This is a genomic window from Stenotrophomonas sp. 28608_Sma, assembly GCF_056486185.1.
The window spans coordinates 2,286,393-2,344,063 of record NZ_CM151308.1 but is presented as its reverse complement, the minus strand read 5'-3'; the positions used below and the strand labels follow the sequence as shown (position 1 = coordinate 2,344,063).

Genomic DNA, 57,671 nt, shown 5'->3' with positions numbered 1-57,671 from the left:
CAGGGGTTTGCCGACGTGCAGCTCGTCGCCGAGGCCAGCAATGCCGAGCAGGCACTGCAGCTGGCCCTGCAGCACGCCCCGGACGTGATTCTGATGGACCTGTCACTGCCCGGCCGCACCGGCCTGGAAGCCCTCAGCGACATCCGCCTGCGCGCCCCCGGCACGCGGGTGGTGATGATGACCATGCACGACGACGCCGCCCACGTGCGCGATGCACTCGATCGCGGTGCGGTCGGGTTCCTGGTCAAGGATGCCGCACCGCAGGAGCTTGAACTGGCGCTGCGTGCCGCGCACGCCGGCCAGGTGTTCCTGAGCCCGCAGATCTCCGCCAAGATGCTGGCACCGATGCTCGGTCGCGAGAAACCCACCGGCATCGCCGCACTGTCGCCGCGCCAGCGCGAGATCCTGCGCCGCATCGGCAAGGGTGAGAGCAACAAGGAAATCGCCGCCGACCTCGGCATCAGCGTCAAGACGGTGGAAACCCACCGCGCACGCATGATGGAGTCGCTGGGCTGTCGCCGCGCCAACGATCTGCTGCTGCTGGCCGCGCGCCACCAGCACGAGCTGGAGTGATCCTCTGCGAAGGAGGCCAGATCCGCACTGACGACGAATTCCCGTCACCCCGACACGCCCTGACAGGAATCCGTACACGGCGCAGCCCGATCAATCCGGGACCCACACCGGAAATCAGCAACTTAGCGGCGATCATCGTCAACATTCCGCGACAATGTAGGGAATACCCCTACACCCTGTCAGGACATTCACGAAGCCCCTCAGGAACCCCCTGATTCCGCCCCCGCCGGATCAAAAGCAAGATGCGTTCCACAAGGCGCCGGGGAGCGGTGCCGGGGAACCACGATGAAGGCTGCACTCTCGGCCCAGCTGGGCCAACAACTTCACCTCACCCCGCAGTTGCTGCAGTCGATCCGGCTGCTGCAGCTTGATGGACTGCACCTGGAACAGGAAATCCAGCGCCTGCTGGACTCCAACCCGCTGCTGGAGATCGAAGAGGCTGAAGCACCCACCGCCGAAGCCACCGAGGCCGGCGCCACCACGCTGGAAACCGCTGCGTTCGACGAACTGCCGGAGTCTTCCATGTGGGACGTGGCCGGCGCCAGCTGGCAGGACGGCGACGACGACCGCATGGCGCGCATCGCCGCCGGCGAATCGAGCGACCCGCAGCTGCGCGTGCTGCAGCGCCTGTCGCTGGACATGGATGACCGCGAGCTGGCCGTGGCCGCCTTCTGGCTGGACCATTGCGATGAGGCAGGCTACCTGCAGGCACCGCTGGACCAGCTGCAGCTGCTGGCCAGCGCCCAGTTCGACATCGCCGCCGACGGCGTGGAAGCCATCCGTCAGCAGCTGCTGCATGGCGAGCCGGCCGGCATGGCCGCTCAGGACCTGCGCGAAGGCCTGCAGGCACAGCTGCGCAGTCTGCACGGCGTAGTCCCCGGCCGCCACCTGGCGGCACGCATTCTCGATGGCGCGCTCGACGCGCTGGCCGCGCACGACTACCCCGCCCTCGCCCGCCTGCACGACGCCGAGATCGACGACGTGCGCGAAGCCGTGCGCCTGATCCTCTCGCTGCAGCCGCGCCCGGGTGACAGCCTGCTGCCCGAACGCAATGCCGTGGTGGTGCCGGACGTGGTCGCCTGGCACGCCGACGACCAGTGGAAGGTGGCGCTGAATCCGGCGACCAGCCGCCGCGTCTCGATCAACAGCCAGTACGAACAGGCCCTGGCCGAGACCAGCGAGGCCGCACCGGCGCTGCGCGAAATGCTGCAGGAAGCGCGCTGGTTCAGCCGCGGCCTGTCGATGCGCTACGACACCCTGCTGCGCACCGCGCGGGTGATCGTCGAGCGCCAGGCCGCGTTCCTGGTGCGTGGCGAGGAGGCCATGGCGCCGCTGACCCTGAAGGAAGTTGCCGAGGAAATCGGCATGCACGAGTCCACCGTCTCGCGCATCACCACCGGCAAGTTCCTGCAGACCCCGCGCGGCACCTTCGAACTGAAGCACTTCTTCGCCGTGCGCCTGGAAGGCGCCAGCGTCTCCGGCCAGGCCGTGAAGGCCATGGTCCGCCGCCTGATCGACGCCGAACCGGCCGGCCGGCCGCTGGCCGACGAGGCCATCGCCGGCCTGCTGTCGCGCCAGGGGGTGAACATTGCCCGCCGAACCGTCGCAAAATACCGAGAACAACTGGACATCGCCCCGGCCCGTGAACGGCGCCGGCTGGGCGCCAGGCAACCGCAGCTGGCCCGGGTGGGCTGAAAAGGATGTTGGACATGAACAAGCTCACGGTCCTGCTGGTCGATGACCACGAGGGCTTCATCAACGCGGCGATGCGCCATTTCCGCAAGATCGACTGGCTGCAGATCGTCGGCAGCGCCGGCAACGGCCTGGAAGCGATCGAGCGCTCGGAAACGCTGCGCCCGCAGGTGGTGCTGATGGACCTGGCCATGCCGGAAATGGGCGGCCTGCAGGCCACCCGCCTGATCAAGTCGCAGGACGATGCACCGTACATCGTGATCGCCAGCCACTTCGACGACGCCGAGCACCGCGAACACGCGCTGCGCGCTGGCGCCGACAATTTTGTCAGCAAGCTGTCCTACATCCAGGAAGTCATGCCGATCCTGGAAGGCCTCAGGGAGGATCGATCGTGAGCGAATCGCGCATCCTGGTGCTGGACAACGACGCCGTGCGCGCAGAGCGCACCGTTGCCCTGCTGGAATTCATGGATTTCAACCCGCGCTGGGTTTCCGACGCGGCCGACTTCGACCTGGGCCGTCAGCGCCAGAACGACTGGATGGCCGTGATCGTCGGCAGCCTGGACGACACCGCTGCCAGCACCGCGCTGTACAACTGGCTGGGCGGCAGCAGCCTGCCGCCGCCGGTACTGCTGGCCGACGGTGATGCCGCAGCCTTTGCCCATCAGCACGGCCTGCACGAAGCCAACATCTGGCCGCTGGAAACGCCGCTGCGCCATGCGCAGATGGAAGCCCTGCTGCGCCGCGCCAGCCTCAAGCGCCTGGATGCCGAGCACCAGGCCGGCGCCGCGCAGGACCAGGGCCCGACCGGCAACGGCCCGGCGGTTACCGAGCTTCGCACCATGATCGAACAGGTGGCCGCATTCGACACCACCGTGCTGGTGCTGGGCGAATCCGGTACCGGCAAGGAAGTGGTGTCGCGCGCGATCCACCAGCGCTCGCCGCGCCGTGATGGCCCGTTCGTGGCGATCAACTGCGGCGCCATTCCGGCCGACCTGCTGGAAAGCGAACTGTTCGGCCACGAGAAGGGTGCCTTCACTGGCGCACTGACCGCGCGCAAGGGTCGTTTCGAAATGGCCGAAGGCGGTACCCTGCTGCTGGACGAAATCGGCGACATGAGCCTGCCGATGCAGGTGAAGCTGCTGCGTGTGCTGCAGGAGCGCAGCTTCGAGCGCGTCGGTGGCAACCAGACCATCCGCTGCAACGTACGCGTTGTGGCCGCGACCCACCGCGACCTGGAAACCCGTATTGCCGAAGGCAAGTTCCGCGAGGATCTGTTCTATCGCCTCAACGTGTTCCCGATCGACGTGCCCGCCCTGCGCGAGCGTCGCGAAGACCTGCCGGCGCTGGTGGAAACCATCGCCGCACAGCTGGCCCGCACCGGCCGTGGCGAAGTGCGCTTCACCCCGGAAGCCCTGCAGGCACTGGCCGGCTACGAGTGGCCCGGCAACGTGCGCGAACTGACCAACCTGGTCGAGCGCCTGGCGGTGCTGCATCCGGGCGGATCGGTGCGCGTGCAGGACCTGCCGGCCCGCTACCGTGGCGACGCTGCACTGGCAGCGGTGGCCGCACCGGCACCGGTACAGCCGACGGCCAGCGAAGAACGCCTGGACCTGCGCAGCTTCTCGTTCCACACCCCGGGCGGCGGCAGCCAACCGGCACTGGAGCACGGCATTGCCGTCAATCGCGCCGCAGCACCGGCGGCGCTGCCCGATGAAGGCATGGACCTGCGCAACCACATGGCCAACATCGAACTGGGCCTGATCAACGAAGCACTGGAACGCACCCAGGGCGTCGTCGCCCACGCCGCCCAGCTGCTCGGCCTGCGCCGCACCACCCTGGTGGAAAAGCTGCGTAAGTACGGCATCGAACGCGAGCAGGCCGAACTGGCCGGCTGAACCTCGCGACCAGCATGAAGGGGGCACGAACGCCTGGGCTTGCCCGGGCGTTGGTGTTTCCAGTACCTGGGGGCAGATCCCTTTCCTTCGGAAAGAGATCTGACCCCATTGCATTTGCACGTTTTCCTAAAGACATCACCGCCGCAGTGCGGAGCATGGCAAGGACATCCCAACGAGGCCCCACCATGCATCGCCTCACCCTGCTCGCCGCCTTGCTCTGCCCGGCCCTGGCCAGCGCCGCCGACTGCACCCTGCCCACCACACCGGACCAGTGCCAGTTCACCAACCTCAGCGACCCGCTGTACGCACCGGACAACCCCAATGCCGGACGCATGGTGCAGGTCAGCTTTACCGGCAGCCAGTACGTGCTGGACATCCTCGGCACCGACCTCCGCATCGGCGGCAGCTACCGCTACCAGCGCCTGGCCCCGCATATCGCGGAAATCCAGATGACCGAAGCCCACCCGGCCGGCCCTACCCACTACACCCTGCTGCTGACCTGCCAGACCGACCACCAGGGCCGTTTCACCTACACCCAGCACGACGGCCCCATCGCACCCCGCCAGCGCCAGAATTCCGGCCGCTGGACCCTGCAGCCATAGGCCAGAAAACCGACGCCGGTTAAATGGCGCCTTCAATGGGGTAAGAGCCCGTGCCGACCAACGGTCGGCACCCACCATCAGCAGCAGGTTCCAACAGATCGCGGAATTCTGTCGAAGGCGGGGTGGGTCCGGTTGCGGGGGCGTGAGCGCCATGGATGGCGCGACCGAGCTTACATGGATGTACTTGCAGCGTCCCCCGCAACCGGACCCACCCCGCCCCCCACGGATCGCCAGCCGTTGACGTTGACGTTGACGTTGACGTTGATTCGGCGGGTGCAGGGCGCAGCCTTGCCAGCACACCCAACCTCCTCACTTCACTGAATCGAAAACCGGTTTCGGCACGGCACTTGCACCTGCTCCAGCAGACAACCCCATCCCCTGTTTCTGGAACCGTTGCAGATGTCCCACTCCGTCACGTCGATCCTTTCGCAGATCCGCTCCTATCAGACCCAGATGGGACAGCCGGCGCTCAACCCGCTGGGCGAAACGCCGCGCAGCAACGCCCTGCCGGGCACGGTGCTGGATGCACCGCAGGCCCAGCCGGCCAGCTTCACCGAAACCCTGCGTGGTGCGATTGCCGGCGTCAACGACGCGCAACAGAAATCCGGCGCCCTGGCAAAAGCCTTCGAAATGGGCGACCCCAGCGCCGACCTCGCCAAGGTCATGGTCGCCTCGCAGCAGTCCCAGATCGCCTTCCGCGCCACCGTGGAAGTCCGCAACCGTCTCGTCCAGGCCTACCAGGACGTGATGAACATGCCGCTGTAAGGATAGAACCGCATGGCCCTGTCGCTCTCCAAGGAATCCCTGAACGCCGAAAAGGCGGGCCAGTGGTTCGATCGGCTGCAAAGCCTGCAGATCACCCGTCGGCTCGGACTGATGGCGATGATCGCCGTGGCCGTGGCGGCCGGGCTGTTCGTGTTCTTCTGGTCGCAGAAGCCCGGCATGGTCCCGCTGTACACCGGCCTGGACCAGAAGGCCACCGCTGAAGCGACCGACCTGCTGCGCGCCGCGCAGATCCCGTTCGCGCTCGACCCGGCCACCGGTGGCATCACCGTGCCGGAAAAGAACCTGCACGACGCCCGCCTGAAGCTGGCCGGCTCCGGCCTGACCGACAGCGGCAAGCTCGGCTTCGAGTTGATGGAACGCGACCCGGGCTTCGGCGTCAGCCAGTTCGTGGAAAGCGCGCGCTACCAGCATGCGTTGGAAACCGAGCTGTCGCGCACCATCAACACGCTGCGCCCGGTGCGCGATTCGCGCGTGCACCTGGCCATTCCCAAGCCCAGCGCCTTCACCCGGCAGCGTGACGTGGCCAGCGCCTCGGTCACCCTGGAACTGCGTGGCGGCCAGCAGCTGGAACGCAGCCAGGTGGACGCCATCGTGCACATGGTCGCGGCCAGCATTCCGGACCTCGCTCCGGAACGGGTGACGGTGGTCGACCAGAGCGGGCGCATGCTCAGCATCACCGACCCGAACAGCGAAGCGGCGGTCAATGCGGCCCAGTTCGAGCAGGTCCGCCGCCAGGAAACCTCGTTCAACCAGCGCATCCGCGAGCTGCTGGAGCCGATGACCGGTCCTGGCCGCGTCAATCCGGAAGTGAGCGTGGACATGGACTTCTCGGTGACCGAGGAAGCCCGTGAGCTCTACAACGGTGAACCGCAGAAGCTGCGCAGCGAGCAGATGAGCGAGAACACCACCAGCACCCCGGGGCCGCAGGGCGTGCCGGGCGCGACCAGCAACAGCCCGCCGGGCCAGCAGGCTGCACCGGCCACCGCGCAGACCCCGACCGAAAGCAGCAAGAACGCCACCCGCAACTACGAGCTGGACCGCACCCTGCAGCACACCCGCCAGCCGGCAGGCCGCATCAAGCGCGTCTCGGTGGCGGTGCTGGTGGACAACGTGCCGCGCGCCGGCGCCAACGGCAAGATGAGCCCGCAGCCGCTGTCGGCCGCCGAACTGACCCGCGTCGAAGCGCTGGTCAAGCAGGCCGTCGGCTTCAACGCTGAGCGTGGCGACACCGTGTCGGTGATGAACGCCCCGTTCGTGCGTGACACCACGCCGGTCGAAGGCCCGGCATGGTGGGAGCTGCCGTGGGTGCACGACGCCGGCCGCATGCTGCTGGGTGCCGTGGTGGTGCTGGCATTGCTGTTCGGCGTGCTGCGCCCTGCACTGCGCGCGATCACCGGCCAGAACAGGAAGAACGACGAACAGGCACTGGAGCCGCATACCGCGGACGTGCAGCTGGTCGATGACGATGGCATGCCGCTGCCGGCACTGGGCGCCGACCGGGCCAGCCTGGGCGGGCCGGATGCATTGGCCCTGCCGGTGGATTCATATGAGGAACGACTGCGGATGGCGCGTGAAGCCGTGAAGACCGACTCCAAGCGCGTGGCCCAGGTGGTCAAGGGCTGGGTGGCCAATGACTGAGGCCGCACTGACTGGCGTGCAGCGCGCCGCCGTACTGCTGCTTTCGCTGGGTGAGCTGGATGCGGCCGAAGTGCTGCGTCACATGGAACCCAAGGAAGTGCAGAAAATCGGCATCGCCATGGCCACCATGACCGACATCACCCGCGAACAGGTGGAACGGGTGATGGACCAGTTCGGCCAGGAGCTGGGCTCGAAGACCTCGCTGGGCGTGGGCTCGGACGATTACATCCGCAACATGCTGGTGCAGGCACTGGGCAGCGAGAAGGCCGGCAACCTGATCGACCGCATCCTGCTCGGCCGCAACACCACCGGCCTGGATGCGCTGAAGTGGATGGACCCGCGCGCGGTGGCCGACCTGGTGCGCAACGAGCACCCGCAGATCATCGCCATCGTGATGGCGCACCTGGAAACCGACCAGGCCGCCGACGCGCTGAAGCTGCTGCCCGACCGTACCCGCGTGGACGTGCTGCTGCGCATCGCCACCCTCGACGGCATTCCGCCGAACGCACTCAATGAACTCAACGAGATCATGGAGCGCCAGTTCGCCGGCAACCAGAACCTGAAGTCGTCCAACATCGGCGGCGTGCAGTGCGCGGCCAACATCCTGAACTTCATGGACAGCGGCCAAGACCAGGCGATTCTGGGCGAGATCGCCCGCATCGATGCGCCGTTGAGCAACCGCATCCAGGACCTGATGTTCGTGTTCGACGACCTGGTCGACCTCGACGACCGCGAAATGCAGCTGGTGCTGCGTGAAGTGAGCGGCGAGCGCCTGGGCCTGGCCCTGCGCGGTGCCGACATCAAGGTGCGCGACAAGATCACCCGCAACATGTCGCAGCGCGCGGCCGAAATCCTGCTGGAAGACATGGAAGCCCGCGGCCCGGTACGTCTGTCCGACGTGGAAGGCGCACAGCGCGAGATCCTGGCCATCGTCAAGCGCATGGCCGATGAAGGCACGGTCACCATCGGTGGCAGCGCGGAGGCCATGCTGTGAGCAACGTCGTGCGCTGGCTTGCCCCGGACCTGCTGGCCCAGCCCGAACCGGTGCTGGATCAGGCGGATGCGTTCGAACTCACCGAGCCGGACCCGGAACACGAGCCGGAGCCGCCGCTGCAGCTGCCGACCCTGGAGGAAATCCAGGCCATCCAGGACAGCGCAGAGAAGGAAGGCTTCCAACACGGCCATACCGAAGGCTACGGCCAGGGCCAGGCGGAGGTGCGTCGCCTCGCCGCGCAGATCGAAGGCATCCTCGACAACTTCAGCCGACCGCTGGTGCGGCTGGAGAACGAAGTGGTCGGCGCACTGGGCGAGCTGGCGGTACGCATCGCCGGTGCGCTGGTCGGCCGCGCCTATGAAGCCGACCCGGCACTGCTGGCACAGCTGGTCGGTGAGGCCATCGACGCGGTGGGTGGCAGCACCCGGGAAGTGGAAGTGCGACTGCACCCGGACGACATCGCCGCCCTCGCCCCGCTGTTGAACCTGCCGCCACAACAGCGCCTGGTGCCAGACACCAGCCTCAGCCGCGGCGATCTTCGCGTGCACGCCGAAGCCGTGCGCATCGACGGCACCATGGAAGCCCGCCTGCGCGGCGCGCTGGACGCGGTGATCCGCCAGACCGGAGCCAATGCATGAACCCCGATCAGCAGCCGTCTCCGCCACCGGCCGACTGGGCCATGGCCCGCAACCTGCGCCTGGCCCGTCGCCTCGATGGCCTGCGTGTGGATACCGCCCATGGCCGCGGCCTGATCCGCGAGGGCGTGCTGCGCCGCGCGGTCGGGCTCACCCTGGAAGCCGTCGGCTGCGAGGCGCCGCTGGGCGCCAGCTGCAAGGTGGAAGTGGTCGATGGTGGCTGGGTCGATGCCGAAGTGGTCGGCTTCGCCGGCGAGCGCACCTACCTGATGCCCAGCGCCGAACTGCACGGCCTTCTGCCTAATGCCCGGGTGGTGCCGTCCGCGCGCCGTGGCGGCGTGGAAGTGGGCGAAGGCCTGCTCGGCCGCGTCATCGACAGCGATGGCGTGCCGCTGGATGGCAAGGGCCCGATCCGCGCCGAAGGGCATGTCGGCATGGCCGGCGTGTCGATCAATCCGTTGGCGCGTGAACCGATCACCCAGCCGCTGGACGTGGGCGTGCGCGCGATCAACGCGCTGCTGCCGATCGGCCGCGGCCAGCGCGTCGGCCTGTTCGCCGGTTCCGGCGTCGGCAAGTCGACGCTGCTGGGCATGATGACCCGCTATACCGCCGCCGACGTGATCGTGGTCGGCCTGATCGGTGAACGTGGCCGCGAAGTACGCGACTTCGTCGAGACCACGCTGGGCGAAGAAGGCCTGCGCCGCGCCGTGGTGGTGGCCAGTCCCGCCGACCGGCCGCCGCTGGCGCGCCTGCATGGTGCCTATCGCGCTACCGCCATCGCCGAATGGTTCCGCGACCAGGGCCTGAACGTGCTGTTGCTGATGGACTCGCTGACCCGCTTCGCCCAGGCCCAGCGCGAGATCGGCCTGTCGGTGGGCGAACCGCCGACCACCCGCGGCTATCCGCCGTCGGTGTTCGCCAAGCTGCCGGCGCTGGTCGAGCGTGCCGGCAATGGCGCCAAGGGCCGTGGCTCGATCACCGCGTTCTACACGGTGCTGACCGAAGGCGACGATCCGCAGGATCCAATCGCCGATGCAGCGCGCGCGATCCTCGACGGCCACATCCTGCTGTCGCGGCGCGTGGCCGACAGTGGCCTGTACCCGGCCATCGACGTTGAATCGTCGGTCAGCCGCGTGGTCACGGAAATCGCCGACGAACCGTGGCGCCTGCGCATCCGCAAGCTGAAGCGGCTGGTCTCGGCCTATTCGGCCAACCGCGACCTGATCGCCATCGGTGCCTACCAGCGCGGCAACGACGCGGCCACCGACGAAGCCCTGGAACGCTGGCCGGAAATCATGGAGTTCCTCGGCCAGGACGTCGCCAAGGCCGCAGATCTCCCGCACAGCCAGGCGGCACTGCAGCGCCTGGTGGAACAAGAGAGTTAAGCCATGAACCAGTCCAAGCGCATCGATCCCCTGCTCAAGCGGGCCCAGGAACACGAGGACGCAGTCGCCCGCGATCTGGCCGAACGCCAGCGCGTGCTCGATACCCATCTATCGCGACTGGACGAACTGCGCCGCTATGCCGAGGAATATGCGAACGCGCAGATGGCAGCGACCAGCCCGGCGCAGCTGCTGAACCGGCGCGCCTTCCTCGACCGTCTCGACAGTGCGGTGGAGCAGCAGCAGGCCACGGTCAACGGCAACCGCGAAAAAGTGGAAGCCGAGCGCGCCCGCCTGATCCTGGCCAGCCGTGACAAAGCCGTGCTGGAACAGCTGGCCGCCAGCTACCGCGCACAGGAAAAGGTGGTGACGGACCGCCGCGACCAGCGCGAGATGGACGACATTGGCGCGCGTCGCGCCCGCCTGGTACAGGCCGAAGATCAGGACGGCGCCGAGCAGGGAGGCCGCTCGTGATGCCCGCGCCATTGGCCAGCAGCGCCAACGCGCAGCCACAGCATTCCGGCAGCAGCGCCCCCCGCGCACCACGCGGTGATGGCAACAAGGGGTTCAGCCAACTGCTGCAGGGTGGCTCGCCGGCTGCCGATGCACCCTCGAAACCCTCGAACTCGCCCATGCCGTCCACGCAGGGACCGGCATCGGACAGCACTGGCCAGGCCGGCGCCGAGCGCAGGCCGGACAGCACTGCCGTCCCCGAAGAGACCGCCGCCACGGTGCCCACAGCACCGGCCAAGCCGGTTGCCGAAAAGGACACCCCGGCGGCGACCGAGGATGCCCCGTGGCCGCCACTCGGCCTGGCCGGGCTGGTGCTGGCGGTACCGGCGCCTGCCGATCCTGCCGCCGCTCTGCCAGCAATGGCTGCAACAGCTACCGACGCAGACGGCAACGCACTACCCGCCCCCGCCCCACTGCCGGCCGTCGCAGCCCTGCCATCCACAGCGGCGGCTGCCACATCGTCCACCACCAGCAGCGGCACCGACCAGACAGCCACGCTGCCGTTGTCTGAACTGGTGCTGCCCGGCAAGCGCAACGAGCGTGGCGAAGGCAGCGACGCACCCCTCATCGGCGACCGTGCCGCAGCGCCGCTGCTGCATGCGCCGGGCAACGCGGCTGTGCAGGATCTGAAAGCCGCACTCGCTACAGGCAACGCCATCTTCAATGGCGAGCCGACTCCGAAGCCGGTGCTCGGTGACGATGGTTTCGACCAGGCCGTCGGCGCGCGCCTTGGCTGGCTGGCCGACCAGAAGATCGGCCACGCCCACATCCGGTTGAGTCCGGACGACATGGGCCCGGTCGACGTGCGCCTGCAGTTGAACGGCGACAAGGTGCATGCCAGCTTCAGCAGCCCACACGTGGATGTGCGCCAGGCACTGGAAAGCAGCCTGCCGCGCCTGCGCGAACTCCTCGGCGAGCAGGGCTTCCAGCTGGCTCATGCTGATGTTGGTCATCAGGCGCCCGGTGGTGACGGCAATGCGTCAGGCCAGGCCAGTGGCGGCGGCATCGCGGGTGACGGAGAACCGTCGCCGGGCGAGGCCAGCGTGTCGTCCGCGCAGTTGATCCGCCAGCGCGGGTTGCTGGACGCGTACGCCTGACAAGCGTGCCAACCAAGGTTGGCACCCACCAGAGCGGGACGGTTGGCACCTACCAGTATCGCGTTGGTGGGTGCGGAGCGTGCTCCGCACGGCCCCACCGGCACCCCGACGGAATTCCGTCGCACCCCTCTGCCCCGGCTCCGGCACACCCCTTGCATATCCCGGTGAAGCAACCCTCAGGAGCTTCACCCCGTGGCCGCAGCCGCTGACAAAACCAAGAAGACCGCCGAGAAGGACAAGGCCGCCAAGCCGCGCAGTCCGATCCTGATCACCGCATTGGTGGCCGTGCTGGCCGCCTCTGCCGCCGGTGGCGGCGTCTGGTTCTTCACCCAGTCCAAGCACGAAGAGAAGACCGCGCAGGCCCCGAAGAAGGCCAGTACTCCGGCACCGGCGCAGTACTTCGCCCTGGACCCGGCCTTCGTGGTCAATCTCAACGGCCCGGTCGACGGCCCGCGCTACCTGCAGCTGGAAGTGCAGCTGATGACCCGCGATCCGGCCGCACTGGAAGCGATCAAGACGCATGCGCCAGCCATTCGCGCACGCCTGCTGATGCTGTTCTCGCAGGTCAGCCCCGACCAGATCGCCGACATCGCCGGCAAGCAGAAGCTGCAGGCCGCTTCGCTGGCCGAAGTGCAGAAAGTGCTCAAGGCCGAGACCGGCAGCAACGGCGCCGACGATCTGCTGTTCACCAGCTTCGTGACCCAGTAAGGGCCCACCGATGAATGATCTGCTGTCCCAGGACGAGATCGATGCCCTGCTCCACGGCGTGGACAGTGGCGCGGTCGAGACCGATGCGGAACCGCCGTCAGGCGAAGCACGTTCGTACGACTTCGCCAGCCAGGACCGCATCATCCGCGGTCGCATGCCGACCCTGGAAATGGTCCACGAGCGCTTCGCGCGCCTGTGGCGGATCGGCCTGTTCAACCTGATCCGCCGTTCGGCCGAACTGTCGGTGCGCGGCATCGAGCTCATCAAGTTCAACGACTACATGCACTCGCTGTATGTGCCGACCAACCTGAACCTGATCCGCTTCAAGCCGCTGCGCGGTACCGGCCTGATCGTGTTCGAACCGACCCTGGTGTTCGCCATCGTCGACAACTTCTTTGGCGGCGACGGGCGCTACCCGACCCGCATTGAAGGCCGCGAATTCACCGCCACCGAAATGCGGGTGATCCACCTGCTGCTGAAGCAGACCTTCGCCGACCTGCGCGAGGCCTGGGCACCGGTGATGGATGTCGACTTCGAGTACATCAACTCGGAGATCAACCCGCACTTCGCCAACATCGTGACGCCGCGCGAGTACGTGGTGGTGTGCCGGCTGCACGTCGAGCTCGACGGCGGTGGCGGCGACATCCACGTCACCCTGCCGTATTCGATGCTGGAGCCGATCCGCGAGCTGCTCGACGCTGGCATCCAGAGCGACCGCAATGATCGCGACGAAAGCTGGGGCCAGACCCTGCGCGAACAGCTCAACATCGCCGAGGTGACCCTGTCCAGCGTACTGGCCAGCAAGCGCATGACCCTGCGTGACCTGACCCAGCTGAAGGTCGGCGACATCCTGCCGATCGAGCTAAGCCCGCAGGTGCCGCTGTGCGTGGAGAACATCCCGGTATTCACCGGCGAGTTCGGCATCGCCAACGGCATGAACGCCGTGAAGATCACCGCTACCCATCCGCCGGGCACCCGCCCGCGCGCACCCGTCATCCAGGAAGACCCGCAATGAACGATATCGACGCCCTCGAACCGACCCCGGCCCAGTTCGGCACCCTGCAGGCCGAAGAAGGGGCCGGCGCCGACCTCAACCTGGACGTGATCCTCGACGTGCCGGTGACCCTGTCGCTGGAAGTCGGTCGTGCCCGCCTGCCGATCCGCAACCTGCTGCAGCTCAACCAGGGCTCGGTGGTGGAACTGGAACGCGGCGCCGGCGAATCGCTGGATGTGTTCGTCAACGGCACCCTGATCGCCCACGGCGAGGTGGTGGTGATCAACGACCGCTTCGGCGTTCGCCTGACCGACGTGGTCAGCCCGAGCGAGCGGATCCGGAGACTGCGTTGAGCCTGCTGGCCTCCACACTGCTGGCGGTCGGCAAGACCGCCGCTCCGGTCGGCCCGCAGATCGGCCAGCACGCAGCCGCCGCACCGAGCCTGTTCGGCGCGGTGCTGGCGCTGCTGGCAGTGCTGGCGCTGGTCATCGGCCTCGGCTGGCTGCTAAAGCGCCTGCCCGGCAGCGGCTTCCGCCCGGCCGACGGCATGAAGGTGGTGGCCAGCCTGAGTGTCGGTGCCAAGGAGCGCGTGGTGGTGGTCGAGGTCAACGGCCAGCAGCTGCTGCTGGGCGTCACCGCTGGCGGCATCAACACCCTGCACACCCTGCCCGAACCGCTGCCGCCGCCCGCGCCGGTGCGCGTGCCGGACTTCAAGAACCTGCCGAATTTCGCCCAGCTGCTGCAGCAGCGGCTGCGCAAGGATCCCTGACATGCGTGTCACCCGTACCCGTCTTGCCACCCTGATGCCGTGGCTGCTGATGCTCGCCCTGTGCCTGTTGCCGGCGCTGGCATTCGCCGCACCCGGTGCCCCGACCACGCCGCTGCCGGACATCAATGTCGGCAAGATCGGCGGTGCTCCGGTCAGCCTGCCGCTGCAGACCCTGCTGCTGATGACCGCGATCACCCTGATCCCGTCCATGCTGCTGGTACTGACCTCGTTCACCCGCATCATCATCGTGCTGGGCCTGCTGCGCCAGGCACTGGGTACCGGGCAGACGCCGTCCAACCAGGTGCTGCTGGGCCTGGCACTGTTCCTCACCGCAATGATCATGCTGCCGACCTGGGACAAGGCCTGGAGCACCGGCATGGCGCCCTACCTCAACGGCGAGATCGACTTCCAGACCGCCTGGACGCTGACCACCACGCCGCTGCGCGGCTTCATGCTGGCGCAGATCCGCGAGACCGACCTGATGACCTTTGCCGGCATCGCCGGGCATGGCACCTACGCCAGCCCCGATGCGATCCCGTTCCCGGTTCTGGTCGCCTCGTTCGTCACCAGCGAGCTGAAGACCGCCTTCGAAATCGGCTTCCTGATCTTCATCCCGTTCGTGATCATCGACCTGGTGGTGGCCAGCGTGCTGATGTCGATGGGCATGATGATGCTGTCGCCGATGCTGGTGTCGGCACCGTTCAAGATCCTGCTGTTCGTGCTGGTGGATGGCTGGGTGCTGACCGTCGGTACCTTGGCGGCGAGCTTCAATCCGGCGTGATCGAGAGGCAGTCGAGCATGGCTCGACTCTACAGAAGCACAGTCGAGCATGGCTCGACGCTACATGAGCAGATGGAACCCGAATGACTCCCGAACTTGCCCTGACCGAACTGCGTGGCGGCCTGATCACCGTGTTGTGGGTGGCCGGCCCGCTGCTGCTCACCGTGCTGGTGGTCGGTGTGGTGGTGGGCGTGGTGCAGGCCGCGACCCAGCTCAATGAGCCGACCATCGCCTTCGTCGCCAAGGCGGCGGCGCTGACCGCGGTGCTGTTCGCGCTGGGCAGCCTGCTGATCGGCCACCTGGTGGAGTTCACCACGCTGCTGTTCCAGCGCATTCCACACCTGATCGGCTAGGACACGCGCTTCGATGGACGCCGCCACCCAGATGGCTGCCGACGGCCTGCAGGCCTTCGGCATGATCGGCACCGTGCTGTGGACCATGCTGCGCATCGGCGCAGTGGCCATGGCCATGCCGATGGTCGGTACCCGTGCCGTTCCCGCGCGGGTGCGCGTGGTGCTGGCTGGCACCCTGGCCATCGCACTGGCGCCGCTGCTGCCGCCGGTACCGGACTGGACCGGTTTCGATGCCGCCACGGTCCTTACCATCGCCCGTGAACTGGCCATCGGCGTATCCATCGGCTTCCTGCTTCGGCTGGTGTTCGAGGCCGGCGCGATGGCCGGCGAACTGATCGCCCAGGGCACCGGCCTGGCCTTCGCGCAGATGAGTGACCCATTGCGTGGCGGCACCTCCGGCGTGATCGGCCAGTGGTTCTATCTGCTGTTCGGCCTGCTGTTCTTCACCGCCAACGGGCACCTGGCGCTGATCTCGCTGGTGGTGGACAGCTACCGGGCGCTGCCGATCGGCGCCCCGCTGCCGGACCCGCACGCCTTCTTCAGCATCGCCCCAACCTTCCTGCTGACCGTACTGCGCGGCGCATTGACCCTGGCGATCCCGCTGACTGTGGCAATGCTGGCGGTGAACCTGGCGTTCGGCGTCCTGGCCCGTGCGGCCCCGGCGCTGAACCCGATCCAGCTCGGCCTGCCAGTGTCGCTGCTGCTGGGCCTGTTCCTGCTGGCGCTGCTGGCCGGGGAAATGGGTCCGCCGGTACAGCGCCTGTTCGATGCCGCCTTCCAGGCTGCGGACACGGTCACACACTGACCGGATCATCACGTTTTACTGCTTGCCCTTCCCCCGGGTCTGCGCGTTAGAGTGAATACGCGGCAACCGGGGGGATGTCGCACGTGGCCGGCGCCTTGCGTCGGCCTGCCTCATGCATGCCCCACCGTGGTTTCCGTCGACAGGCAGGTCCGGGAGACTGACGAATGCTGGTAGGCACGTACAACCCGTGGCTGGTGGCGATCTCGCTGCTGGTGGCCGTGATGGCTTCGTACACCGCGCTGGCGATGGCCGGGCGCACGGTCACTGCACCCGGCAAGGGCGCGGCGTGGTGGTGGCGCCTCGGTGGTGGCTTCGCCATGGGTCTGGGCATCTGGTCGATGCACTTCATCGGCATGCTCGCCTTCGACCTGCCCATTCCGCTCGGCTACGACCTGCCGATCACCCTGCTTTCCCTCGCATTGGCGATCGCCTCATCGGTGTTCGCGCTGTGGCTGGTTTCGCTGCGCACCCTGCCGCACCCACGCCTGGCCGGCGGGGCATTGCTGATGGGCACCGGCATTGCCGGCATGCATTACGTTGGCATGGCCGCAATGCGCATGCAGCCGGGCATCGACTACGACCCGGGCTGGCTGCTTTTTTCGCTGATGGTGGCGGTGGCCGCCTCGTGGACGGCGCTGTACGTGGCGTTCCGCCTGCGCGCGCAGCGCACCCGTGTCGGCGACCGGCTCGCGGCTGCCGGCCTGCTCGGGCTGGCCATCGTCGGCATGCACTACACCGGCATGGCCGCCGCACGCTTTCCGGAAGGCAGCATCTGCGGCGCAGCCGTCGGCGATGGGCTGCAGAGCGAATGGCTGGCCATGCTGGTGGTGGTGCTGACCGTCGCCATCTTGGCCGTGGTGCTGGTGGTCTCCTGGCTGGACCAGCGGGTGGAGGCGCAACTGCTGCGCCTGCGCAATTCCCTGTTGAGTACCTCGCTGACCGACGCTCAGCAGGAACTGACCCAGGCCGCACTGCACGACCCGCTTACCCGCCTGCCCAACCGCCTGCTGCTGCAGCGGCGCATCGTGCAGGCGCTGGCCGAGGCCGAACAGGGCGGCAGCCGCTTCGCGGTGATGTTCATGGACCTGGATGGCTTCAAGCAGGTCAACGATGCCTACGGCCACCAGGCCGGAGATGCACTGTTGGTTGCGGTGGCCGAACGCACGCGCCAGCTGCTTCGGCCCAACGACATGCTGGCGCGGCTGGGCGGCGACGAGTTCGTGCTGGTGGTGCGCATCGAGCACGACGAGGACCTGCCGACGCTGGCCCGGCGCATCCTGCAGGCGGTCGGCAGCGGGCCGTTGCTGGCCGACAACGAACTGCAGGTGACCGCCAGCATCGGCGTGGCGATCTGTCCGGACCACGCTGCCAGCGAGCGGCAGCTGATGGCCTTTGCCGATGCAGCGATGTACCAGGCCAAGGAATCCGGACGCAACGCCTTCGTGCTGTTCGCCGACTGGATGAATGACAGCGCCGAACAACAGTTCCGGCTGCTGGCCGACCTGCGCCGGGCCATCGGCAGCGAGCAGCTGTTCCTGCACTACCAGCCGAAGATCCAGGTAGCCACGCAGAAGGTGGCCGGTGCCGAAGCGCTGATCCGCTGGCGCCATCCGGAGCATGGCCTGATCCCGCCGGACCGCTTCATCCGGCTGGCCGAACGCAGCGGTGCGATCAATGAGATCGGGCGCTGGGCGCTGGACCAGGCCTGCCAGCAGCTGCGCCGCTGGCACGATGCGGGCCACGAGGGCTGGTCGATGTCGGTGAACCTGTCGCCGGTGCAGTTCAGTTCGCCGCACCTGCTGCAGGATGTGCGTGAAGTGATCGAACGCTACGACATTGCCCCACGCCACCTGGTGCTGGAGATCACCGAAAGCACGGTGATGCGCGATACCGATACCAGCCTGCGCCTGCTGCAGGCGCTCTCGGCACTGGGCGTGGGCATCTCCATCGATGACTTCGGCACCGGCTATTCCAGCCTGCTGTACCTCAAGCGGCTGCCGGCCACCGAAATCAAGATCGACCACGCCTTCGTGCGCGATCTGGAGCACAGCGCCGAGGACGTGGTGATCGTCTCGGCGATCGTGGCGCTGGGCCACGCGCTGGACATGGACATCGTGGCCGAAGGCGTGGAAACCGCCGCGCAGCGCGCCTACCTGGAGCGGCTGGGCTGCGATTACCTGCAGGGCTACCTGCTCGGCCGCCCGGTGGATGCGGCGCGCTTCATGCAGCTGCATGACCTGCCCCGGCCTCGGGTGGAACTGGCCAATGGCTTCAAAGCACCCGAAGGTGGGGGTTAATGAACCCACACGGCCGCGCGCCTGGGCAAGCCCGGCGTGGGCAAATCACTCCAGCGTGACCGGGTAGGGAGGAGTGAGCCTCGAGTTGTCGGAGACCGCAAAAGCGACTGACTGCAACCGCTGGCAAAGTGTTGAAAGCAGGGCCATGAACTCAGCATTGGCTGCCTCAGACCATGCTCGACCGAATCTAAGAGTAAGGTGTATAGAGCTCACCGGATCTCCATTCAGAGCGGACTCGAGCGAGTAGCGCTCACCATCCGAGAACGCACCTTGGACACATCCGGGGAACACCAACTCCAAGGATGCGATTATGGCCTGGGGACATCCAATATCCTGCACAGCCTCAACATTGGACAGGTCTTTTTCACCGAGGTCCTCCAGCTTCAAAACGACAATGTCAAAGCTCATTGCTGCGATATCCCATCCTGCAATCCATTCAGCATCGCCCTTCTCTTCTGCGTGTGCTGCCATCATGCCTCATGTAGCTGCTAGCTGCCCCCTGTACAGCAGCAGTTGAACGATCTTCCCCGCCCGCTAAATGCGATAGCGCGGCAGCGCATACAGCACTGCGAACGCCAGAATGAGCAGGAGCAGACACACAGTGCTGCCGCTCGCGACTGACGGCTAGCGGCACGGTTCTTGCACGCACCCCGGCATCCCCTGCCGCAGTGCCCGTGATGTCCGAGAACGAATCCGCCGGCGAAAAGACCGAACAACCTACCGAAAAACGCCTGCGCGACGCCCGTGAACAGGGCAACCTGCCGCGCTCGCGCGAGCTCGGCACGGCCGCCGTGTTCGGCGCCGGCGTACTGGCGGTGATGGCCATGAGCGGCTCGATCGGCCGTGGTGCAAGCGCCTGGATGAAGCATGCACTCAGCCCGGAACAGAGCCTGCGGCAGAACCCGAAGGAACTGTTCGGCCACTTCGGCGACCTGCTGCTGCAGTTCATGCTGGTGATCGCGCCGCTGGTGCTGGTCTGCCTGCTGGCCAGCTTCGTCGCCCCGCTGGTGATGGGCGGCCTGCGCTGGTCGCAGAAGGCGATGATGCCCGACTTCAACCGCATGAACCCGATGAGCGGGCTCAAGCGCCTGTATGGCCCGGAAGCCATCGCCGAGTTCACCAAGTCGTTGTTGCGCGTGGCTTTTGTCGGCGTTGCCGCCGGGCTGGTGGTGTGGACCGGCTTCGACACCCTGCGCGGGCTGATCCACCACCCGCTGGAGACCGCCATCACCGACGGCCTCGGCTTCACCCTGCGCCTGCTGCTGGCCACCGCCGGCGCGATGCTGGTGCTGGCCGCCATCGATGCGCCCTACCAGCGCTGGAACTGGATGCGCAAGCTGAAGATGACCCGTGAAGAGCTGCGCCGGGAAATGAAGGAAAGCGAGGGCAGCCCCGAGGTCAAGGGCCGCATCCGCCAGCTGCAGCAGCAGATGGCCAACCGCCGGATGATGGAGGCGGTGCCCACTGCCGACGTGGTGGTGGTCAACCCCACCCACTACGCGGTCGCCCTTAAGTACGAGGGCGGCGCCATGGACGCCCCCAAAGTGGTCGCCCTGGGTGTGGATGAGACCGCCCTGCGCATCCGTGAAGTGGCCGACGGCAACAAGGTGGCGATCGTCTCCGCCCCGCCTTTGGCACGCGCCTTGTATCGGGAAGGCCAACTCGGAAAGGAAATCCCCGTGAGACTGTATTCGGCCGTCGCCCAGGTCCTGTCCTACGTCTACCAGCTGCGCGCCTGGCGCACTGGCCCGATGCCGGACGCCCCGCACATCCAGGTGGATGAATTCGGCAAGGGAGGCCGCCCGTGAGCGCCCAGCCCTCCACCGGTTTCAACACCCGCCGCGCGCTGGAAATGATCCGCCAGGGCCTTGGCGCACCGCTGATCGTGCTGGCCCTGCTGGCCATGGTCGTGGTGCCGCTGGCCGCACCGGTGCTCGATGCCCTGTTCACCTTCAACATCGCCATCTCGCTGATGGTGCTGCTGGCGGTGGTCTACGTGAAGCGCCCGCTGGACTTCACGATCTTCCCGATCGTGCTGCTGATCACCACCATGCTGCGGCTGGCGCTGAACGTCGCCTCCACCCGCGTCATCCTGCTGAACGGCCAGAACGGCCATGACGCCGCGGGCAAGGTCATTGCCGCCTTCGGCGAGTTCGTGATCGGCGGCAACTACGCGGTCGGCATCGTGGTGTTCGCGATCCTGACCATCATCAACTTCGTGGTCATCACCAAGGGCGCCGGCCGCGTCTCGGAAGTGACCGCGCGCTTCATCCTCGACGCGATGCCCGGCAAGCAGATGGCGATCGACGCCGACCTCAACGCCGGTTTGCTGACGCGTGAAGAAGCCAAGCTGCGCCGCGAGGAAGTCCGCGAGGAAGCCGATTTCTACGGCGCGATGGACGGTGCCAGCAAGTTCATCCGTGGTGATGCCATTGCCGGCATCCTGATCCTGTTCATCAACATGCTCGGCGGCCTGGCCGTAGGCGTGCTGCAGCATGGCATGCCGTTCGGCGATGCCGCTGCCACCTACACCCTGCTGTCGATTGGTGATGGCCTGGTGGCGCAGCTGCCGGCGCTGCTGGTCTCCAGCGCCGTGGCCATGCTGGTCACCCGCGCCTCGCGTTCGCAGGACATGGCCCAGGCCATGACCGGCCAGGTGTTCGGCCAGTACCGCGCGCTGGCGATCACCGCCGGCATCATCGGCGTGGTCGGCCTGGTGCCGGGCATGCCCAACGTCGCTTTCCTGACGCTGTCCGCGATCCTCGGCTTCATCGCCTGGAAGGTCTACCGCAAGGGCAAGGCCGCGGCCACCGATCCGGCAGCCGCAGGCAATGACGCTGCCGCGCTCAACGCACTCGGCCGCCCGGCCGCGCCGGCTCCGACTGCCGAACTGAGCTGGGACGAACTTCGCCCGGTCGATCCGCTGGGCCTGGAGGTCGGCTACCGGCTGATTCCGCTGGTGGACAGCAACCAGGGCGGCGAACTGATGGCACGCATCAAGGGCGTGCGGCGCAAGCTGACCCAGGACGTCGGCTTCCTGATCCCGTCGGTGCACATCCGCGACAACCTGGAGCTGCCGGCCAACGGCTACCGCGTGCTGGTGCACGGCGTACCGGTGGCCACCGCCGAGATCCACCCCGACCGCGAACTGGCGCTGGACCCGGGCAGCGCCCTCGGCGCGCTGGAAGGCATCGCCGGCAAGGACCCCGCGTTCGGCCTGGATGCCACCTGGATCCAACCGCACCAGCGTGCTCAGGCTGAAACGCTGGGCTATACCGTGGTCGATCCAGCCACCGTGGTCGCCACCCATCTGTCGCACCTGATCCGCGAGCACGCACCCGAGCTGCTCGGCCACGAGGAAGTGCAGCACCTGCTGGCCAACCTGGCCAAGAGCGCACCCAAGCTCGTCGAAGATCTGACGCCGAAGGCGCTGCCGCTGTCTGCGGTGGTGCGCGTGTTGCAGAACCTGCTGATCGAACGCATTCCGATCCGCCAGCTGCGCAAGATCGCCGAAGCACTGGTCGAACACGCTTCGAACAGCCAGGACCCGGCCGTACTGACCGCCGCGGTGCGCACCGCACTGGGTCGTTTCATCGTGCAGGAGATCGCCGGAATGTCGGCGGAGCTGCCGGTGTTCACGCTCAACCCACAATTGGAACGTGTCTTGCAGGAGTCCACGCAGGGCAACGGCGCCGCGCTGGAACCCGGACTCGCTGAGCGACTGCACCAGAGCCTGGCCGAATGCGTCAGCAAGCAGGAAGCCCGCAACGAGCCCGCGGTCGTGCTGGTACCTGGCCCGGTGCGTGCCGCGCTGGCCCGCCTGGTCCGCCACAGCGTTCCGTCGCTGTCGGTTCTGGCCTACAGCGAGGTGCCGGAGGACAAGCGCCTGAAGCTGGTCGGAACGATCAGCTGACGCCGCCCTCCGATGCGCCAGAAAACAGACACCACTTTCGAACCAACGCAACAGACAGATACCAAGGGGAACCCGCACCGTGCAGACCACCGACCACCCGAGTTCTCCGACCGCCACCCCGCCGTCTTCGTCCCGTGACCACAGCATGAAAATCAAACGATTCGTCGCCGCCGACATGCGCTCGGCCATGAACCTGGTGCGCAAGGAACATGGTCCTGACGCCGTGATCCTGTCCAACCGCCGGATCGAGGAAGGCATCGAGATCGTCGCCGCCGCCAACTACGACGAGAGCGCCGTGCAGCGTGCACTGGAAGCCTCGCGTCGTGACATCGCTCCGCCGCCGGCGCCGAAGCCGCGCACCGCCGCCGACGCGGTGATCGCCGCGGTCACCCGCCGCCGCAGCAATACCCCGGCACCGGAACCGGTCGCCGCAACCACCTCGGCCGTGGCTGCCCTCGCCCGCGCTGCGGTCGGCGCCACCGGCCGCACCCTGGACAGCGCCGACGAGATCGTGCCGACCCGCGGCAGCACCGGCTTCGCCGCCACCCTCGCGCGCGCCGCCGTCAACGAACCGGCGCTGCCGGATCAGATCTTCGCTCCGTTCGCTGAAGCCATCGTCGCACCGGCACCCAGCACCGCCGCACCGGCCAACCGCGCCCGCTTCCAGATCGACCCGCCGCACGAGACGCATCACGAAAGCGCGGCGTCGGCCGTGCAGCCGCCGCCGCTGCCGACCGCTGCCGTGACCGAAGCGCAATCCGGGATCGTCGCCAGCGAACCGGCACCGGTCGAAGCCAGCGACGAAACCGGCGCTGCCCCCGTGCTGGCCCCAGCCCCGGCACTGACCCTGGTGGCCCAGGACGACGCCGAGATCCGCCAGCTGCGCCAGGAAGTGGCCGGCATGCGCCATGTGATCGAGCGCGAGATGAACCGCTTCACCGACGAGCGCCTGCGCGGCTGCCCGGTGCGCGCCACCGCGCTGGACCTGATGGACGAGTATGGCTTCGATGCCGGCCTGGCCCGCGACGTGGCCATGCAGATCCCACTGGAGACCGAAGCCCACCGTGGCCGCGGCCTGATGCTGGGGCTGATTTCGCGCAAGCTGCCGATCGCCCCGGTCGACCCGCTGGAAGAAGGCGGCGTGATCGCCCTGGTCGGACCGACCGGCGCTGGCAAGACCACCACCATCGCCAAGCTGGCCTCGCGCTTCGCCGAGAAGCACGCGCCGCGTGACGTGGCCCTGGTCACCACCGACACCACCCGCATCGGTGCCCGCGAGCAGCTGTACGGCTACGGCCGCCAGCTCGGCATCGCGGTGCATGAGGCCAACAGCGGCACCGACCTGGACCAGCTGCTGGAACGCTTGAAGGACTACAAGCTGGTGCTGATCGACACCGCCGGCCTGGGCCCGCGCGACCGCGCACTGGCCGCCCAGCTGCAGTGGCTGCGTGCCGCCCGCCAGGTCCGCACCCTGCTGGTGCTGCCGGCCAACACCAGCTTCGGCGACATGGACGAGGTGGTCCGCCGCTTCGGCGCCGCCAACCTGCAGGGCCTGGTACTGAGCAAGCTGGACGAGACCGGCCGCTTCGGCAACGCCCTGTCGGTGGCCGTGGATCATGCCCTGCCGATCACCTGGGTGACCGATGGCCAGGACGTCCCGGAGGACCTGCACCGGGCCAGTGCAGCCAATCTTGTACTTCGCCTTGAAGATTTGCGCCGCGCGGCCGATATGCCCTGCAACCCGGAGTTGAACCATGCCGTCGCGTGAGTACGCCAAGCTGACCAAGACCTTCCCGCTGTCGGCCACCCGCAGCGAGCCGCTCGGCCCTGTGCGCACCATTGCGGTCACTGGCGGCAAGGGCGGCGTGGGCAAGACGAATGTGTCGGCCAACCTGGCCGTGGCACTGGCTGGCATGGGCAAGCGCACGCTGCTGCTGGACGCCGACCTCGGCCTGGCCAACATCGACGTGATCCTGGGGCTGAACCCCACCTTTACGCTGGCCGACCTGGTCGCCGGCCGCTGCACGCTGGATGACGTCATCGTCGAAGGCCCGAACGGCGTGCTGGTGGTCCCGGCCGCATCCGGCCGCCGCCACATGGCCGAGCTGGCCCCGGCTGAGCACGTTGGCCTGGTCAACGTGTTCTCCGAGCTGGAGCGCGAGCTGGACATCATGGTGGTGGACACTGCCGCGGGCATCACCGATGGCGTGCTGACCTTCTGCCAGGCCGCACAGGACACCGTGGTGGTGGTCTGTGACGAGCCGGCCTCGATCACCGACGCCTACGCACTGATCAAGGTGCTGTCGCGCGAGCGCGGCGTGGACCGCATCCAGGTGGTGGCCAACATGGTGCGCGACCCGAACGAGGGCCGCGTGCTGTACGAAAAGCTGACCCGCGTCTGCGAGAAGTTCCTCGCCGATGTCTCGCTGAACTACCTGGGCTGCGTGCCGCAGGACGATTGGCTGCGCCTGTCGGTGCAGCGCCAGCAGCCGGTGGTGAAGGCCTATCCGTCCAGCCCGGCGGCGCTGGCGATCACCGAGATCGCGCGCCGTACCGCGCGCTGGCAGGCGCCGACCGAACCGCGTGGCGGCGTCGAGTTCTTCCTCGAACGCATCCTCAAGCAGCGTGGGGTGACGGCATGAAAGGCGCAGCCCAGTACAGGGAAGTGCAGCGCTCGGCGGCGAACGAAGTCATCGCCCAGCATTCGGACCTGGTGCGGCGCATCGCCCACCACCTGGCCGCGCGCCTGCCGGCCAGCGTCGAGGTCGACGACCTGATCCAGGCCGGCATGATGGGCCTGATCGAAGCCTCGCGCAGCTATGACGCCGACCAGGGTGCTTCTTTCGAGACCTACGCCTCGATCCGCATCCGTGGTTCGATGATCGACGAGATCCGCCGTGGTGACTGGGTCCCGCGCTCGGTGCACCGCCGTGCACGTGATGCCGCCGCCACCATCCGCCGCCTGGAACAGAGCAGTGGCCGTGCCGCCAGCGCCACTGAAGTGGCCGCCGCGATGGAGATGCCGCTGCCTGAGTACCTGCGGCTGATGGAAGACGCTGCACGTGGCCAGGTGCTGAGCCTGGAATCGCGCATCGAGGACCAGGGCGAGCTGGACACCGTCGCCCAGGGCGGGCCGACCCCGCAGCAGGTACTGGAGCGCGGTGAGTTCGGTCGCGAGCTGGGCAAGGCCATCGGCCACCTGCCCGAGCGCGAACAACTGGTGCTCTCGCTGTACTACGAGCAGGAACTGAACCTGAAGGAGATCGGCGCGGTGCTCGGCGTGAGCGAGTCGCGGGTCTGCCAGATCCACGGCCAGGCGGTACTGCGCCTGCGTGGCCGGCTGAAGCTGTTCGAGGCTGCCGACGCAGGCCTCGAAGAATGAACATCCCCGAGGCGGCTGCCCCCGGCCGTCCGGAATGAACAACAAAGGAATTCTGCTTTGAACAAGAACATGCGCATCCTGATCGTCGACGACTTCTCGACCATGCGTCGAATCGTCAAGAACCTGCTGGGCGATCTGGGCTTCACCAATACCGCCGAAGCCGAGGACGGGCATGCCGCGCTGTCGCTGCTGCAGAGCCAGCCGTTCGATTTCGTGGTCACCGACTGGAACATGCCGGTGATGACCGGCATCGAGCTGCTCAAGGCCATCCGTGCCGATGCCAAGCTGAAGACCCTGCCGGTGCTGATGGTCACGGCAGAAGCCAAGCGCGAGCAGATCATCGAAGCCGCCCAGAGCGGCGTGAACGGCTACATCATCAAGCCGTTCACCGCGCAGACGCTGGAAGAGAAGCTCGGCAAGATCTTCGAACGCCTGGCGGCCAGCGCCTGATGGATACCACGGTCGACAAGAACGCCCTCGCCCTGCGCCTGCAGGAGGCTCTGGACGCACTCGAGTCCGGTGACGAGGCCGCCTGGCGGCAGCGCATCGATGGGCTGGTCGCGCTGCGCACGCAGCCGATGATGAGCGGCCTCTCGCGGCTGGCCCGCGAGCTGGGACAGGCGCTGGGCGAACTGCCGACCGTGCCGAGCGAAGCCGGCGAACTGGACGACGCCTGCGCGCGACTGGACCACGTGGTGGCGATGACCGAACAGGCGACGCACCGCACCCTGGACCTGGCCGAGGAATGCCGCAGCCTGACCGAACAGCTGCGCGCTGAAGGCCTGCAGCCGGGCCAGGACGCGCAGCTCGAGCGCATCCGCCACAACCTGACCGAGATCGCCCTGACCCAGAGCTACCAGGACCTGACCGGGCAGATCATCCGTCGCGTGGTCGGCATCGTCCGCCGCGTGCACGAAGGCTTCGGCGCGCTCGGCCTGCCGCCGGAACAGCATCGCACCGACCCGGAACTGGCCGGGCCGGCACTGAAGGGACTGGACCGCCACGCGGTCTCGCAGAACGACGCCGACGACCTGTTGTCGGATCTGGGGCTGTAAGCATGAGCGCGGTATCCGACGACATCACTGCCGATTTCATCATCGAGGCGCAGGAGATCCTGGATCGCCTCGGCGAACAGCTGGTGTCGCTGGAGCAGGCACCGCAGGACAGCGACCAGCTCAACGCGGTGTTCCGCGGCTACCACACGCTCAAGGGCGGCGCCGGCTTCCTCGGCGTCACCGCCATGGTAGAGCTGTGCCATGCCGCTGAAGAGGCGCTGGGCGCCGCACGTGCCGGCCAGGCCGTGCTGCAGGCCCACCACTTCGACGCGGCCCAGCAATCGCTGGACTACCTGCAGTCGATGCTGGACGCGGTTTCCTCCGGCACCGAGCCGGGCTATGCGCCGCCGGACCTGATCGCACAGTTCGACGTGCACGGCGGTGCCGTGGCTGCACCCGCCGCCGCAGCAGCACCCACCGCGGGTGGCAGCGACCTGATCACCGACGACGAATTCGAGGCGCTGCTCGACCAGCTGCATGGTGGCAACGCGCCGACCGCGGTCGCGCCAGCGAAGAAGGCCGACGACGGACTGATCAGCGAAGACGAGTTCGAAGCCCTGCTCGACCAGCTGCACGGTGGCGCGGCACCGGGCACCAAGCCTGCGGCCGTGGTGGCACCGGCACCGATCGCAGCGCCGCGCCCGGTCGCCGCACCGGCACCGGTGGCGAAGCCGGCCGCCAAGCCGCTGGCCGAGGCCGAACATACCGTGCGCGTGGACACCAAGCGCCTGGACGCGATCGTCAACCTGATCGGCGAACTGGTGCTGTCACGCAATCGGCTCAAGACCCTGCGTGCGCGCCTGCGCGATGAAGAGCTGGACCGGGCAGTGTCCACTCTGGATATCGCCACCGCCCGCCTGCAGTCGGCAGTGATGCGCACCCGCATGCAGCCGGTGGGCAAGGTGTTCTCGCGCTTCCCCAAGGTTGCCCGCGACGTCGCCCGCTCGCTGAAGAAGGAAGTGGACCTGGAACTGATCGGCGCCGAGACCGAGCTCGACCGCAACCTGGTGGAAGCGCTGGCCGACCCGCTGGTGCACCTGGTCCGCAACGCCATCGACCATGGCGTGGAAATGCCCGACCTGCGCGAGGCACAGGGCAAGCCACGGATGGGCCATGTGCGCCTGTCCGCACAGCAGGAAGGCGACTACGTCAGCATCGAGGTGCAGGACGATGGCGCCGGCATCGACCCGGAAAAGCTGCGTGCCAAGGCGCGCGAGAAGGGCCTGATCGATCCGGAAGCCGCCGCGCGCCTGAGCAGCGAGGAGTGCCTGCACCTGGTGTTCCTGCCCGGCTTCTCGACCAAGCAGCAGGTCACCGACATCTCCGGTCGTGGCGTCGGCATGGACGTGGTGCAGTCACGCATCCGCGAACTGAGCGGCCAGATCCAGATCCAGTCGGAACTGGGCCGTGGCAGCCGCTTCCTGATCCGCGTGCCGCTGACCCTGGCGATCCTGCCGACCCTGCTGGTGCAGGCCGGCGAGGACGTCTATGCGCTGCCGCTGGCCCGCGTGATGGAAGTGCTGCACGCGCCGCGCACCTCGCTGGGCTGGTTCGATGGCCGTGCCGTGCTCGACCGCCGCTCGCACACGCTGCCGCTGGTCGATCTGCGCCAGTGGCTGGATGTGACGCCGGCCGCCTCGCCCCTGCTGACCATCGTGGTGCTGCAGGCTGGCGAAGCGCGTTTCGGGCTGGTCGTGGACCAGGTACGCGGGCGTGAGGAAGTGGTCATCAAGCCGCTGCCGAAAGCGCTGCGCGGCCTGCGCGGTTATGCCGGTGCAACCTTGATCGGCGATGGTCGCATGGCGCTGATCCTGGACGTGGACGGGCTGCGATGAACCCCGCCGGGCCATGCCCGGCGCCCCGAAAACTGTGACTACCGTCTGTACGCGATCTACCGGTGTCTCAAGTCCCATTCATACACGCCGATACCGGAACCATGGATAGACTCAGCCTCATTGGACTCTTTCTCGCCCTGGCCTCGCTGGTCGGCGGCAGCATCCTCAAGGGCGCCGGCCTGGCGTCGTTGTGGTCGCCTGCGGCGTTCGTGATCGTCATCGTCGGCACCGTCGCCGCGATCCTGCTGCACACCTCGCCGGCGGTGTTCAAGCATGCCTTCAAGATCGTGCGCTGGGTCGTGCGCCCGCCGCACAGCGATCGCCGCGAACTGATCCAGCAGATCGTCGAGTGGAGCAACATCGCCCGCCGCCAGGGCCTGCTGGGCCTGGAATCGCAGGTGGAAGCACAGCAGGACCCGTTCCTGCGCAAGGGCCTGCAGCTGCTGGTGGACGGCGTCGAACCCGAATCGATGCGGCACATGCTGGAAATCGAACTGGGCAGCCAGGAACACCAGGACCAGGCCGGTGCCAAGGTCTTCGAAGCGATGGGCATCTATGCACCGACGCTGGGCATCATCGGTGCCGTGCTTGGCCTGATCGCGGTGATGAAGAACCTGGCCGATCCGAGCAAGCTCGGCCACGGCATCGCCGCCGCGTTCACCGCCACCATCTACGGTATCGCCTCGGCCAACCTGCTGTTCCTGCCGGTGGCCGCCAAGCTCAAGAGTGTGATCTCGCACAACACCCGCGACCGCGAAATGGTCATCGAAGGCCTGATCTCGATCGCCCAGGGCGAAAACCCGCGCAACATCGAAACCAACCTCTCCGGCTTCCTGCACTGACATGGCCCGCCGCAAGCACCACGAAGAGCACGCCAACCACGAAGCATGGGCGATCCCCTATGCCGATCTGATGACGCTGCTGCTCGCCTTCTTCGTGGTCATGTACGCGATTTCTTCGGTGAACGAAGGCAAGTACCGGATCATGGCCGACGCGCTGACCGATGCCTTCGGGGGCGCGCCGCGCACCATCAATCCGGTACAGGTGGGTAACAAGCAGGTGCAGGGTGGCGGCTGGGACAGCCCCTCGGTGATCAAGTCCGGCACCAAGATCGGGCCCTCGGCGCCTGCGCCGTCGCACGACCCGACCCTGCTGCCGTCGATGGCCTCGCAGATGCGCATGCCTGTTTCGGTGCACAACCAGGAGCAGATCGCGCGCGCCGAGCGCCAGCTCAACAGCATCGCGGACCGCCTGACCGCCGCACTGGCGCCGCTGATCGACCGCGGCATGATCAGCGTTCGCCGCACCGAGCTGTGGATCGAAGTCGAGATCAACAGCGACATCCTGTTCCCCACCGGTTCGGCCGCGCTGGACGTGCATGCGCGGCAGACCCTGGCCAGCCTGGCCGAGGTCCTGCGCGACGTACCCAACAGCGTGCGCGTGGAAGGCCACACCGACAACGTACCGATCGCCACCGCCACCTTCCCGTCGAACTGGGAACTGTCGGCCGGGCGCGCGGCCAGCGTGGTGCACCTGTTCGCCGACCAGGGCGTGCAGCCGTCGCGGCTGGCGATGGTCGGCTACGGCCAGTTCCGCCCGCGCGAAGAGAACGACAGCGCGCAGGGCCGCAACCGCAACCGCCGGGTGATGGTCATCATCCTGGCCGACACCTCGCACTCGGTGGACCCGCTCGGCCAGCGCCTGAACGCAGCCACCGGTGCCACCCGGAACACCGATACCGAACAAGCCGCGGCAACTCCGGCTACCGCCCCCACCTCCCCCATCGCACCGGTGAAGTTGCCGCCGGTGCCGGCTGGCAGCCGCGTCGGCGCCGCCGTTCCCCCGGCAATGAAGGAGTAATCCGATGCGCATCTGGGCAGTCGCCAACCAGAAGGGCGGAGTCGGCAAGACCACCACCACCCTCGCCCTCGGCCGCGGACTGGCCGCACTTGGCCATCGCGTGCTGCTGATCGACCTCGATCCGCATGCCTCGCTCAGCCGCGCGTTCGGCGTACCGGTAGACCCGCCGCCGGCTGGCGTGCTGGAGCTGTTCGGCGCCCCGCCCGCCGATCTTTCCAGCCTGTGCCATGCCAGCAGCATCCATGGCCTGGACTATGTCTGCGCACAGTCCGCGCTGGCCACGCTGGAACGCCGCAGCGCCAACCAGCCCGGCCTTGGCCTGGCACTGCAGAATGCGCTTGCGCGCCACCAGGGCCAGCACGACTACATCCTGCTGGACTGCGCGCCCACCCTCGGCCTGTTGATGATCAATGCGCTGGCCGCAGCCGATCGCCTGATCATCCCCACCCAGGCCGAGCCGCTGGCCCTGCATGGCCTGGATGGCATGGTCCGCACCGGCGAGATGGTCGAACGCTCGCGCCGCCGCCCGCTGCCGATCTCGATCCTGCCGACCCTGTTCGACCGCCGCACCCGCGCCGGCAACGAGTCGCTGCGCACGATGCAGGATCGTCACGGCACCCGTGTGTGGGAAGACGCGATTCCGATCGACACCCGCATCAGCAACGCCGCCGGCCTGACCCTGCCGAGCGTTGGTGAGGATTACCCGGGCCGCGGCCTGGCCGCCTATCGCCGCGCGCTGAACTGGATCCTCGGCGAGGATGCCCGCGCTCTGGAGCAGGCCGCATGAACAGCACCGGTGTACTGGACGACTACCTGGACGAACTGCTGGGCGAAGCGATCGCCGCGGCACCACCGGCTGCACCGCCGCCGGCGAGCGACGAAGCGTCCCCGGCAATTGCAGCCGACGCCGAACGCGAGCCGACCTGGGATGACCTGCCGGCCGAGGTGATCTACGAAACCGAGACCGTCGCCGCTGCGCCTGCCGTCGACAACGCCGCACTCGAAGCCGCCTTCGACGCGGCCGCAACGGCTGAGCGCGAACCCACCTGGGACGATCTGCCCGCCGAAGTGATCTACGAAACGGAGACTGTTGCTGCTGCCGCGGCAGAGGACGACGCAGCACTGGAGGCCGCCTTCGAGGCCGCCGCAATGCCTGTCGCCGCCCCCGAGCGCGAACCGACCTGGGATGACCTGCCTGACGAGGTGATCCACGAGACGGCCCCTGCTCCCGCCACCGCCAAGTCCGGCCCGGAACCTACATGGGACGACCTGCCGGACGAAGTGATCTACGAGACCGATCCGGCCGACAGCCATCGACTCGCCCACACCGACAGCCCCGGCCTGGAGGCCGCGTTCGAGGCCGCTGCCGGCGGCGAGGACGTTCCTGCGCCACCAGCGGCCGTGGTCGCAGCACCCGCTCCAGTTGCACGCACCGATGCCGCGCCGCCCCCGCGCGTGGCTGTGGACGCGCCAGCAGGCAACCGCCCGAGCAGCTGGCAGGAGCTGCAGGCACAGGCACATCGGCCCGCCAGCAGCCCGCATCCGCAGAACCGACGCGCCGGCGAGCGCACCTCGCGCTGGCTGCGCCTGCGCTGCGGCACCCAGGCCTATGCACTGGAACTGCTGAAGGTGCAGGAAGTGGTGCTGCCGGTGCCGCTGCTGCCGTTGCGCGGCACTGCGCCGGCCATGCTGGGCATCATGAACCTGCGTGGCCAGGTGGTACCGGTGATGGACCTCGGCCTGCACCTGGGCGCCGCGGCCGCCGAAGACGACTCACAGACCCGCATCGTGGTGCTGGAGGAAGACGGCGAGACCATCGGCCTTCGCGTGTCGGCAGTGGAAGATGTCGCCAACCTCACCGATTCGCAGATCGAACCACCCGATACCGCGCGCATCTGCCAGATCTCCAACGACCTGTTCCGTGGCGTCGCCCGGGTCAGCCAGCGCCCGATGATCCTGCTGGATGCCACCCGGTTGCTGAGCTGAGCGGAAAAAGGGGACGGAGGGGATTAAGTCGCAATCGACCAGGCTCTCCCGCAGCCACCCTCGGCAACGGCGACCACGCAGTGGGGGACGTAAGGTATTGATCCAACGGATCAACGCCTTGCGTCCCCGACAGGCACCGCATCGGCGCAAAGCGCCGAGCCAGTTGCGACTTAATCCCCTCCGTCCCCATTTCAACAGCGACCGCATCGACGCACCGCGTCGATTCCCCTAAAGAACCCCGCCGGGGTGCCGTTATGGATCACGGAACCGTTTGTCCGGAGCAACGATGAGCACTGTCGAACTGGGTGGGGATCTCGGCATCGAGAGCACCACCGAGCTCAAGAACCGCCTCGCCCCGCTGGTGGCGCAGGCAGGCGAGCTGACCCTGGATGCCAGCCAGGTCGCCCGCATCCACACGGCCGCCGTGCAGGTGCTGTGTGCGTTCGTGCAGGCCCGCCGCGAGGCAGGCCTCGGCACCGGCTTCCACGGTTGCACCGCAACCTTCCGTGACGCCGCGCGCCTGCTGGGCGTCACCCAGGCCCTGGGCCTGGACGTAACCCATGACAACCTGAAATCTGTGGAGAACGCTGCATGAGCGCACGTATCTTGGTGGTGGACGATTCGGCGTCAATGCGCCAGATGGTGTCCTTCGCCCTCACCTCGGCCGGTTTTGCCGTCGAAGAAGCTGAAGACGGCGCGGTCGCGCTCGGTCGCGCCAAGGGCCAGCGCTTCAATGCGGTGGTCACCGACGTCAACATGCCGAACATGGACGGCATCGCGCTGATCCGCGAACTGCGCCAGCTGCCGGACTACAAGTTCACGCCGCTGCTGATGCTGACCACCGAATCGGCCGCCGACAAGAAGTCCGAAGGCAAGGCCGCCGGCGCCACCGGCTGGCTGGTCAAGCCGTTCAATCCGGAACAGCTGGTCGCCACCGTGCAGAAAGTGCTGGGCTGATCGCCCGTCACCGCTCCCCTTCTTCGCTTCCGGACCACCACTGCCATGAGCATGGACCTGCAACGCTTCCACGCCACCTTCTTCGAGGAGAGCCGCGAAGGCCTCGACGCGATGGAGGCTGGCCTGCTGGCCCTGGAATCGGGGCAGCAGGACGCGGAGATCATCAATTCGGTGTTCCGCGCCGCCCACTCGATCAAGGGCGGCGCCGGCACCTTCGGCTTCGACGCGATCGCCGGCCTGACCCATGTGCTGGAGACGCTGCTCGATGAGCTGCGCGCCGGCAAGCGGGCACTGGAAGGCCACGCCGTCGACGCCATGCTGTCCTCGGTGGACGTGCTGCGCGCACTGCTGCGCGAAGCCGAACACGGCCAGGCTGCCGATCCCGCCGCTGTCGCTGCGGTGAAGGCGCGCCTGGAGGCGGTTCTTTCCGGCGAGGCCGCAGCAAGCGCCCCCGCGGCCGCCGCAGCCAAGGTGGACGATACGCCGGAAGCCTGGCAGATCGGCTTCACCCCGGCGCCATCGCTGTTCATGAGCGGCAACGACCCGCTGCGCATCATCCGCGAACTTGAGCACCTGGGTTCGCTGCAGGTCGCCGCGCGCATGGAACGCCTGCCCGGCTTCGCCCAGCTCGACCCGCTCGAGGCCCACCTGGCGTGGGACCTGGGTCTGGTCGGCAAGGTGCCGCGCAGCAAGATCGAAGACACCTTCGCCTGGGTGCTGGACGACTGCGAACTGGACATCCGTCCGGCTGCGCCGCCGAGCCTGGCCACCGAGGCACCTGCCACACCCGCCCCTTCCACACCGGCTGCCGTTGTACCGGCGGCACCCGCCGCCGCTGCCAGCAGCGCTGGCGGCCAGGAAGCCGAAACCTCGATCCGGGTCAGCGTCGACAAGGTCGATGCGCTGATCAACCTGGTCGGCGAACTGGTCATCACCCAGGCCATGCTCAAGCAGGTCTCGCACGCGCTGGACCCGGTGCACGCCGAGAGCCTGTTCGCCGGCCTGGACCAGCTTGAACGCAACACCCGCGACCTGCAGGAAGCGGTGATCGGCGTGCGCATGCTGCCGGTCGATGCGGTGTTCCGCCGCTTCCCGCGCCTGGTCCGCGACCTGTCCAGCCGCCTCGGCAAGCAGGTACGCCTGCGCACCGTCGGCGAAGGCACCGAACTGGACAAGGGCCTGATCGAAAAGATCGCCGATCCGCTGGTGCACCTGGTGCGCAACTCGATTGACCACGGCCTGGAAATGCCGGACGTGCGTCGCGGTGCGGGCAAGGACGAGACCGGCACGATCACCCTGGCAGCCTCGCATCAGGGCGGCCATATCGTCATCGAAGTCAGCGACGACGGCCGCGGCCTGGACCGTGCCAAGATCCTGGCCAAGGCCACCGAACGCGGTCTGGCGGTGCCGGACAACCCGACCGATTCGCAGGTCTGGGACCTGATTTTCCAGCCGGGTTTCTCCACCGCCGATGCAGTCACCGACCTGTCCGGCCGTGGCGTCGGCATGGACGTGGTCCGCCGCAACATCCAGGCGCTGGGGGGCGAGGTCCAGATCGAAAGCAGCCTCGGCGCTGGCACCCGCACGCTGATCCGCCTGCCGCTGACCCTGGCCATTCTCGACGGCATGACCGTGGCGGTGGCCGGTGAAACCCTGATCCTGCCGCTGGCTTATGTGCTTGAGGCCCTGCAGCCGCAGGCCGAGGACATCCGCAGCATGGCCGGCGAAGGCCGCGTGCTGCGCGTGCGTGGCGAGTATCTGCCGATCCTGTCGCTGAGCGAGTACTACGGCTACGGCAACCGCGCACCGGGCAGCGAATCGCTGGTGGTGGTGGTTGAAGGTGATGGCCAGAAGATTGCGCTGGAAGTGGACGAGCTGGTCGGCCAGCAGCAGGTGGTGGTGAAGAACATCGAGAACAACTACCGCCGCATCGGCGGGGTATCCGGTGCCACCATCCTTGGCGATGGCCGCGTGGCCCTGATCGTCGACATCGGCGGTCTGGTGCGCTCGCTGCGGATGCCGCAGGCCGCCTGATCTACGTTGCATGCGTGCACTGAGCCGCCGCCCTTCGGGGCGGCGGTTTTCGTTTGCGCGCACGGCCACGATCTGACCGCGCTCGCTTCGCCAGGCATACCGTGAACTCCATCTGCACGAAGGTTTCGGGCGCAACCTTGCCGCTCAAGCGAAAGCCCTGTCATGGCACCACTTTCGCGCCGCCGTCCCTACGCAACCGAATGTGATCTGCGTCCATAAAGTCCATCCGAACTGCGCCGCTATTTCGCTTTGACGGCCGTCACCGAACCCCCACCGGGCACCACCGTTCGCTCTGCAACCACCCCCAGCCGACGCAACGACGCCGGCGCCCTGCCCACCTGGAGCACCCTGCATGAAGTGGTTCCACGATCTGCCCATCGCCCGCAAGCTGGCCGTGGGGTTCACCCTCACCACCCTGATGACCGTCGTACTGGGCGCTTTCGCTCTGGTCCGCCTGTCCGAGGCCAACGCGCAGTTGAGCGCGATGGCCTCCAACGATATTCCGTCCGTGCAGTACCTCGGCGAAGTGCGCTCGCAGCTGGGTGAGTTCCGCACCTATGAGCTGGCCCAGCTGAGCATGCTGGACCAGCCCGAGAAGGTGGCCGACTACAACAAGCGCATGGACGACACCGCCGCCGTCGTGCGCGAACAGCTGGCCGCGTACGCCAAGCTGCCGGCCGGCGCCAAGGAGCGCGAGCTCTACCGCGCCGTGCAGGCCGACGTCGATGGCTACTTCGCAGCCAATGCCAAGCTGCGCGAAGCGGCCACCGCCGGCGATGGCGTCGTCGCACGGCAGATCTCCGACGACCAGTCGCGCCCGCTGCGCCGCAAAGCCTTTGAAGACCTCAAGGCACTGGGCGCGTACAGCAGCTCGCTGATGCAGGACAAGATCAACAACGCCAACGCCACCCACCGCAACAGCATGCTGGCGATCATTGCCGCCGTAGTATTGCTGGTTGTGGTCGCCGCAACCCTGGCAACGGTCATCTCGCGCGCCGTCACCGGCCCGCTCGGCAAGGCCGTGCATGCCATCCAGGCCGTTGCCCGTGGCGATCTCAGCGTCAGCACCCAGGCCACCAGCAAGGACGAAGCCGGCAAGATGCTGGCCGCCACCACCGAAATGACCGCGATGCTGCGCCGCTTCTCCGAGCAGACCCAGTTGATGGCGCAGATGCACGCCGGTCCGGACATCAGCCATCGCATTCCGGAAGACTTCCCGGGCGTCTATGGGCAGCTGGCCAGCGGTATCAACACGGTCATTTTCGAACATCTCGACGCGATCCGCGATGCCATCGACGTGCTCAACCAGTACGCCACCGGCAACCTCACCCCGGACGCACGCCGCCTGCCCGGCAGCCGCGCGATCCTGCACGAGTCGATGGATGCGGCCAAGGCCAGCCTGCTGGCCATCAACACGCAGATCCAGCAGCTGGCCTCGGCGGCTGCCGCCGGCGACTTCAGCCAGCGCGGTGATGCGCAGCGTTTCAATCACGATTTCCGCGTGATGATCGAGCAGCTCAACAGCATGATGCAGGTCGCCGACGGCAACCTCGGCCAGCTCTCGCAGCTGCTGCAGTCGATCGCCGCCGGCGACCTGACCGCGCGCATGGACGGCCAGTTCAACGGCGTGTTCGCACGCATGCGTGACGACGCCAACACCACCGTCACCCAGCTGACCCAGATCGTCGGCCAGATCCAGGCCAGCGCGTCCAGCATCACCCTCGCCGCTGGCGAGATCGCGTCGGGCAACAGCGATCTGTCGCGCCGCACCGAGCAGCAGGCCGCCAATCTGGAAGAAACCGCCGCGTCGATGGAGGAGCTGACCTCCACCGTGCGCCAGAACGCCGAGCACGCCCGCCAGGCCAACCAGCTCGCCATCGGCGCACATGGCGTCGCCTCGCAGGGCGGTGAAGTGGTCGGCCAGGTGGTCACCACCATGTCGGCCATCGAAGCCTCGTCGAAGAAGATCGCCGAGATCATCTCGGTCATCGACGGCATCGCCTTCCAGACCAACATCCTGGCGTTGAATGCCGCAGTGGAAGCTGCCCGCGCAGGTGAACAGGGCCGTGGCTTCGCCGTGGTCGCCAGCGAAGTGCGCACCCTCGCCCAGCGCTCGGCCGCTGCCGCCAAGGAGATCAAGGGCCTGATTGATGATTCGGTCGGCAAGGTCGCCGAAGGCTCCAGCCTGGTGCACCAGGCCGGCAGCACCATGGGCGAGATCGTCGCCTCGGTGCAGCGCGTGACCGACATCATGGCCGAGATCTCCGCAGCGTCGCAGGAACAGAGTGCCGGCATCGAGCAGGTCAACCAGACCGTGGTGCAGATGGACGAGACCACCCAGCAGAATGCTGCGCTGGTGGAAGAAGCCACCGCTGCCGCACGTGCAATGGAAGACCAGGCCGTGCAGCTCGGTGAAGCCGTGGCCCGCTTCCGGCTGGCATCACAGGGCACGACGGCCATCCCGGCACGCCCACTGGCGGCACCGGTACCGCGCCAGGTCGCAGCCGCCGCACCGGCCGCAAAGCCGGTCCCGGCGCGTACGCTGCGCACGGCGACGGCCCAGCCGGCGCTGGCCGCAGACGGCGACTGGCAGGAGTTCTGATGTACCCGGGGTCGGATCCCTTTCCTTCGGGAAAGGGATCTGACCCCTCACGCATGGAAAGTGATGCAATTCTCACTTCATAATCGGGCACAGTGGCCGATATCCCCATCGAGCCTCGCGCCAACGCGTGCTGGCGCCCGCCCCTGACCGTAGATTCCATGTCCGACGGCAACGACACTGCAGTGCATGATGTCCACGCGGCTGATGCCGCTGACGAACGTTTCCTGGTTCGTAATCCGCGCCAGCTGCGGCAGCTGTTGCGATCGCTGATCGACCAGCGATCACTGATCAATGCGCATATCGACGGCCGCGACCGCTCGTTCCCGACCGCGCTGCTTGAGCTCGACGAGGACGACGACACCCTGCTGCTCGATGGCAGCCCGCAGGAGGCGTCCAACCGCGCCGCCGAACAGGCCGACCATCTGCTGTGCTTTGCCCAGCTCGAACGCGTGCTGGTGCGGTTCCGCCTGCAGGCACTGCAACGTGTGGACAACGACGGCCACGTCGCCTTCCGCGCCCCTCTGCCGATTGAACTGGTCCACCTGCAACGACGTGAGATGTACCGGCTGGAGACGCCAGTCACCGATTCGCCCCAACTGCTGATCCCCGCCGGCGAGAGCCGTGCCGAAGCGCTGTCGATGCGGGTGGTGGACATCAGTGGCGGCGGCCTGGCGGTGGCCGTACCTACCGACTGCGCGGTGTTCAGCCTGCAGAAGCGCTACCCGGCGATGCTGTCTTTGCCCGACGGCCCCGACCTGGAGATCGAGCTGGTCGTCTGCAACCTGCTGCCGCAGCGCCAACCCAATGGCATCGAGATCAAGCGCGTGGGCATGCGCTTCGACATCCTGCCGCGTGGCGCCGACAGTGCCATCCAGCGCTACATCTTCCGCATCGACCGCCAGCGCAAGGCGCGCCGCAACGGCGAGCTGTAAGGCCTCCCGACCGGTAGTGCTGGCCGCTGGCCGGCAATGGCCGTATCCACATTGTTGCCAGGTTGCCGGCCAGCGGCCGGCACTACCGCTTCCCGTGTAGATCCACGCCATGCGTGGATGACCCCATCTTCCCCGGTAGATCCACGCCATGCGTGGATGCCTTCCCCCGGCACCTAAAGTCCCCCGACGAGGGGCCGATATCGAGCCTGACACCGGGACTTCCGGCAGAACCAGGACCCCTCGATGAACGACAAGACCAGCTCCGCCGCCAGCGCCGGTGGCGAATTCCTCAGCTTCACCCTCGGTGCCGAGCACTACGGCGTGGACATCCTCAAGGTCCAGGAAATCCGCGGCTATGACGCGGTGACCCGGGTCCCGGATGCACCGGACTACATCAAGGGCGTGATCAACCTGCGCGGCACCATCGTCCCGGTGATCGACCTGCGCCTGAAGCTGCGCCTGGACGATGCCCGCTACGACGCCTTCACCGTGATGATCGTGCTGAACGTCGACGACCGCGTGGTCGGCATCGTCGTCGACAGCGTCTCGGACGTGATCCCGCTGTCGGCCGAGCAGATCCGCCCGACCCCGGAATTCGGCGCCGCCGTCGATACCCGCTTCATCTCCGGCATCGGCACGCAGGACGACCGCATGCTGATCCTGCTCGACATCGAGACCCTGCTGGACAGCGCCGACATGGGCCAGGCCAGCGTCGTTGAAGACGCCGCTGCCTGATCGAACGGACCTGCTTCACGTTCTGGTCACAAACCCCTTCAGTTCCCTCCGGCAGTGCCGATAGGGGGACAGAAGCCGGTCGCGCAGGAGCGCGCAGGACCGGAACGACCATCACCATCCCCGGAGATACACCTCGATGAAGTCCCTGTTTGCGTTCGTTTCGGCCGCTGTCCTGGCCACCACTGCTTCCGCCGCGTTCGCCCAGTCGGCCGACATGATCCCGCCAGAACTGGCACCGCGCTCGGTCGGCAAGGACGGCATGGTCTGCGGCAAGGTCGAGAAGGCCCGCTACGCAGAAGGTTCCGAAGGCCAGCCGACCTTCCTGTACATGGGCGGCGCCTTCCCGCGCCACACCTTCTCGGCCCGCATCGCTGGCGAGAACCGCGGCAAGTTCTCCTTCCCGCTGGAAACCCTGGAAGGCAAGACCGTCTGCGTGATCGGAAAGATCCAGCGCGACGCCTCGCGCGCGGAAATCGAAGTCAGCTCGCCGGCCGGCCTGAAGCTGGCCAACATCAAGTAATCCGCTGTCCGTCGAACCACGCCGGACCTGGTGCCGGCGTGGTTTCTGCTGCAACCGGGCCCGATGCCCGGGCGCGTCTGCCTTAGGAGCTCGCAACGCCCATGCCGTGGATCAACAACCTGAAACTGATGCCGAAGCTGCTGCTGACCTTCGGTGTCCTCCTGCTGGTGATGCTGCTGCAGGGTATCGTCGCCTATCGCGGCCTGCACTCGCTGAACAACGTCACCACCGAGCTGGCGGGTTCTCGCATGGAGAGCATCCGCATGGCCGGCGAGATGCGCGGCATGCTGGGTGAATACCGCAACGCCGCCTACCAGCAGCTGATCCGCGCCAGTGACGACGTCAAGGCTGATGCACGCAAGCAGACCGTCGAGCTGCGTACCAGCATGGACAAGTCGATCAAGGACTATCCGAAGCTGGTCGACAACGCACAGCAGAAGAAGCTGTTCGACACCTTCGCCAAGGAGTGGAAGGATGCCCTGGCCTCCTATGACAGCGTCACCGAGATGCTGGAACTGGACCTGCCGGACGACGCCATCGATACCTTCGTCGGCGAGACCCGCACCAAGCACCGCAAGGCCGCGTCGGCGCTGGAAGCGCTGATCGCCGAAGACAACCGCCTCGCCCGCGCCTCGCGCGAAGAGGCCGAATCCACCTACTCCGCCTCGGCCGTGCTGACCGTGATCGCCCTGCTGGGCGGCGCCGCACTCGGCCTGGTGCTGGTCTGGCTGTTTGCCCGTGCCCTGGTCGGCAGCGTGCGCGGCGCCGTCTCGGTTGCCAACGATGTGGCCGGCGGCAAGCTCGATGGCCACATCGACGTCAGCCGCCAGGACGAAGTGGGCGAACTGATGCAGGCGATGCAGCGCATGCAGCGCGACCTGCGCGAGCGCACCGAAACCGACCAGGCCGTCGCCCGCGAGAACCTGCGCATCCGCACCGCGCTGGACTACAGCTCCACCGGCGTGTACCTGACCGACACCAGCAATACCATCGTCTACACCAATCGCGCCCTGCAGCAGACCCTGAGCCAGTACCAGGACGACGTGCGCCGCGACCTGCCGGACTTCGACGCGCAGGCCTCGCTGATCGGCAAGCCGGTCACCGTGCTGGAGCATCGCGGCGAGATGGACCAGACCCTGCTGGGCAACCTGAAGGCACACGGCGTCGCCCGTCGCCCGATGCAGTACGGCGATGCCCAGTTCGCCCAGGTGGTTTCCACCATCCGCAATGAAGGCGGCGACACCGTCGGCTACGTGGTGGAATGGCGCGACCGCACCCAGGAAGCGCAGGTGGAAGCCGAAGTGGCCCGCGTGATCGCCCAGGCCGCTGCCGGCGACCTGTCCGGCCGCATCGATGCCACCGACAAGGAAGGCTTCTTCCTGCAGCTGGCCCAGCAGATCAACGGCCTGCTGGATGCCAACGCCGGCAGCATCGAACAGATCTCCGGCCTGCTTGCCGCACTGTCGCAGGGTGACCTGACCGTGCGCATGCACGGTGACTACCAGGGCGTGTTCGCCCGTATGCGAGACGACGCCAACGCGACCGCCGCGCAGCTGAGCGAGATCGTCACCCGCATCAAGCAGTCCAGCCGCGCGATCAGCTCGGCCGCCGGCGAGATCGCCTCGGGCAACAGTGACCTGTCGCGCCGCACCGAGCAGCAGGCTGCCAACCTGGAAGAAACCGCCGCCTCGATGGAGGAGCTGACCTCCACCGTGCGCCAGAACGCCGAACATGCCCGCCAGGCCAACCAGCTCGCCATCGGCGCGCATGGCGTCGCCTCGCAGGGCGGTGAAGTGGTCGGCCAGGTGGTCACCACCATGTCGGCCATCGAAGCCTCGTCGAAGAAGATCGCCGAGATCATCTCGGTCATCGACGGCATCGCCTTCCAGACCAACATCCTGGCGCTGAATGCCGCGGTGGAAGCCGCACGCGCCGGCGAACAGGGCCGTGGCTTCGCCGTGGTCGCCAGCGAAGTGCGTACCCTCGCCCAGCGCTCGGCAGCGGCAGCCAAGGAGATCAAGGGCCTGATCGACGACTCCGTCGGCAAGGTCAACGACGGCTCTGCGCTGGTGCACAAGGCCGGCGCGACCATGGGCGAGATTGTCGCCTCGGTGCAGCGCGTGACCGACATCATGGCCGAGATCTCCGCGGCTTCGCAGGAACAGAGTGCTGGCATCGAGCAGGTCAACCAGACCGTGGTGCAGATGGACGAAACCACCCAGCAGAACGCCGCGCTGGTGGAAGAAGCCACCGCCGCCGCACGCGCAATGGAAGAACAGGCCGGTCACCTCAGCGAGGCCGTGTCGATCTTCGTGGTGGATGAAGCCGAGACCGTGGTTGCCCCACGCATCGCCGCTGCCCCGGCCCCGCGTGCTGCCGCACCGGCCGCACCGGCCCCGGTCGCCTCGCCGGCCCGCCGCATCGCCGGTGGTCGCCCCATGGCCACCGAACTGGCCGACGGAGACTGGCAGGAGTTCTGATGCCTGCCTGACCTGACGTACGAGAACGCCCTGGCCCTGCGCTGGGGCGTTTTTGTTTACGGGGTATCTGGATATCCAGCCAACGGCGAAGCCCCTCGGGGTGGTCGCGGTAGGCGCGTGGCTACTGAGGGTTGGCCGGGAGGGTGGGCTGCGCAGGGGCCGCTGCAAGTACGTCCATGTAAGCTCGGTCGCCGCTTGCTCGTGCGCGCAGTCCTGCACGCACGGCAAGGCCAGGGTTGGGCGTCCTGCCCAACCCGCCCGAGGCATGCCTCGGGCCCATGCGGCTCACGCCCCTGCGCAGCCCACCCTCCCGGCCACGGACAGTTTCCGTGCGCGTCCACCCCGGATTGAAGAAAGAAGAGCAAGAGCAAGAGCAACAGCACCGCTTCCGGGTTCAGATTCGCTTTCCGCAGGAAAACGGATCTGCCCCCTCTTCCCAGTTGGAAACCCAACGCTCTTGCCGTCCGTCACAGGAATGCCGAGAGGGCTGGGTCGGGGTGGGCTGGCGGGACCGTTGGCGCCATGGATGGCGCCATCGAGCCCCCAAGGGTGAGGGCGCTTTGCTTGCGAAGCACTGCTTCGCAAGCGCCCGAACGCCCAGCCGCCAGCGGCTGGGCCGGACCGCGGAGCGGGGTTTACGGCGTGTCCCGCCAGCCCACCCCGACCCAGCCTCCCACTGAAAATTCAGAGCCGACCAACCGCTGTTGCTGTTGCTGTTGCTTCAAAAGCCTGCCGCAGGCAGCGCCGCAGCCGCCGCTGCAAGGAAACCTGAATACGTTCGGACACCGCACCTCAATCCCCCGCCCGCGCGGCCGATAACGGGGTTGTCACCGCTTGTCCCGCCGTGACCGGCACGGCGCCGCCCGCCCGCTTCGACCTGGTCCTGCTCGATGAATCTCATGCATCGCTGGCAACACTACTTCAGCAACCTCTCCGTCCGGCGCAAGCTCAACCTGCTGACGCTGCTCATCGCGCTTGGCGTGATCGCGCTCTCGGTGATCGCCGCCCGCATGCAGTACCTCGACCTGACCGAGACCCGCAAGACTGCGCTGAAGACCCAGGTCGAACTCAGCTACGGCATCCTCCAGCACTACCATCGCCTGGCCGGTACCGGCGAGCTCAGCGAGGACGCTGCCAAGGCCGCCGCCCTGCAGGCGCTGGAAGTGATGCGCGCCGATAACGATGCCTACTACTTCAACATCTACGACACCGGCTACCGCCTGCTGATGCACCCGTTCCGCAAGGACCTGGTCGGCAAGGACATGAAGGACTTCCGCACCGACGACGGCGTGCGCATCTACTACGACCAGGTGGAAGCAGCCAAGGCCGGTGGCGGCTTCGTCAACTACCGCTGGGCCAAGCCCGGCAGCAAGGGCGAGGTCGAGAAGGTGGCTTACGCCGGCCTGTTCGCGCCCTGGAACTGGGTGGTCAGCAGTGGCGTCTACATGGACGACGTGCAGAAGCAGGCACTGGTGTTCACCGCCATCATGGCCGTCTCCGGTGGCGTGCTGGTACTGATCGTGCTGGCCCTGAGCTGGCTCATCGGCAACCGCATCGCCGTACCGCTGAAGCAGGCAACGGCCGTCGCCGAGGGTATCGCCCGCGGCAGGCTGGACAGCCACATCGGCCCGCAGCCGCATGACGAGACCGGCCGCCTGCTGGACGCCATGTCGGGCATGCAGCAGCAGCTGCACGCGGTGATCAGCGGCCAGCGCGAGATGGCGCGTCGCCACGACGGCGGCGAACTGAGCTACCGCATCGATGCCAGCGCCTTCCCCGGCGAGTACGGGCTGATGGTGCAGGAAACCAATGCCCTGGTCGGCGGCCACGTGCAGACCCTGCACGATGTGCTGGACGTGGTGCAGCAGTACGCGGTGGGCGATCTGAGCCGCGACGTCGCGCGCTACCCCGGCGAGAAGGCCGCGATGACCACCACCGTCGACACGGTCAAGGCCAACCTCGGCCGCATCAACGCCGAGATCAAGCAGCTGGCCAGTGCCGCCGCCGCAGGCGACTTCAGCCGCCGTGGCGACGCGCAGCGCTTCGATCACGATTTCCGCCTGATGCTGGAAAACCTCAACGCGATGATGGCGGTCAGCGATGACAACCTCGGCAAGCTCTCGCAGCTGCTGTCGGCCATCGCCGAAGGCGACCTGACCGCGCGCATGCACGGCGACTACCAGGGCGTGTTCGCACGCATGCGGGACGACGCCAACACCACCGTCACCCAGCTGACCCAGATCGTCGGCCAGATCCAGGCCAGCGCGTCCAGCATCACCCTCGCCGCCGGCGAGATCGCGTCGGGCAACAGCGATCTATCGCGCCGTACCGAGCAGCAGGCCGCCAATCTGGAAGAAACCGCCGCGTCGATGGAGGAACTGACCTCCACCGTGCGCCAGAACGCCGAGCACGCCCGCCAGGCCAATCAGCTGGCGATCGGCGCGCAGGGTGTTGCTTCTCAAGGCGGCAGCGTGGTCGGCCAGGTGGTCAACACCATGTCGGCCATCGAAGCCTCGTCGAAGAAGATCGCCGAGATCATCTCGGTCATCGACGGCATCGCCTTCCAGACCAACATCCTGGCGCTGAACGCCGCAGTGGAAGCCGCACGTGCCGGCGAACAGGGCCGTGGCTTCGCCGTGGTCGCCAGCGAAGTGCGTACCCTCGCCCAGCGCTCGGCCGCCGCGGCCAAGGAGATCAAGGGCCTGATCGATGATTCGGTCGGCAAGGTCGCCGAAGGCTCCAGCCTGGTGCACCAGGCCGGCAGCACCATGGGCGAGATCGTCGCCTCGGTGCAGCGCGTGACCGACATCATGGCCGAGATCTCCGCGGCTTCGCAGGAGCAGTCGGCTGGCATCGAGCAGGTCAACCAGACCGTGGTGCAGATGGACGAAACCACCCAGCAGAATGCTGCGCTGGTGGAAGAAGCCACCGCCGCCGCACGTGCGATGGAAGAACAGGCTGGCCAGCTGGCCGACGCCGTGGCGATCTTCCGCCTGGACAACCAGGTCTCGGCCGCGATGAAGGCAGTGGCCGCGCGTGTCGAGCCGGTGCATGTTGCCGCCGCCGTGGCGCGTCCGCGGCCGGCTCCGACGCCAGCACCGGTTCGCCGCACCGGCAGCAACGCCAGCACCTTCGTCGCCAGCGACAGCGACTGGCAGGAATTCTGAGACCCACCCGCGGCGGCTTCGGCCGCCGCCTCTGCCGATGGACACGTCCCCCGTGCAAAGTCCTACTCCCATCGTCACCGGCCCGCGCGAATTCGAGTTCGCCGACCGTGATTTCCGCCGCGTCTGCGACCTGATCTACCAGCGCGTGGGCATTGCCCTTGCCCCGGCAAAGCGCGACATGGTCTATGGCCGCCTGTCGCGCCGCCTGCGCACGCTGGGCATGCGCAGCTTCCAGCAGTATCTGGACCATCTGGAGCAGGAAGACGGTGACGAGTGGCAGGCGTTCACCAACGCGCTGACCACCAACCTGACCTCGTTCTTCCGCGAGCCGCACCACTTCGACAAGCTGCGCGAGGAGCTGCAGCAGCGCTCCAGCCGCACACCGTTGCTGCTGTGGTCGTGCGCCGCCTCCACCGGCGAAGAGCCTTACTCGATGGCGATCACCGCCTGCGAAGCCTTCGGCACCCTGAAGCCACCGGTACGCATCATCGCCACCGACGTCGATACCCAGGTGCTGGCCACCGCCGGCCGTGGCGTCTACAACATCGACCGCGTCACCAGCCTCGATCCGGATCTGCGCCGCCGCTACTTCCAGCGCGGCAGCGGCCCCAACGAGGGCCAGTGCCGCGTGCTGCCGGCGCTGCGCGAGCTGATCGAGTTCCGCCCATTGAACCTGCTTGCCCCGCGCTACGACGTCGGCGGCCCGTTCGACGCACTGTTCTGCCGCAACGTGATGATCTACTTCGACAAGCCGACCCAGCGCGCGATCCTCGGCCGGCTGGTACAGCACCTGTCCGACGATGGCCTGCTCTACACCGGCCACTCGGAGAACTACCTGCACGCCGCCGACCTGATCCAGCCCTGCGGGCGCACTCTGTACCGCCGTGCGGCAAAGGCCGGCGCATGAACGCATCGCTGCGCACCGATGATGTGATGCGTTACCAGGACGCGCGCTTCAAGACCATTGCGGCCAAGCTGCTGCCGACCCAGTACCTGGTGGTCGATGACACCACTGCGCTGACCACCACGCTGGGCTCCTGCGTGGCGGCCTGCCTGCGCGACCCGGTGCTGAAGATCGGCGGCATGAACCATTTCCTGTTGCCCGAGGGCAACGCCGGCGATGGCGCGCCCGCGCGTTACGGCAGCTACGCGATGGAACTGCTGATCAACGACATGCTCAAGCGCGGCGCGCACCGCAAACGCATCGAGGCCAAGGTGTTCGGTGGCGCCAACGTCCTCAAGGGCTTCACCAGCAACCCGGTCGGCACGCGCAACGCCGAGTTCGTGCGCCAGTACCTGCAGGCCGAGCACATCCCGATCATTGCCGAGGATCTGTGCGGCATCCATCCGCGCAAGATCTGGTTCTTCGCCGATACCGGCCGCGTGGTGGTGCAGCGCCTGCCGCATGCCCATGAGGCCGAAGTGGCCGCGACCGAATCGGCGGTGCGTGCACGCTTGTCCAAGGCCCCGGTCACCGGCGGCGTGGAGCTGTTCGAATGACCCTGACCGGCAACGCCCCCTGCCGTGTCCTGATCGTCGACGACTCCGCCGTGGTGCGCCAGATGCTCACGGAAATCCTGTCCAGCGATCCGTCCATCGATGTGGTCGGCACCGCCGCCGACCCGCTGCTGGCGCGCGAGAAGATCAAGCGCCTGGCCCCGGATGTAATCACCCTGGACGTGGAAATGCCGCGCATGGATGGGCTGGCGTTCCTGGAAAACCTGATGCGCCTGCACCCGCTGCCGGTGGTGATGATCTCCTCGCTGACCGAACGCGGCGCCGACACCACGCTGCAGGCGCTGGCGTTGGGTGCGGTGGATTTCGTGTCCAAGCCAAAGCTGGACGTGGCGCGCGGCCTGCAGGCCTACGCCGACGAGATCATCGCCAAGGTCAAGATGGCGGCGCGCTCGCGCGTCCGCCCGCTGGTGCGCGCCGCCGCACCGAAACTCCTGCTGGACGCCGCGCCTGCGATGCGCCCCGCTGCTCCGCAGTTCCGTACCACCGACCGCCTGATCGCGATCGGCTCGTCGGCCGGTGGCACCGAGGCCCTGCGTGTAGTGCTGGAAGGCATGCCCGCCGACGGCCCGGCCGTGGTGATGACCCAGCATCTGCCGGCCAGCTTCAGCAGCGCCTTCGCCGAACGCCTGGACCGGCACTCGGCAATGGCCGTACGCGAGGCCAGCGACGGCGAAGCGGTGCTGCCCGGCCACGCCTACCTGCCACCGGGTGGCAAGCACCTGCGCATCATCCGCGACGGTGCACGCTGGCGCTGCCGGGTCGACGACGGCCCGGCAGTGAACCGGCACAAGCCCGCGGTGGACGTGCTGTTCCGCTCGGTCGCGCAGAACGCCGGCGGCAACGCCATCGGCGCCATTCTCACCGGCATGGGCGATGACGGCGCCCGTGGCCTGCTGGAGATGCGCCAGGCCGGCGCCCCGACGCTGGTGCAGGACGAGGCCACCAGTGTGGTCTGGGGCATGCCCGGTGCCGCGTTCAAGCTCGGCGCTGCCGAAGAGCAGGTGCCGCTGGAGCGGATTGCCGAGCGGTTGCTGGCCCTCGCCCGCGGCTGACAGGCCCCTGCAGAGCCGAGCCCACGCTCGGCTCTGCACCCTGCTGGACACCTCCAAGAGACGTCAGGCGCAATTGCCGATCCGCCGGCAGCACCTTCGACCATTGATGTTTCAACGGCGCTGCTCGAGGCTGGACCCTGCCGCAAGCCATGCGCGCCAAACGGGAGGCCCGCAGGACACCGACTTGGAGCGCGGCTGGAGCGGGTCGTATAGTCAGGTATCGCACAGCAATGGAACGCCGATGAACGTTACCCCGCAAGGCCGCGCTGCTCGGGTACGCAGGGAGGGAGGTCCGGGTAACGGGCAATACCCACTGCGCAACCTGTCGCATTTGCCCGGATGGGGCGCCGTCGTTCGTGATGAGACCGCATGTTCCAGGGATCAAGGAAAATCCTGCAGCGACATGGACCGCTCATGCTGAAAGTTCTCCCGACCCTTGCTCACGTTTGGTTGATCGCCTCGATCACAATGGCCGTTCCGGGCTGCAACAAGGAACGCTCATACCCGGTCTATCGCGAGAATCCGGCGCCAAAGGATGCGCTGCCGATTGTGATTCGGGTCCATGATGCACCCGTGGATGTCCCCGTTCCTTCGGTCTTCGTCACGTATGAGATAGACCCACTCTGTCTCCCTCCGGTCAACAATTGGGAGGGGGTGCAGTACGAGCCGAACCAGCACAAGGTTGAGCTTCAGGCACAGCGCCTCAGTGCCACTGAATTCAGCAGTGTTGTATTCAACGATGGCATGGAAGTTGCCGACTATTACGGTCGCGGCCCGTGCACTTGGACACCCGTGCTCGTGGAAGCTTCATTCGCCTTCATCATCGATGATCGCCCTATCCAAGCAACCGCATGGACTTCATTCACAAAGCTTGAAACCGAGAAACTCGCTACTACCTACGTACATCGCGCCTTACGCCCCATGACTTCAGGGGGATCGCCAGAGTGGACGCCTACCGAGCCTTCGACTTGGTACGAGAAGATGCCTCAAGATAAGCGAAAGGATTACTTCCCAATCGAAATCTCCACACGGACTGAAGGAACAGCCCAATGAATCCTGGAGCAAATGCAGCCCTCTCAGATCATGTCTACAAGGATCCGCTCCCTGCGCCCAAGGCCATTGTTACCATTGCCGGGACGGAATATCGTGTATTGGCCAGCCTAAACTCCGCCACCGGCTACCAAGGCGTCATTTACCATAATCTCGAATCCAAAGAAGTAATCGTCACCCATCGCGGTACCGAGTTTGATCGCCAGCCTCTGATTGACGGCGGCATCGACGCTGCGATGGTCACCGCAAGAGTCAACGCACAACTCGGTGATGCCCTCGCACTGACCAAGCAGGCGATCGATCTGGCTAAAGAGAATGGGTATGGTCCGGTGTACGTCACCGGCCACTCGCTGGGCGGCGCGCTCGCCCAGATCACTGCACACCACTACAACCTCCCCGGCGACGCATTCAATCCTTACGGTGCTGCCGGGCTGGCGTATCGCCTTCCTGAGGGCCAGCCGGCCAACGCGGCGCCCTTCACCAACCATGTGATGGCAGGCGACCTGGTCAGTGCGGGCGGTCCTCATTACGGCAAGGTCGAGATGTATGCGCAGCCCAGGGAACTGGAGGTCCTGCGCAACGCCGAGCACGGCCAGCGCATCGCCTCGCTTGGAACACCTGGGATGAAAAGCGGCCATGTCATGTCCGCCGCGGTGGCGGTCCAGCTGGGCGACTCCCATCGATTGGTTCATTTCCTTGATCGCGTGACCGACAAGGGCCCGGTGCAGTCTGTACTGGACAATCCCCAGGCCCGGATCACAGATCCTGAAGACCTGCGCCGGATTGTCGACTACCGCAGTGATGTTCATCAGTTGCGCGCAGGCGCGACCGTGCTGGTCGGCGGCGGACCTGGCCTGCTGCGCGACGGGGTCAATTACCTGCGCGGTATTGAGGAAGCCGGTGCATATGCCCGCCGCGAGGCTGAAGCGGAGCAGCGGGCCCAGAATGCGCTCAGGCCGGGGGAGCAACTGACCCAGGATGCAACCGACAAGGGCTCGCCCTCTCTCGGCAATCCCGGCTTCTCTCCCAGGAGTCCATTGCAGGAGAGCATTGAGTCAACCTTGGACAAGGCAGGCTTGGATCCCAGGAAGGAAGGCCATCCAGACCATGTGCTCTACCAGCAGATCCGCGATGGTGTATCCGCCGTGGATGCCAGGCACGGGCGCAGCTTCGATGAAACCAGTGAGCGCATGACGGCCAGCCTGCTTGCGACGGCCAAGAGCAGCGGCCTCGAACGCGTTGATCATGTGGTCCTGGGCAGTCCACCCAGCGATGACTCGGGCCCTCGCCTGTTCGTTGTGCAGGGAGCACCGGGCAATCCGGCACACCTGCGGGCGTCGGTTCCGATCAGCGAGGCAATCAATACGCCGGTAGAGCAGTCGATCGCCAAGGCCGAACAGATTGCGCAGGCACAGCAGGTCGGTCAGCAAGACCACGCCCAGGAGCAGACCCGAACCGCGATGCGCATGGGCTAGGCCACCTGGCCGGGCACAATAAAAACCCGGCTTTCACCAGAGGTTCTTCGTTTCAACGGGTTGTCGGCCAGCGGCCGGCACTACCATGCGTCATCCGCTCACAAAAAAACCCCCGGCGCGAGCCGGGGGTTTTCAGTTACCGCATCAGGCGGCGACCGTCTTGGCCACGTCCTGGTATTCCTCGATCTGGTCGAAGTTCATGTAGCGGTAGATCTCCGCACCATTGGCGTTGATCACGCCGATGTCCGCCATGTACTCGTCCTTGGTCGGGATGCGGCCCAGACGCGAGCAGATCGCCGCCAGTTCCGCCGAACCCAGGTACACGTTGGTGTTGCGGCCCAGGCGGTTCGGGAAGTTGCGGGTCGAGGTCGACATCGCGGTGGAGCCTTCGCGGATCTGCGCCTGGTTGCCCATGCACAGCGAGCAGCCCGGCATTTCCATGCGTGCACCGGTGGCGCCGAAGGTGCCGTACACGCCTTCCTTGGTCAGCTCCGAGGCATCCATCTTGGTCGGCGGGGCCACCCACAGGCGGGTCGGCAGGTCACGCTTGCCTTCCAGCAGCTTGGCAGCGGCGCGGAAGTGACCGATGTTGGTCATGCACGAACCGATGAACACTTCGTCGATCTTGGCGCCGGCCACTTCGGACAGGGTCTTCACGTCGTCCGGGTCGTTCGGGCAGGCCACGATCGGCTCGTGGATGTCGGCCAGGTCGATCTCGATGACGGCAGCGTATTCGGCATCGGCATCCGGCTCCAGCAGCTCCGGGTTGGCCAGCCACGCTTCCATCTTCTCGATACGGCGCTGCAGCGAACGCGGATCCTGGTAACCCTCGGCAATCATCCACTTCAGCAGGGTGATGTTGCTGTTGAGGTACTCGATGATCGGCTCCTTGTTCAGGCGCACCGAGCAGCCGGCCGCCGAACGCTCGGCCGAGGCGTCGGACAGTTCGAACGCCTGTTCGACCTTCAGTTCCGGCAGGCCTTCGATTTCCAGGATGCGGCCGGAGAAGATGTTCTTCTTGCCAGCCTTGGCCACGGTCAGCAGGCCCGACTTGATCGCGTACAGCGGGATCGCGTTGACCAGGTCACGCAGGGTCACGCCCGGCTGCATCTTGCCCTTGAAGCGCACCAGCACCGACTCCGGCATGTCCAGCGGCATCACGCCGGTGGCAGCGGCGAAGGCGACCAGGCCCGAACCGGCCGGGAACGAAATGCCCACCGGGAAACGGGTGTGCGAGTCACCACCGGTACCGACGGTGTCCGGCAGCAGCATGCGGTTGAGCCAGCTGTGGATCACGCCGTCGCCCGGACGCAGCGAGACGCCGCCACGGGTGGAGATGAACTCTGGCAGAGTGTGGTGGGTCTTCACGTCCACCGGCTTCGGGTAAGCGGCGGTGTGGCAGAACGACTGCATCACCAGATCGGCCGAGAAGCCCAGGCAGGCCAGGTCCTTCAGCTCGTCGCGGGTCATCGGTCCGGTGGTGTCCTGCGAGCCGACCGAGGTCATCTTCGGTTCGCAGTAGGTGCCCGGGCGCATGCCCTGGCCTTCCGGCAGGCCACAGGCGCGGCCAACCATCTTCTGCGCCAGCGAGAAGCCCTTGCCGGTATCGACCGGCTGCACCGGCAGGCGGAACAGATCGGTCGGGGCCAGGCCCAGCGCTTCGCGCGCCTTGCCGGTCAGGCCTCGGCCGATGATCAGCGGAATGCGGCCACCGGCGCGCACTTCGTCGAACAGCACTTCGGACTTGACCTGGAACTCGGCGATCACTTCACCGTTCTTCAGCGCCTTGCCTTCGTACGGACGCAGCTCGACCACATCGCCGTGCTCCATCTTCGACACGTCCAGCTCGATCGGCAGTGCACCGGCATCTTCCATGGTGTTGTAGAAGATCGGGGCGATCTTCGAACCCAGGCAGACGCCACCGGCGCGCTTGTTCGGGATGAACGGAATGTCATCGCCGGTCCACCACAGCACGCTGTTGGTGGCCGACTTGCGCGAGGAACCGGTGCCGACCACGTCGCCGACGTAGGCGACCAGGTGGCCCTTGTCCTTCAGGTCGAGGATCTGCTGGATCGGGCCGCGCTTGCCGTCTTCTTCAGGGGTGAACGGCGCGTCGTCGCGCTTGTTCTTCAGCATCGCCAGGGCGTGCATCGGGATGTCCGGGCGGGTGGTCGCGTCCGGTGCCGGCGACAGGTCGTCGGTGTTGGTTTCGCCCGGCACCTTGAACACGGTGACGGTCAGGCTCTGCGGCACTTCCGGATTGCTGGTGAACCACTCGGCGTCGGCCCAGCTCTGCAGCACGGCCTGGGCGTTGGCGTTGCCGGCCTTGGCCTTTTCCTGCACATCGTGGAAGGCATCAAACACCAGCAGGGTCTTCTTCAGACCGTTGGCGGCGATGGTGCCGACGCTGGCATCGTCCAGCAGCTGCACCAGCGGGGCGACGTTGTAACCGCCGAGCATGGTGCCCAGCAGTTCGGTGGCGCGCTCACGGCTGATCAGCGGGTTCTGCTCGCTGCCCAGGGCGATCGCCGCCAGGTACGAGGCCTTGACCTTGGCCGCGTCATCGACGCCGGCCGGCACGCGGTGGGTCAGCAGGTCGAGCAGAAACTCGGCCTCGCCCTGCGGCGGGTTCTTCAGCAGTTCGATGACATCGGCCGTCTGCTGCGCGCTCAGCGGCAGCGGCGGGATGCCAAGCGCAGCGCGCTCGGCGACGTGGTGGCGGTAGGCTTCCAACATGACAACTCCCGGGTAATGCGTAGGTTGAAAAAAAGTGGGCTCAGGCTTGCGGCACGATCAGCTTCAGGCCCTTGAAGTAGTCGCGGTAAAACGTGTCGTTCCAGGTGATCAGGCCATCGCACTGCAGCAGTGCGTGGGCGCCGACCATGAATTCGTCCAGGCTGCGGCGGCTGCCGCTGCGCTGGCGGTGGCGGCGGTGCATCTCGCCGGCGCGCAGCGCCGACTTGGCTTCCATCGGGTTGAAGTGCACGCCCATTTCTTCCAGCGCTTCGAGCACCTCGGCACCGCCACGCAGCGATGCGCAGACCTCGGCCAGGGTCGCGCCGCAGACCACCACGCGGCCACCGACCAGGCTCTGCCTGAGGATGGCTTCCACGGCATCGGCCTGCGGGCCATTGCTGAGCAGCTCGACCAGCACCGGAGAGTCGACGGCGATCATCACGGCTTATTCCTCGTCACGCACCGCACGTACCGCTGCGTCGGACGATTCGAAACCGTCCAGCGCGAACTTGCCGCGCGCCCGTGAAATGGCATCGTCAACACTCTTGCGCAGGATGATGCGGCTGCCGTCCAGCTCGACCTTCAGCAGCGTGCCCTTGGTCAGGCCGAGGGCATCACGCACCGCCTTGGGCAGGGTGATCTGTCCGCGTTCTGCAACAGTGGCTTCCATCAGTAGGCCCTCCAGAGTATGCACAAATTATACATACTTCCCCGGGCATACTTCCACCCTGAACAGGACCGGCACCCCGCCAGCCCTTGCCTCGCAAAGGATCGGCCACAAACGTGACATACGCCATACACCTTCCCCTGTAGTCTGGAACCGATGCCGCAGGCCGGAACCCGGCCCGGGTGAATCCATTCAGTTTCGGGTTCATACTGGAACCACCGGGGCCGTCAGGCCCGCGGCGACCGCAAGCAGGTCCGCCCATGCGCGGGCCACTGCAAGCCATCCGCAAGAAGGAGTTACCCCGCATGAGCGATTCGTTCTCCACCCGCAGCCAGCTGAACGTCGGCGGCAAGACCTACGACTACTTCAGCCTGCCCACGCTGGGCCAGCGCTTCGATATCTCCCACCTGCCCTACTCGATGAAGATCCTGCTGGAGAACCTGCTCCGGCACGAGGACGGCGGCATCACCGTCGGCAAGGACCACATCGAAGCCGTGGCCCGCTGGAACCCGGCGGCCGAGCCGGACACCGAAATCGCCTTCATGCCGGCGCGCGTGGTCCTGCAGGACTTCACCGGCGTGCCCTGCGTGGTCGACCTCGCCGCGATGCGCGACGCGGTGGTCAAGCTCGGCGGCTCGCCTGAGCAGATCAACCCGCAGATTCCCTCCGAACTGGTCATCGACCACTCGGTGCAGGTCGATGTGTTCGGCAAGCCGGACGCACTGGACCTCAACGGCAAGATCGAATTCCAGCGCAACCAGGAACGCTACGGCTTCCTGCGCTGGGGCCAGAAGGCCTTCGATAACTTCAAGGTAGTGCCGCCGAACACCGGCATCGTCCACCAGGTGAACCTGGAGAACCTGGCCCGCGTGGTGATGACGGCGGACAAGGACGGCAAGGCGGTCGCCTACCCTGATACCGTGTTCGGTACCGACAGCCACACCACCATGATCAACGGCATCGGCGTGCTGGGCTGGGGCGTGGGCGGCATCGAAGCGGAGGCGGCCATGCTCGGCCAGCCGTCGTCGATGCTGATCCCGCAGGTGGTCGGCTTCAAGCTGACCGGCAAGCTGCCCGAGGGCGCCACCGCCACCGACCTGGTGCTGACCGTCACCCAGATGCTGCGCAAGCTGGGCGTGGTCGGCAAGTTCGTCGAGTTCTACGGTGACGGCCTGCAGCACCTGCCGCTGGCCGACCGTGCCACCATCGGCAACATGGCGCCGGAATACGGCGCCACCTGCGGCATCTTCCCGATCGACGCCGAGTCGCTGAACTACCTGCGCCTGTCCGGCCGCAGCGAAGAGCAGATCGATCTGGTCGAAGCCTATGCCAAGGCGCAGGGCCTGTGGCACGAACCGGGCAGCCCGCACGCGCAGTACAGCACCACGCTGGAACTGGACATGGGCACGGTGAAGCCGTCGCTGGCCGGCCCGAAGCGTCCGCAGGACCGCGTGCTGCTGGAAGACGTGCAGAAGAACTACCGCGAAGCCCTGGTCGGCATGACCGCCAACCGTGACAAGCGCAGCGACGATGTCTCCTCGTTCGTCAACGAAGGCGGCGGTGCCGCGGTCGGCAACGAGCAGCTGGCCAAGGGCTACGCCGACATCGAAACCGAAGGCCGCAAGGTCCGCCTGAAGGACGGCGCGGTGGTCATCGCGGCCATCACCTCGTGCACCAACACCTCCAACCCGGCGGTGATGATCGGCGCCGGCCTGCTGGCCCGCAACGCGGCCGCCAAGGGCCTGAACCGCCAGCCGTGGGTGAAGACCTCGCTCGGCCCAGGCTCCCGCGTGGTCACCGATTACCTTGAAAAGGCCGGCGTACTGAAGGAGCTGGAGAAGATCGGCTTCTACGTGGTCGGCTACGGCTGCACCACCTGCATCGGCAACTCCGGCCCGCTGCCGACCGAAGTCAGCGCCGGCATCGCCACCGGCGACCTGGTGGTGACCTCGGTGCTGTCCGGCAACCGCAACTTCGAGGGCCGCGTGCACCCCGAAGTGAAGATGAACTACCTGGCCAGCCCGCCACTGGTGGTGGCCTACGCCATCGCCGGCACCACCGACATCGACCTGACCACCCAGCCGCTGGGTACCGGCAGCGATGGCCAGCCGGTGTTCCTGCGCGACATCTGGCCGAGCAACAAGGAAATCGGCGACGTCATCGCTGTCACCATCGGCCCGGAGATGTTCAAGCAGAACTACGCCGATGTGTTCAAGGGTGATACCCGCTGGAACACCATCGCTTCGCCGGACGGCAACCTGTACGAGTGGAGCGATGCCTCCACCTACATCAAGAACCCGCCGTACTTCGATGGCATGACCATGCAGACCGGCAGCATCGACGATGTGCACGGTGCACGCGTGATGGGCCTGTTCGGTGATTCGATCACCACCGACCACATCTCCCCGGCCGGCAACATCAAGAAGGACTCGCCGGCAGGCCGCTTCCTGCGGGAACGCGGCGTGCAGCCGGCCGACTTCAACAGCTACGGCAGCCGCCGCGGCAACGATGACGTGATGGTCCGCGGCACGTTCGCCAACATCCGCATCAAGAACCTGATGTTCGGTGGCGAGGAAGGTGGCAACACCCTGTACTACCCGGCCGCTGGCGGCCAGCCGGAAAAGCTGGCGATCTACGATGCAGCCATGAAGTACAAGGCCGACAAGGTGCCGCTGGTGGTGCTGGCCGGCAAGGAATACGGCACCGGCTCGTCGCGTGACTGGGCGGCAAAGGGCACCCTGCTGCTGGGGGTGAAGGCGGTCATCGCCGAGAGCTTCGAGCGCATCCACCGCTCCAACCTGGTCGGCATGGGCGTGCTGCCGCTGCAGTTCCGCAACGGCGAGAACGCACAGAGCCTGGGCCTGGACGGTTCGGAAGTGATCGACATCACCGGCCTGCAGGACGGTGCCAGCAAGCGTGCCACCGTCACCGCGACCAAGGCCGACGGCACCAAGAAGACCTTCGAAGTCTCGGTGATGCTGCTGACCCCGAAGGAAGTCGAGTACTTCCGTCATGGCGGCCTGCTGCAGTACGTACTGCGCCAGTTGGCCAGCAAGTAACCGGTAGCGCCGGGCCATGCCCGGCGGATCCCGGAAGCAAACGCAAAGGGCCGGATCCTCACAGATCCGGCCCTTTGCTTTGGCGTTCGCCGGGCATGGCCCGGCGCTACCTATCGCCGCGGTGCGTCCGGGTCGGTGCGC

Annotated in this window: 52 protein-coding genes (2 of these 52 cut by a window edge); 47 read left to right on the top strand and 5 right to left on the bottom strand. The window is 66.9% G+C overall.

Features of this window, described 5'->3' with window-relative positions:
- The 20 genes from ACZLHH_RS10955 to ACZLHH_RS10860 form a co-directional block, all read left to right on the top strand.
- On the top strand, positions 1–573 hold the 3' portion of the coding sequence (locus tag ACZLHH_RS10955; RefSeq protein ID WP_032970105.1) for a response regulator. Its footprint begins 60 nt before the window's first position; only the last 573 of its 633 coding nucleotides appear in the window; its start codon lies beyond the left edge, outside the window; its stop codon occupies positions 571–573.
- A 285-nt stretch (positions 574–858) separates the two neighbouring features.
- Positions 859–2,268: an RNA polymerase factor sigma-54 gene (rpoN, locus tag ACZLHH_RS10950; RefSeq protein WP_149909301.1), complete on the top strand. Its 1,410-nt coding sequence runs from the start codon at positions 859–861 to the stop codon at positions 2,266–2,268.
- A 14-nt stretch (positions 2,269–2,282) separates the two neighbouring features.
- A complete protein-coding gene (locus ACZLHH_RS10945; protein WP_010485922.1) occupies positions 2,283–2,660 on the top strand; it encodes a response regulator in 378 nt (125 codons plus the stop codon).
- Positions 2,657–4,162 (top strand): sigma-54 dependent transcriptional regulator, encoded by a 1,506-nt coding sequence (locus tag ACZLHH_RS10940; protein WP_132810057.1) that lies wholly within the window; start codon positions 2,657–2,659, stop codon positions 4,160–4,162. Before ACZLHH_RS10945 ends, ACZLHH_RS10940 begins: the two co-directional genes overlap by 4 nt.
- Before the next feature lie 185 nt (positions 4,163–4,347).
- Positions 4,348–4,764: a hypothetical protein gene (locus tag ACZLHH_RS10935; protein ID WP_149909300.1), complete on the top strand. Its 417-nt coding sequence runs from the start codon at positions 4,348–4,350 to the stop codon at positions 4,762–4,764.
- A gap of 399 nt (positions 4,765–5,163) precedes the next feature.
- Entirely contained in the window at positions 5,164–5,529 is a 366-nt protein-coding gene (gene fliE, locus ACZLHH_RS10930; protein WP_005409552.1) for a flagellar hook-basal body complex protein FliE, read from the top strand.
- A gap of 12 nt (positions 5,530–5,541) precedes the next feature.
- Positions 5,542–7,188, top strand: coding sequence for a flagellar basal-body MS-ring/collar protein FliF (gene fliF / locus ACZLHH_RS10925; RefSeq protein WP_149909299.1), 1,647 nt, complete (start codon positions 5,542–5,544; stop codon positions 7,186–7,188).
- Between the two features lie 7 nt (positions 7,189–7,195).
- On the top strand, positions 7,196–8,182 hold the full coding sequence (fliG, locus tag ACZLHH_RS10920) for a flagellar motor switch protein FliG (RefSeq protein WP_024958226.1): 987 nt from the start codon (positions 7,196–7,198) through the stop codon (positions 8,180–8,182).
- Positions 8,179–8,820, top strand: a complete 642-nt coding sequence (locus ACZLHH_RS10915) for a FliH/SctL family protein (RefSeq protein WP_180844034.1) — start codon at positions 8,179–8,181, stop codon at positions 8,818–8,820. Before fliG ends, ACZLHH_RS10915 begins: the two co-directional genes overlap by 4 nt.
- Positions 8,817–10,202: a FliI/YscN family ATPase gene (locus tag ACZLHH_RS10910; protein WP_149909297.1), complete on the top strand. Its 1,386-nt coding sequence runs from the start codon at positions 8,817–8,819 to the stop codon at positions 10,200–10,202. Before ACZLHH_RS10915 ends, ACZLHH_RS10910 begins: the two co-directional genes overlap by 4 nt.
- A 3-nt stretch (positions 10,203–10,205) precedes the next feature.
- Positions 10,206–10,673: a flagellar export protein FliJ gene (fliJ, locus tag ACZLHH_RS10905; RefSeq protein ID WP_005416437.1), complete on the top strand. Its 468-nt coding sequence runs from the start codon at positions 10,206–10,208 to the stop codon at positions 10,671–10,673.
- Positions 10,673–11,809 carry a flagellar hook-length control protein FliK gene (locus ACZLHH_RS10900; RefSeq protein ID WP_149909296.1) on the top strand — a complete coding sequence of 379 codons (1,137 nt, stop codon included), beginning with the start codon at positions 10,673–10,675 and terminating at the stop codon, positions 11,807–11,809. Before fliJ ends, ACZLHH_RS10900 begins: the two co-directional genes overlap by 1 nt.
- Positions 11,810–12,001: 192 nt before the next feature.
- Positions 12,002–12,517 carry a flagellar basal body-associated FliL family protein gene (locus ACZLHH_RS10895; protein ID WP_149909295.1) on the top strand — a complete coding sequence of 172 codons (516 nt, stop codon included), beginning with the start codon at positions 12,002–12,004 and terminating at the stop codon, positions 12,515–12,517.
- 10 nt (positions 12,518–12,527) lie between these two features.
- Positions 12,528–13,532, top strand: coding sequence for a flagellar motor switch protein FliM (gene fliM / locus ACZLHH_RS10890; protein ID WP_032129211.1), 1,005 nt, complete (start codon positions 12,528–12,530; stop codon positions 13,530–13,532).
- On the top strand, positions 13,529–13,864 hold the full coding sequence (gene fliN / locus ACZLHH_RS10885) for a flagellar motor switch protein FliN (protein WP_012510967.1): 336 nt from the start codon (positions 13,529–13,531) through the stop codon (positions 13,862–13,864). Before fliM ends, fliN begins: the two co-directional genes overlap by 4 nt.
- Positions 13,861–14,280 carry a flagellar biosynthetic protein FliO gene (gene fliO / locus ACZLHH_RS10880; RefSeq protein WP_032129212.1) on the top strand — a complete coding sequence of 140 codons (420 nt, stop codon included), beginning with the start codon at positions 13,861–13,863 and terminating at the stop codon, positions 14,278–14,280. The genes fliN and fliO overlap by 4 nt, the downstream gene beginning before the upstream one ends.
- A 1-nt stretch (position 14,281) precedes the next feature.
- Positions 14,282–15,061 carry a flagellar type III secretion system pore protein FliP gene (gene fliP, locus ACZLHH_RS10875; RefSeq protein ID WP_032129213.1) on the top strand — a complete coding sequence of 260 codons (780 nt, stop codon included), beginning with the start codon at positions 14,282–14,284 and terminating at the stop codon, positions 15,059–15,061.
- An 82-nt stretch (positions 15,062–15,143) separates the two neighbouring features.
- Positions 15,144–15,413, top strand: coding sequence for a flagellar biosynthetic protein FliQ (locus ACZLHH_RS10870; RefSeq protein WP_012510965.1), 270 nt, complete (start codon positions 15,144–15,146; stop codon positions 15,411–15,413).
- A gap of 13 nt (positions 15,414–15,426) precedes the next feature.
- Positions 15,427–16,218, top strand: coding sequence for a flagellar biosynthetic protein FliR (gene fliR, locus ACZLHH_RS10865; protein ID WP_012510964.1), 792 nt, complete (start codon positions 15,427–15,429; stop codon positions 16,216–16,218).
- Positions 16,219–16,382: 164 nt separating this feature from the next.
- Positions 16,383–18,515 (top strand): putative bifunctional diguanylate cyclase/phosphodiesterase, encoded by a 2,133-nt coding sequence (locus ACZLHH_RS10860; protein WP_149909293.1) that lies wholly within the window; start codon positions 16,383–16,385, stop codon positions 18,513–18,515.
- Positions 18,516–18,560: 45 nt separating this feature from the next.
- Here the strand turns inward: ACZLHH_RS10860 and ACZLHH_RS10855 are convergent, their stop codons facing one another.
- A complete protein-coding gene (locus ACZLHH_RS10855) occupies positions 18,561–18,986 on the bottom strand; it encodes a hypothetical protein (RefSeq protein WP_223224720.1) in 426 nt (141 codons plus the stop codon).
- A 206-nt stretch (positions 18,987–19,192) separates the two neighbouring features.
- On the opposite strand from ACZLHH_RS10855, the gene flhB reads away from it, so the two are divergent.
- From flhB to ACZLHH_RS10725, 26 genes are all read left to right on the top strand, one after another.
- Complete coding sequence (gene flhB, locus ACZLHH_RS10850) at positions 19,193–20,323, top strand: flagellar biosynthesis protein FlhB (RefSeq protein WP_149909292.1); 1,131 nt, start codon at positions 19,193–19,195, stop codon at positions 20,321–20,323.
- A 44-nt stretch (positions 20,324–20,367) separates the two neighbouring features.
- Positions 20,368–22,428 (top strand): flagellar biosynthesis protein FlhA, encoded by a 2,061-nt coding sequence (gene flhA / locus ACZLHH_RS10845; protein WP_180844124.1) that lies wholly within the window; start codon positions 20,368–20,370, stop codon positions 22,426–22,428.
- 145 nt (positions 22,429–22,573) lie between these two features.
- Positions 22,574–24,196, top strand: a complete 1,623-nt coding sequence (flhF, locus tag ACZLHH_RS10840) for a flagellar biosynthesis GTPase FlhF (RefSeq protein ID WP_149909290.1) — start codon at positions 22,574–22,576, stop codon at positions 24,194–24,196.
- On the top strand, positions 24,183–25,070 hold the full coding sequence (locus tag ACZLHH_RS10835) for a MinD/ParA family ATP-binding protein (RefSeq protein ID WP_049401182.1): 888 nt from the start codon (positions 24,183–24,185) through the stop codon (positions 25,068–25,070). Before flhF ends, ACZLHH_RS10835 begins: the two co-directional genes overlap by 14 nt.
- Complete coding sequence (locus ACZLHH_RS10830) at positions 25,067–25,810, top strand: RNA polymerase sigma factor FliA (protein WP_049401180.1); 744 nt, start codon at positions 25,067–25,069, stop codon at positions 25,808–25,810. The genes ACZLHH_RS10835 and ACZLHH_RS10830 overlap by 4 nt, the downstream gene beginning before the upstream one ends.
- Positions 25,811–25,867: 57 nt before the next feature.
- Entirely contained in the window at positions 25,868–26,260 is a 393-nt protein-coding gene (gene cheY / locus ACZLHH_RS10825) for a chemotaxis response regulator CheY (RefSeq protein ID WP_006365466.1), read from the top strand.
- A complete protein-coding gene (locus tag ACZLHH_RS10820; protein WP_006442968.1) occupies positions 26,260–26,865 on the top strand; it encodes a protein phosphatase CheZ in 606 nt (201 codons plus the stop codon). The genes cheY and ACZLHH_RS10820 overlap by 1 nt, the downstream gene beginning before the upstream one ends.
- Positions 26,866–26,867: 2 nt before the next feature.
- Positions 26,868–28,700: a chemotaxis protein CheA gene (locus ACZLHH_RS10815; protein WP_132810051.1), complete on the top strand. Its 1,833-nt coding sequence runs from the start codon at positions 26,868–26,870 to the stop codon at positions 28,698–28,700.
- Positions 28,701–28,801: 101 nt separating this feature from the next.
- The gene (locus tag ACZLHH_RS10810) at positions 28,802–29,542 is read left to right on the top strand and encodes a flagellar motor protein (protein ID WP_010482457.1); all 741 of its coding nucleotides are present in this window, start codon (positions 28,802–28,804) and stop codon (positions 29,540–29,542) included.
- A 1-nt stretch (position 29,543) separates the two neighbouring features.
- Complete coding sequence (motD, locus tag ACZLHH_RS10805) at positions 29,544–30,560, top strand: flagellar motor protein MotD (RefSeq protein ID WP_032129222.1); 1,017 nt, start codon at positions 29,544–29,546, stop codon at positions 30,558–30,560.
- Between the two features lie 4 nt (positions 30,561–30,564).
- A complete protein-coding gene (locus ACZLHH_RS10800) occupies positions 30,565–31,347 on the top strand; it encodes a ParA family protein (protein ID WP_005413243.1) in 783 nt (260 codons plus the stop codon).
- Positions 31,344–32,546 (top strand): chemotaxis protein CheW, encoded by a 1,203-nt coding sequence (locus ACZLHH_RS10795; RefSeq protein ID WP_032129223.1) that lies wholly within the window; start codon positions 31,344–31,346, stop codon positions 32,544–32,546. The genes ACZLHH_RS10800 and ACZLHH_RS10795 overlap by 4 nt, the downstream gene beginning before the upstream one ends.
- 286 nt (positions 32,547–32,832) lie before the next feature.
- Positions 32,833–33,141 carry an STAS domain-containing protein gene (locus tag ACZLHH_RS10790; RefSeq protein ID WP_014037092.1) on the top strand — a complete coding sequence of 103 codons (309 nt, stop codon included), beginning with the start codon at positions 32,833–32,835 and terminating at the stop codon, positions 33,139–33,141.
- A complete protein-coding gene (locus tag ACZLHH_RS10785) occupies positions 33,138–33,503 on the top strand; it encodes a response regulator (protein WP_005409521.1) in 366 nt (121 codons plus the stop codon). Before ACZLHH_RS10790 ends, ACZLHH_RS10785 begins: the two co-directional genes overlap by 4 nt.
- A gap of 45 nt (positions 33,504–33,548) precedes the next feature.
- On the top strand, positions 33,549–35,537 hold the full coding sequence (locus ACZLHH_RS10780) for a chemotaxis protein CheA (RefSeq protein WP_032129224.1): 1,989 nt from the start codon (positions 33,549–33,551) through the stop codon (positions 35,535–35,537).
- Positions 35,538–35,889: 352 nt separating this feature from the next.
- Positions 35,890–38,139, top strand: a complete 2,250-nt coding sequence (locus ACZLHH_RS10775) for a methyl-accepting chemotaxis protein (RefSeq protein ID WP_180844035.1) — start codon at positions 35,890–35,892, stop codon at positions 38,137–38,139.
- 158 nt (positions 38,140–38,297) lie between these two features.
- The gene (locus ACZLHH_RS10770; protein ID WP_049401200.1) at positions 38,298–39,071 is read left to right on the top strand and encodes a flagellar brake protein; all 774 of its coding nucleotides are present in this window, start codon (positions 38,298–38,300) and stop codon (positions 39,069–39,071) included.
- Between the two features lie 243 nt (positions 39,072–39,314).
- Positions 39,315–39,806, top strand: a complete 492-nt coding sequence (locus ACZLHH_RS10765) for a chemotaxis protein CheW (protein WP_049401162.1) — start codon at positions 39,315–39,317, stop codon at positions 39,804–39,806.
- 136 nt (positions 39,807–39,942) lie between these two features.
- Positions 39,943–40,326, top strand: coding sequence for a hypothetical protein (locus ACZLHH_RS10760; protein ID WP_107432923.1), 384 nt, complete (start codon positions 39,943–39,945; stop codon positions 40,324–40,326).
- A 101-nt stretch (positions 40,327–40,427) separates the two neighbouring features.
- Positions 40,428–42,806, top strand: a complete 2,379-nt coding sequence (locus tag ACZLHH_RS10755) for a methyl-accepting chemotaxis protein (RefSeq protein WP_132810048.1) — start codon at positions 40,428–40,430, stop codon at positions 42,804–42,806.
- Between the two features lie 890 nt (positions 42,807–43,696).
- Positions 43,697–45,973 (top strand): methyl-accepting chemotaxis protein, encoded by a 2,277-nt coding sequence (locus ACZLHH_RS10750; RefSeq protein ID WP_180844036.1) that lies wholly within the window; start codon positions 43,697–43,699, stop codon positions 45,971–45,973.
- 37 nt (positions 45,974–46,010) lie between these two features.
- Entirely contained in the window at positions 46,011–46,880 is an 870-nt protein-coding gene (locus tag ACZLHH_RS10745) for a CheR family methyltransferase (RefSeq protein ID WP_050509861.1), read from the top strand.
- A complete protein-coding gene (cheD, locus tag ACZLHH_RS10740; RefSeq protein WP_008264676.1) occupies positions 46,877–47,473 on the top strand; it encodes a chemoreceptor glutamine deamidase CheD in 597 nt (198 codons plus the stop codon). The genes ACZLHH_RS10745 and cheD overlap by 4 nt, the downstream gene beginning before the upstream one ends.
- Positions 47,470–48,543: a protein-glutamate methylesterase/protein-glutamine glutaminase gene (locus tag ACZLHH_RS10735; protein WP_107432708.1), complete on the top strand. Its 1,074-nt coding sequence runs from the start codon at positions 47,470–47,472 to the stop codon at positions 48,541–48,543. The genes cheD and ACZLHH_RS10735 overlap by 4 nt, the downstream gene beginning before the upstream one ends.
- A gap of 414 nt (positions 48,544–48,957) precedes the next feature.
- On the top strand, positions 48,958–49,596 hold the full coding sequence (locus tag ACZLHH_RS10730; RefSeq protein WP_071229331.1) for a hypothetical protein: 639 nt from the start codon (positions 48,958–48,960) through the stop codon (positions 49,594–49,596).
- Complete coding sequence (locus tag ACZLHH_RS10725) at positions 49,593–51,068, top strand: XVIPCD domain-containing protein (RefSeq protein WP_180844037.1); 1,476 nt, start codon at positions 49,593–49,595, stop codon at positions 51,066–51,068. The genes ACZLHH_RS10730 and ACZLHH_RS10725 overlap by 4 nt, the downstream gene beginning before the upstream one ends.
- Before the next feature lie 144 nt (positions 51,069–51,212).
- On the opposite strand, the gene acnB is transcribed toward ACZLHH_RS10725, so the two are convergent.
- Genes acnB through ACZLHH_RS10710 form a run of 3 tightly spaced genes read right to left on the bottom strand, consistent with a single transcriptional unit; the run spans position 51,213 to position 54,474 of the window.
- The gene (gene acnB / locus ACZLHH_RS10720) at positions 51,213–53,804 is read right to left on the bottom strand and encodes a bifunctional aconitate hydratase 2/2-methylisocitrate dehydratase (protein WP_149909284.1); all 2,592 of its coding nucleotides are present in this window, start codon (positions 53,802–53,804) and stop codon (positions 51,213–51,215) included.
- A gap of 40 nt (positions 53,805–53,844) precedes the next feature.
- Entirely contained in the window at positions 53,845–54,243 is a 399-nt protein-coding gene (locus ACZLHH_RS10715) for a type II toxin-antitoxin system VapC family toxin (RefSeq protein ID WP_008267153.1), read from the bottom strand.
- A 6-nt stretch (positions 54,244–54,249) separates the two neighbouring features.
- Entirely contained in the window at positions 54,250–54,474 is a 225-nt protein-coding gene (locus ACZLHH_RS10710; protein WP_005409505.1) for an AbrB/MazE/SpoVT family DNA-binding domain-containing protein, read from the bottom strand.
- 302 nt (positions 54,475–54,776) lie between these two features.
- Here ACZLHH_RS10710 and acnA point away from each other — a divergent pair, with 302 nt between their 5' ends.
- A complete protein-coding gene (acnA, locus tag ACZLHH_RS10705) occupies positions 54,777–57,530 on the top strand; it encodes an aconitate hydratase AcnA (RefSeq protein WP_149909283.1) in 2,754 nt (917 codons plus the stop codon).
- 110 nt (positions 57,531–57,640) lie between these two features.
- Here acnA and ACZLHH_RS10700 read toward each other — a convergent pair whose 3' ends face one another.
- Positions 57,641–57,671, bottom strand: the 3' portion of a protein-coding gene (locus ACZLHH_RS10700; protein ID WP_032129837.1) for a BCCT family transporter. The gene runs 1,520 nt beyond the window's last position; 31 of the gene's 1,551 nt are visible here — the last part of the coding sequence; the start codon falls outside the window, past its right edge — the gene reads right to left on this strand; its stop codon occupies positions 57,641–57,643.

Coding starts and splice junctions, on each gene's coding strand:
- flhA (WP_180844124.1), top strand. CDS start 20,368: ATGATCCGCCAGGGCCTTGGCGCACCGCTGATCGTGCTGGCCCTGCTG.
- ACZLHH_RS10830 (WP_049401180.1), top strand. CDS start 25,067: ATGAAAGGCGCAGCCCAGTACAGGGAAGTGCAGCGCTCGGCGGCGAAC.
- acnB (WP_149909284.1), bottom strand. CDS start 53,804: ATGTTGGAAGCCTACCGCCACCACGTCGCCGAGCGCGCTGCGCTTGGC.
- ACZLHH_RS10730 (WP_071229331.1), top strand. CDS start 48,958: ATGCTGAAAGTTCTCCCGACCCTTGCTCACGTTTGGTTGATCGCCTCG.
- ACZLHH_RS10795 (WP_032129223.1), top strand. CDS start 31,344: ATGAACAGCACCGGTGTACTGGACGACTACCTGGACGAACTGCTGGGC.
- ACZLHH_RS10765 (WP_049401162.1), top strand. CDS start 39,315: ATGAACGACAAGACCAGCTCCGCCGCCAGCGCCGGTGGCGAATTCCTC.
- ACZLHH_RS10775 (WP_180844035.1), top strand. CDS start 35,890: ATGAAGTGGTTCCACGATCTGCCCATCGCCCGCAAGCTGGCCGTGGGG.
- acnA (WP_149909283.1), top strand. CDS start 54,777: ATGAGCGATTCGTTCTCCACCCGCAGCCAGCTGAACGTCGGCGGCAAG.
- fliN (WP_012510967.1), top strand. CDS start 13,529: ATGAACGATATCGACGCCCTCGAACCGACCCCGGCCCAGTTCGGCACC.
- ACZLHH_RS10860 (WP_149909293.1), top strand. CDS start 16,383: ATGCTGGTAGGCACGTACAACCCGTGGCTGGTGGCGATCTCGCTGCTG.
- fliP (WP_032129213.1), top strand. CDS start 14,282: ATGCGTGTCACCCGTACCCGTCTTGCCACCCTGATGCCGTGGCTGCTG.
- fliE (WP_005409552.1), top strand. CDS start 5,164: ATGTCCCACTCCGTCACGTCGATCCTTTCGCAGATCCGCTCCTATCAG.
- flhB (WP_149909292.1), top strand. CDS start 19,193: ATGTCCGAGAACGAATCCGCCGGCGAAAAGACCGAACAACCTACCGAA.
- ACZLHH_RS10820 (WP_006442968.1), top strand. CDS start 26,260: ATGGATACCACGGTCGACAAGAACGCCCTCGCCCTGCGCCTGCAGGAG.
- ACZLHH_RS10810 (WP_010482457.1), top strand. CDS start 28,802: ATGGATAGACTCAGCCTCATTGGACTCTTTCTCGCCCTGGCCTCGCTG.
- ACZLHH_RS10835 (WP_049401182.1), top strand. CDS start 24,183: ATGCCGTCGCGTGAGTACGCCAAGCTGACCAAGACCTTCCCGCTGTCG.
- ACZLHH_RS10800 (WP_005413243.1), top strand. CDS start 30,565: ATGCGCATCTGGGCAGTCGCCAACCAGAAGGGCGGAGTCGGCAAGACC.
- fliM (WP_032129211.1), top strand. CDS start 12,528: ATGAATGATCTGCTGTCCCAGGACGAGATCGATGCCCTGCTCCACGGC.
- ACZLHH_RS10790 (WP_014037092.1), top strand. CDS start 32,833: ATGAGCACTGTCGAACTGGGTGGGGATCTCGGCATCGAGAGCACCACC.
- motD (WP_032129222.1), top strand. CDS start 29,544: ATGGCCCGCCGCAAGCACCACGAAGAGCACGCCAACCACGAAGCATGG.
- ACZLHH_RS10935 (WP_149909300.1), top strand. CDS start 4,348: ATGCATCGCCTCACCCTGCTCGCCGCCTTGCTCTGCCCGGCCCTGGCC.
- ACZLHH_RS10770 (WP_049401200.1), top strand. CDS start 38,298: ATGTCCGACGGCAACGACACTGCAGTGCATGATGTCCACGCGGCTGAT.
- ACZLHH_RS10750 (WP_180844036.1), top strand. CDS start 43,697: ATGAATCTCATGCATCGCTGGCAACACTACTTCAGCAACCTCTCCGTC.
- ACZLHH_RS10715 (WP_008267153.1), bottom strand. CDS start 54,243: ATGATCGCCGTCGACTCTCCGGTGCTGGTCGAGCTGCTCAGCAATGGC.
- ACZLHH_RS10855 (WP_223224720.1), bottom strand. CDS start 18,986: ATGGCAGCACACGCAGAAGAGAAGGGCGATGCTGAATGGATTGCAGGA.
- fliF (WP_149909299.1), top strand. CDS start 5,542: ATGGCCCTGTCGCTCTCCAAGGAATCCCTGAACGCCGAAAAGGCGGGC.
- ACZLHH_RS10815 (WP_132810051.1), top strand. CDS start 26,868: ATGAGCGCGGTATCCGACGACATCACTGCCGATTTCATCATCGAGGCG.
- fliJ (WP_005416437.1), top strand. CDS start 10,206: ATGAACCAGTCCAAGCGCATCGATCCCCTGCTCAAGCGGGCCCAGGAA.
- ACZLHH_RS10910 (WP_149909297.1), top strand. CDS start 8,817: ATGAACCCCGATCAGCAGCCGTCTCCGCCACCGGCCGACTGGGCCATG.
- fliR (WP_012510964.1), top strand. CDS start 15,427: ATGGACGCCGCCACCCAGATGGCTGCCGACGGCCTGCAGGCCTTCGGC.
- ACZLHH_RS10725 (WP_180844037.1), top strand. CDS start 49,593: ATGAATCCTGGAGCAAATGCAGCCCTCTCAGATCATGTCTACAAGGAT.
- ACZLHH_RS10945 (WP_010485922.1), top strand. CDS start 2,283: ATGAACAAGCTCACGGTCCTGCTGGTCGATGACCACGAGGGCTTCATC.
- ACZLHH_RS10780 (WP_032129224.1), top strand. CDS start 33,549: ATGAGCATGGACCTGCAACGCTTCCACGCCACCTTCTTCGAGGAGAGC.
- ACZLHH_RS10710 (WP_005409505.1), bottom strand. CDS start 54,474: ATGGAAGCCACTGTTGCAGAACGCGGACAGATCACCCTGCCCAAGGCG.
- flhF (WP_149909290.1), top strand. CDS start 22,574: ATGAAAATCAAACGATTCGTCGCCGCCGACATGCGCTCGGCCATGAAC.
- cheD (WP_008264676.1), top strand. CDS start 46,877: ATGAACGCATCGCTGCGCACCGATGATGTGATGCGTTACCAGGACGCG.
- rpoN (WP_149909301.1), top strand. CDS start 859: ATGAAGGCTGCACTCTCGGCCCAGCTGGGCCAACAACTTCACCTCACC.
- ACZLHH_RS10785 (WP_005409521.1), top strand. CDS start 33,138: ATGAGCGCACGTATCTTGGTGGTGGACGATTCGGCGTCAATGCGCCAG.
- ACZLHH_RS10735 (WP_107432708.1), top strand. CDS start 47,470: ATGACCCTGACCGGCAACGCCCCCTGCCGTGTCCTGATCGTCGACGAC.
- ACZLHH_RS10870 (WP_012510965.1), top strand. CDS start 15,144: ATGACTCCCGAACTTGCCCTGACCGAACTGCGTGGCGGCCTGATCACC.
- ACZLHH_RS10755 (WP_132810048.1), top strand. CDS start 40,428: ATGCCGTGGATCAACAACCTGAAACTGATGCCGAAGCTGCTGCTGACC.
- ACZLHH_RS10900 (WP_149909296.1), top strand. CDS start 10,673: ATGCCCGCGCCATTGGCCAGCAGCGCCAACGCGCAGCCACAGCATTCC.
- ACZLHH_RS10745 (WP_050509861.1), top strand. CDS start 46,011: ATGGACACGTCCCCCGTGCAAAGTCCTACTCCCATCGTCACCGGCCCG.
- ACZLHH_RS10760 (WP_107432923.1), top strand. CDS start 39,943: ATGAAGTCCCTGTTTGCGTTCGTTTCGGCCGCTGTCCTGGCCACCACT.